Raw genomic sequence first — 55,705 nt, 5'->3', positions numbered from 1 at the left:
TGCCATCGCAGACGCCGACGGGCGGGCCACCCTCAGGGGAGGCCCGCCCGTCGGCGTTCGTGCGTTCGGGGGATCTGCGGCTCAGGCCCGACGGCGGCGGGCGCGGGTGCTGGGGTCCTCGTCCTCACCGCGCAGCGCGACGCTGAGTCCGGACAGTCCGGCGTAGAGCACGCCGGCCACCGGCCAGAGCACCCAGGAGAGGTGCCAGTCGCCGGTGAGGAAGCTCCAGGCCAGATAGATCGCTGCCATCACCGGCCAGTAGACCGCCGCGATCGCCCGCACCGCGGGGTTGGTGCTGTACTCCGGATCTTCGTCCTCGTCGTCCCTCTCCTGCAGCAGGGTGGAGCTCGCGGAATCCGCCCAGCCCGCGCCGGTCATCACCGCGAGCCCGATCGCGACCATCACCAGGGTGGTGCACACGCCGTACAGCACAGCCAGCGAGTTCGGCCCGCCCAGCAGTGCCAGCAGGATCGTGGGCAGAGCGCACAGGATCCACAGCATGATCGCGATCGCCCCGGCCACGATGGTGGTGCGACGGTGCTCATCCCTGACCTGCTGCGCGAAGGCGCGCACCGGGGCGGTGAGGGTGAACGCGCCGCGGTCGAGGTCCTCGTAGTCCTTCAGGCGCGCATCCCGCACGATCATCAGCACGGTGCCGAGGGCCACCATCACCAGCACTGCGCTGATGCCCGCGGCGATCGCCCAGCCCGCCGGGTCGCCCTGGGGTGAGCCGGTCACAGCGATGAGCAGCAGCAGCGGCGCTGCGCAGAGCACGAAAAGCGCCAGCCCCGTCGCCGACAGCCACTGGGAGCGATGCACGGCGTCGACGTACTCGCGGGCGCGGAAGACATCGAGCTCCGGGTCCAGCGGTGCGGCGGGCGCGGCGGAGGCGCGGCCCAGCTCAGCGTCGATGCCCAGCACGGGAGCGGCCTCCTCGAGGGTACCGAACTCGGCGATGACCTGGCCGACGGCCTGGGACTCGGAGAGGCCGTCCTCGATGAGGCCCTGCAGCTTGTCCTCCATCATGGCGCGCAGCTCGGACCGGGCCTCCCGCAGGCGGGGAGTCTCGGGGTAGGGGGCGAAGAGGGTGTCCAGGTAGGAATCGATGACGTTCACGAGGCGTCCTTTCCGTTCGCGAAGCGGTCCACGAGTGCTCGGGTGCTGCGCCATTCGTCGCGCTTGAGGTCGAGCTGGTCGAGGCCTTCGGAGGTGAGCTTGTAGTAGGTGCGGGGCTTGCCTGTGGGGAGGCATCCTCGTAGCTGTCCAGCAGGCCCTGGGACTCCAGGCGCTTGACTGCGGTGTAGAGGGTGGTCTGCTTGATGACGTATTCGCCGTGGGAACCATCGGTGATGGTCTTGGAGAGCTCGTAGGCGTAGGACGGTCGAGCCTCGAGGATCGCCAGCAGGATCAGATCGATGTGCCCGCGGATGGCGTCTGCTCCGATCACATCGGCTCCTCTCTGGTGGTGGACGTGGTGCGCGCGGCAGGCGGGCCCGTGCCGCTGTACCGCCCGTAACGTACTACGGCTGCCGTAGTACGGCAAGGGGTGCATGTGTGTCCGTGGGCCGCAACTCTGTTCCCGGCACCGAGGCGCAGTGAGTGCTGGAGCCCACCTGGGCGCAACGCTGCGAGGGGCGGACCGCTTACGATGCGGGGCGAGCAACCCTCACCGCTGCGCCTCGACCCCTGTGGCGCGGTGTCCCGTTCCCCACCCTCCGCTAGGAGCTCCCCATGGACGAACTCGTCCTGAACTGGGAGCTCGGCACGGCGGGACTGCTGATCCTGGCAGTCTCCGCCGTCGCCGTGCTCCTGATCCTGATCATGGCGCTGAAAGTCCATGCCTTCCTCGCCCTGATGCTCACCAGCATCGGCACCGCGCTGGCGGCAGGCATCGCCCCGGGCAGCATCGTCGATGCCCTCGCCTTCGGATTCCATCCCACCTTGGGCGACGTGATGCTGCTGGTGGCGCTCGGCGCGATGCTCGGCCGCATGGTCGAGGCCTCGGGCGGCGCGCAGGTGCTGGCCGACAAGATGATCGGCGTCGTCGGCGAGAAGAGAGCTGGCCTCGGCCTCTCCCTGGCGAGCCTGCTGATGGGCTTTCCCATCTTCTTCGACGCCGGTCTGGTGGTGATGATGCCGATCATCTACGCCGTCGCCCGACGCGTGGGCGGCTCCTTCCTGGCCATCGCCCTGCCTGCCGCTGTCGCCTTCAGCGCCATGCACATCTTCGCCCCGCCGCACCCCGGGCCGGTGGCCGCCTCCGCGATCGTCGGTGCGGATATCGGCCTGGTGATGATCGTGGGCCTCGTCTTCGCCGCGATCATCTGGTTCGTGGTGGGCACGCAGCTCGCCCCGCGTCTGGGCATGCGCTTCGACGTTCCCGTCCCCACCATCCTGGACAGCGACAAGGAGCGGACCGGCTTCGAGTCCAGCCCCAAGGTGAGCACGATCGTCGCGCTGCTGATCCTGCCGCTGGTGCTGATCCTGCTCAACACCGGCCTGAACACGTTCGGGGCCACCCGCCCCGATACCGAAGCATTCCTGGCCGATGGTTGGGTGTCCGGGCTGCGCCTGCTGGGCGAGACCCCGATCGCACTGCTGATCACCGTGGTGGTCTCGATGTTCGTGCTCGGCTGGGGTGCGGGGAAGAAGGGCGACCTGGTCGAGAAGATCACCGACTCCGCTCTCGGCCCGATCTGCTCGGTCGTGCTGATCACCGGCGCCGGTGGCATGTTCGGCGGCGTGCTGCGCGTGACCGGCATCGGCGACGCGGTGGCCGGCTCGCTCAACGACATCGGCCTGCCGGTGATCGTGGCCGCGTACCTCATCGCCCAGATCGTGCGTCTGGCCCAGGGTTCGGCCACCGTGGCCCTGACCACGGCCGCATCCCTGATGGTCGGCGTGATCGCCTCCGGTGACTTCAGCCAGCTGCAGATCGTGGCCATCGTGATGGCGATGTCCGCCGGTTCGGTGGGCTTCGCCCACGTCAACGACTCCGGCTTCTGGCTGGTCAGCCGGTTCTTCGGGATGGACATGAAGCAGACCCTGGCCACCTGGACCCTGATCCAGGGTGCGATGGCCATCGTCGGCTTCGCGCTGTCGCTGGTGCTCTTCGGCGTCGCTTCCGCGATCGCCTGACGTCATGCCGCGGGCCTGGTCCGGTCAGGACCGGGCCCGCGGATCATGCTTCCCGTAGGTCATCCGGCGCAGCAGCACCTCGGCGGGGCCACGCATCCCGCGGGAATCCATCCAGGCGGCGAGCGGCAGCGAGAGCAGCCAGACGCCGAGGGCGACCGCGACCGCGGAGGCGGTGCTCAGGTGCGGCGCGAGCCCCAGGCCCCAGGCCGCCAGCAGGGGTGCCAGCAGCAGTGACTGGAACAGATAGAAGGTCAGCGAGCGCTGGCCGACGGCCGAGAGCGCCCGCACGAGCGCGGACGGCGCTGCAGCCGAGGAAGGGGCCTCGGCCGCGGGGGAGCCGTAGGCGCGCTCGGCGGGGAGAGCGCCGCATGGGCCGCGGCCTGCTCGGCCCGCAGCGCCTTGCGCTGCGCCTTCTCGAGCACGGCCCGCGGCGGCTCCGCGACCGTCGGCCGCTTCTCCAGGCGCATCGCGAGCAGACCGAACGCTGCGGCGTAGCCGATCCCGCAGCACATCCCTCCCACCGAGTTCAGGCCATAGAAGGCCCAGCTCAGCGCATCCGGCATCGGGAGCGCTCCGATGATCACGAGGGCGTCGGGCAGGCCGGTGAGCCAGCCGATCGCGATGCCTGCCACCGCGAGTCGCCGCAGGGCACGGGTATAGCGCCAGGGCTCGTCGAGCAGTCGGGCGCGGGCGGCGATCCAGCCCAGCAGAATCGGCAGCGGTGCTCCGATCACGGCGGCCGGCACCGTGCTGATCAGCCACATCCCGACGCGGGTCAGCACCGTGATCAGGTACGGCTGGGAGTAGGCGAGGTCCCGCAGCCAGTCGTTGGAGAAAGAGGTTGCCCCCGCCTGTTCCATCTCGACCAGCACCTCCGGCGGGGCGAAGAACATGACGGCCAGGGCACCAGCCATGCTGAACAGGGCATAGAACAGCAGCATTCCGCCGAAGACGCTCGCCCAGATGATCAGAGTGCGGGTGCGACGGCCGAAGAGGAGCCACACCCACAGCAGGGCCGCCACGGCGTAGGCGCCCAGGATGTCCCCGTAGAAAAGCAGCGCCGCATGCAGGAAGCCCAGCAGCAGCATTGCCCAGTGGCGCCTGCGCATCATGAGCCGCACGATCTGCGGCTCCATCCCGCGGTCGATGCGCGAACGGTAGAACTGCACCATGCCGTAGCCGAACAGGAACGCGAACAGCGGCATCGCCCGATGGTCGACCGCGACCGTCATCACGAACTGCACCGCCGAATCCGCCGGGCCGAGCGCCGGCACGTGCGGGGTCATCCCGACCCCGCCCTCGTGGCCCCACAGGAGCCAGGAGACGTTCGCGATCGCGATCAGCGCGAGCATCAGGCCGCGGGCGATGTCCGGGGCCAGGGAACGCGGCGATCCGCCCCGACGGGGAGCTCGGAAGGGGCGGGGTCCGAGGGTATGGCGGCCGAGCTGTTCACGGCGTGCCTTTCGCTGGGGCTGAGGCGGGAGGGCGGGCTCAGGGTGTGGGAGCGTCGAACCTACCTGCGCCCACCGCGCGTCGTCGCGCGACGAAAGTCGGCGCCCTGTCATCGGTTCGTCCGTGCCACGGCGGCAGGGGCGCCAGAGCTCCGGCAGCAGAGTGAACCGAGTTCGACATATTGAACGCCGGGGTATGGTGGGCCGACGCGACCCCGCGCCCCCATCACCTGAGGGGCCGACCCCGAGCAGAGGAGCTCTCAGTGGACCACACGTCACCGCAGCAGGTTCAGAACGGATACGGCGCCGGGGAGGCCCCGACGCGCCGCCCCCGAGTGGTGATCGCCGTCGGCCTCCCGGAGCCGCTGTGTGCGCTGATCGAGCGCGAAGAGCCTCGTGTGGAGGTCGTGCGCGATCACTCCCTCTACCGGCCGCTGCGCGGCCCCGCGGACTGGTCCGGGGACCCGGCTCATCAGCGCACACCCGAGCAGGAGCAGGCGTATCGGGACATGGTCGACTCCGCCGACGTTCTCTTCTCCCTCCCCGACGTGGACCCCGCCGAGCTCGCGCGCACCGTCCGCGCCAATCCGAACCTGCGCTGGGTGCAGGCGATGGCGGCCGGCGGCGGCGCCCAGCTGCGTGCCGCGGGCCTCTCACCCCGGCGAGCTCGAGCGGGTGGCGGTCACCACCACGGCGGGCGTCCATGGCTCCCCGCTCGCCGAGTTCGCCGTGTTCGGCGTCATGGCCGGAGCCAAGACCCTCCCTCGCCTCCTGGCCCAGCAGCGCGCCCATGAGTGGGGCGATCGCTGGGAGATGAAGCAGATCGATCAGATGAGCGTCCTCATCGTCGGCCTGGGCGGCATCGGTGCCGCCTGCGCCGAGAAGTTCTCCGCGCTCGGCGCCCGGGTGCTCGGCACCACCCGCAGCGGCCGCCCCGTCCCGCACGTGGACCAGCTGGTCCCGATCGAGGAGCTCGCGCAGGCCGCCGCCGAGGTCGACGCGATCGTGGTGACCCTGCCCGGCACTGCCGCGACCGAGGGCCTGATCGGCGCCGAGGTGATGGATGCCGTGCAGTCGGGGACCATCCTGGTCAACGTCGGCCGCGGCACCGCCGTGGACGAGCCGGCCCTCATCACCGCTCTGGAATCCGGACAGATCGGCTTCGCGGCGCTCGATGTCACCGCGATCGAACCGCTCCCCGCCGGCAGTGCCCTGTGGGATCATCCGAACGTGCTGATCAGTCCGCACACCGCTGCGCTCTCCTCCCGCGAGGAGGAGCGCATCGTGCGGCTGTTCCTCGACAATCTCGCCCGTCATCTCGACGGGCGGGAGCTGCGCAACGTCGTCGACACCGTGGAGTTCTACTGAGCATGAACGAGATCCGTGACCCCTCGCCCGCCGTCGGCCGAGCGATGCGCATCCTGGAGGCGCTCGAAGCCTCCGGGGTGCTCCCCAGTCGCTGTCCGACATCGCGCGGACGGTGGGGATCGCGAAATCTTCGGCGTCCAACATCTGCGCGGCGCTCGAACGGGAGCGGATGATCCATCGCGCCGGCGGCGGGTACCGGCTGGGGCTGCGCACCGCCGAGCTCGGTGGGGCGTTCGCCGCCCAGTTCAACCAGGTGCGCGAATTCTTCGAGGTCGTCGAAGAGCATCCGGTCCTCTCCCGCCAGGTGGTGCAGATCGCGACGCTGGATTCGCCGAATGCGCTCTACCTGGCGCGGCACGAAGGCCGACGGCACCGGCTGGGCACCCCGCTCGGCTCCCGGCTGCCGCTGATCTACTGCGCCGTCGGCAACGCGATGCTGATGCCGATGCCCGACGAGGAGATCCAGCCGCTGGTCCTGGAGCAGGTGAAGGCCCCGCGCACCGAGCGCTCCACCCGCTCGCCCGAGGTGTTCTGGGAGAGCCTGCGGACGGCACGGGACCAGGGCTTCGCCGTGGATCCGGGGAGTCCTTCGAGGGCATCCACGGGATCGCGGCGCCGCTGCCCCCGTGGCAGCCCGGAGATCCCTATATGGCGATCGGTGTTGCGCTGCCGGCGGACGAGGCGGACGCCGAGACCGTCGCCGCTCTCGGGCGGGCTGTGGTCGACGTGGCCGACAGGCTGACCAACCCGCTCGCCCGGCGCCCCGCGCGCGGCGACTGAACCCTCGCTCGCCAAGGGCTTCACGCCCCGGCCCGCTGCCCTGCCCCGGGAAGCTCGGTCGGGGCGCCTCATGCGTGCCAGAACTCCGCCTTCGTGCCGGCCTCGTCCGCTCAGGCGCACCGTCGTCCGCCCAGTTGTCGTTCAGTAGGTTGCACACTGTTCGAGATGGAGTACATTGATCCCCGTCGCTCGTCCCCGAGACCCCTCACCCTGACTGCGTGACCGACTGCCCCAGCATCGAAGGAGATGTCGTGAGTTCACCGAAGAACAACCCCGGACCCGCCCCCGGAGGCACCATGAGCGAGCAGGAGTACGCCGCAAACCTGCGGCGCGCCACCCTCTCCTCGAGCGTGGGAAGCGCCCTGGAGTACTTCGACTTCGCGATGTACGGCCTGATGACGGCGATGGTCTTCGACCGGCTGTTCTTCTCCACCTCGAACCCGGCGATGGCCACCGTCGCCGCCTTCGGCGTCTACGGCGTGGGATTCCTGGCCCGCCCCTTCGGCGGCCTCTTCTTCGGCACCATCGGCGACCGCATCGGCCGGCGTTGGGTCCTGGTCACCACGATCATCCTGATGGGAGGCGCCTCCACCCTGATCGGCGCCCTGCCCACCTATGAGCAGGTGGGCATGCTCGCCCCGATCCTGCTCGTGGTGATGCGCCTGCTGCAGGGCTTCGGCGCCGGTGCGGAGCAGGCCGGCGCCACCGTGCTGATGGCCGAGTACTCCCCGGTGAAGAAGCGCGGCTTCTTCTCCGCCCTGCCCTTCGTGGGCATCCAGGCCGGCACCCTGCTCGCCTCCGTCGTGTTCTTCCTGCTCACGCTGATGCCGGAGGAGGCCTTCCTCTCCTGGGGCTGGCGCCTGCCGTTCCTCGGCTCCTTCGTGCTGATCCTGGTCGCGCTCTTCATCCGCGCGAAGCTGCAGGAGACCCCGTCCTTCGTGCAGCTCGAGAAGAGCGAGCAGGTGGCCGAGCGCCCCGTGCGCGAGATCTTCACCCGCGGCCGCGCCGGAGTGGTGATCGGCGTGGGCCTGCGCATGGCCGAGAACGGCGGCTCCTACATGTTCCAGTCGATCGCCCTGGCCTTCGTGACCTCCGCGGCGATCGGCATGGACCGCGGCGCCGTCACCTGGGGAGTGACCTTCGGCAGCCTGATCGGCATCTTCTCGGTGCCGCTGACCGGCAAGATCTCCGACCGCGTGGGGCGTGTCCCGGTGTACCGCTTCGGCGCGGTGTTCATGCTGCTCTTCGCCTTCCCCGCCTGGTACCTGCTCTCGCTCGGCAACGAACTGATCGCCGTCGGCGTGATCGCGATCGGGCTCGGCATCGCCGTGAACACCATGCTCGGCCCGCAGTGCGCGATGCTCCCCGAGATGTTCGGCAACCGCCACCGCTACCTCGGAGTCGCGATGGCCCGTGAGATCTCCGCCGTGCTGGCGGGCGGCCTCGCCGGTGTGCTCGGCGCAGCACTGCTGGCCTGGACCGACGGCAACTGGATCGTGCTCGCGATCTACATGGCCACCCTCGCGGCCATCACCACCGCCTCCACCTTCCTGGTGCCCGAGACCCGCGGTCGTGATCTGATGCGGATCGAGGACGCCGTGCGCATCTCCACGACCGAGCAGGACACGGCGACCAGCGCGCTGCCCGAGCCGGCCGCCGATATCGTCCAGGACGCCGCCCAGGCCCCGACCGAGCAGGTGGCTCGCTGACCTCCGCGCTCGACCCTGAGCGGCCGCGCCGTCGTCGCTGATGCCGCCGCGCTCTCCGGCGGGGCCCGGGGTGTCCATCACCACCGCTCCCTCGGCCTGCCGGACCCCCTTCCCGAGGCCCCGGATGCCTAGACTGGAAGCGAGCGGTCCCGTGCGCCACTGCGCCGACCGGACGACCCCTTCGACGACTGTGAGGCTGCGGTGAACGATCACCTGAAGACGACGATCCAGGCCATCAACTGGAACCGGATCCCCGATCCGAAGGACCAGGAGGTGTGGGATCGCCTCACCGGCAACTTCTGGCTGCCCGAGAAGATCCCGCTGTCCAACGACATCCAGTCGTGGAGCCGTCGCTCCGAGGAGGAGCAGAAGATGGCCATGCATGTGTTCACGGGGCTGACCCTGCTGGACACCGTGCAGGGCACCGTGGGCGCGATCTCCCTGATCCCGGATGCGGTCACCCCGCACGAGGAGGCGGTGTACACCAACATCGCCTTCATGGAGTCGGTGCACGCGAAGTCCTACTCCCAGATCTTCTCGACGCTCGCCAACACCAAGCAGATCGACGAGGCCTTCCACTGGGGCGCGACCAACACGCAGCTCCAGAAGAAGGCTCAGATCATCATGAGCTACTACGAGGGCGATGACCCGGAGAAGCGCAAGGTCGCCTCGGTGCTGCTCGAGTCGTTCCTGTTCTACTCCGGCTTCTACCTGCCGATGCGCTACTCCAGCCACGGCGAGCTGACCAACACCGCCGACATCATCCGCCTGATCATCCGTGACGAGGCGGTCCACGGCTACTACATCGGCTACAAGTACCAGAAGGCCGTCGAGAAGCTCTCCGCCGAGCGCCAGGCGGAGCTGAAGGACTACACCTTCTCGCTGCTGCTGGAGCTGTACGAGAACGAAGAGGTCTACACCGAGGACATCTACGATCCCGTCGGCTGGACCGAGGACGTCAAGATCTTCCTGCGCTACAACGCCAACAAGGCGCTGATGAACCTCGGCTACGAGGGGCTGTTCCCGCAGGACCAGGTCGAGGTGAACCCGGCGATCCTCTCCGCGCTGTCCCCGAACGCCGATGAGAACCACGACTTCTTCTCCGGCTCGGGCTCGAGCTACGTGATGGGCAAGGCCGTCGAGACCGAGGACGACGACTGGGACTTCTGAGTCCTTCTTGACAGGACGGGCCGGGCGATCACGCCCGGCCCGTCCTGCGTTTCCGGCACCGATCCGTGCCCCGCAGCGAGGAGGCGAGCATGCCAGTGGATGTCGACGGGATCGTCCAGCTCCATGGCGGCGAGCAGGACGCCGACGAGATCCTGCGCGCCCGCGTCGCGCAGCTGCTCGGTCTCGCGAGCGCCGAGGTGCTGGTGGGACGCTCCTGTCCTCGCTGCGGCTCCTCCGCACACGGCCGCCCCTGGGCACGGGCGCGGGGCCGACGCGACGAGGTCCCCGTCAGCCTCACCCGCTGCGGGGAGCATCTGATGACGGCGGTGGCTGCGCCCGGCGCCCTCGGCGTCGGCGTCGATCTGGAAGCCGTCGCCGCCGTGGAGCGCGGCTGGGACGCAGGCCTGGTGCTCCACCCCGACGAGCAGAGTGAGTCGGCGCCGTGCACCGCACACGAGCGGGCCGCGATGTGGGCCCGCAAGGAGGCGATCCTCAAAGCGCTGGGCGACGGGCTGGACACTCCCATGAGCACCGTGCGCGTCGTCGACTTCGCCGTCACAGACCTGCCCGCTCCGCCAGGCCACGTCGCCGCCCTCGCACTCCTCTAGACGGCGCAGCCGACGCTCACGCGCTCGCGGGCATCGGGCACGGCGGCAGTGCGGTCTCGAACAGCCACGGCGCCAACAGCGCCGCGGCCGCCTCACCCGCTTCGTTACCGACGTGCTCGAGGAAGATCTCGGTGGTCACCGTGCCGGAGCGATGCTCCGCCAGCCAACCGCGCACGATCTCGAAGAACACCTCATCGCCCACATGGGTGCGCAGGGCGTGCACCGTCAGCGCACCCCGCTTGTAGACCCGGTCGTCGAACATCAGGGCCTGACCGGGATGGGCGAGCACCAGGTCGTCCTGCGGGAGGCCGACGAGGAGGGCGTGATGCTTGTCCACCTCGGCCTGCACGCTCGAAACCCCGGACTCCTCCGCCCACAACCATTCGCAGTAGCAGGCGAAGCCCTCATGCAGCCAGATGTCCTGCCAGCGCGCCAGGGTCACCGAGTTGCCGAACCACTGATGGGACAGCTCATGTGCGATCAGGCGCATGGACTCCCAGTCCGTGTCCACGAAGTTGCTGCCGAAGGTGGACAGCCCCTGGGACTCCAGAGGGATCTCCAGCTCATCCTCGGTGATCACCGCGGTGTACGAGGCGAAGGGGTATGGGCCGAACAGCTCGGCGAAGAAGGTGAGCATCTGCGGTTGGTGCCCGAAGGAGTCCGCGAGCGCGGCCTCGTCCAGCGCCGGCGGGGCGAAGGTGCGCACCGGCACCGGAGCACCCGTGTGCTCGACTTCCCGGTAGCGGCCGATCTGCACGGTGGCGAGGTAGGTGGCCATCGGCACCGTCTGCTCGTAGGACCAGATCAGCGCGTTGCCGGTGCGCTGGGTGCCCTGCAGCTCGCCGGAGACGGCGACGGTGTAGCCCGGCGGGGCGGCCAGCGCGATCGAGTAGGTCGCCTTGTTGTCGGGCCGGTCGTTGCAGGGGAACCAGGATGGTGCCCCGTGCGGCTGGGCGGCGACGATCACGCCGTCCTCGAGCTCCTCCCACCCGGCCGAGCCGAGACCACGCGAACGCACCGGTCGAGGCGTGCCGGAGTACTTCACCCGCACGGAGAGGTCCGTGCCGGGGAGAGCGGGAGCTTCACGGTGAGCCGCCCGCGCAGGTGGGTGAAGCGGTACGCGCGACCATCCACGAAGACCTTGTGCGGGGTCAGCCCGTGCAGATCCAGGCGGAGCACGTCCGCCTCGACCAGCGGACGGCAGGTGAGCGTCGCCTCGCCGTCGAGCCGATTGCCCTCGACCTTGTAGGCGAGGTTCAGGTCGTAGTGGAGCACGTCGAAGCTCGCATCTCCGTGCCGGGGGACGTACGGGTCGCTGCCTGTGCTCATGCGTCCATCTCCTCCCGCTCGTTCCTCGCAGTTCGTCGACGAACGGTGTTCATGCGTTCATCTCCTCCCGCTCGTTCCTCGCAGTTCGTCGACGAACGGTGTTCATGCGTTCATCTCCTCCCAGGGACCGATGGGGTTGCCTGTCCAGCGGGTCCCGGGCGGGACACGCTCGCCGCGCATGACCAGCGAGACGGGGCCGACGGTCGCATGCCGGTCGATCGATGCGGCCGGCAGGATCACGCCGCCAGGCCCCAGGGTCGCACCCGCACCGAAGGTCACGGTGTCCATGCTCAGCAACCGGTCCTGGAACAGGTGGGTCTGGACCACGCAGCCGCGGTTGATGGTGGCGCCGGCGCCGAGAGTGACCAGGTCCGTCTCCGGCAGCCAATACGAGTCGCACCAGACGCCCGGCCCGATCTTCGCGCCGAGCAGGCGCAGCCAGAAGTTCAGCGCCCAGGTGCCGGAGGTGACGTTCGCGAACCAAGGTGCCGCCAGCACCTCGGTGAAGGTGTCGGCCAGCTCGGAGCGCCACACGTAGGGCGTGAACAGGGCGTGCTCGCCCGGGCGATGCTTACCGATGATCAGCCATTTGGCCACGACCGTGATCCCGGCGGCGAGCACCCCGGCCGCGAGCAGCACCGGACCACCGAGGACCAGTGCGGCGATGACGCCCCAGGTGCCCTGCAGCAGCAGAGCGAACAGCACGACGCCGACCGCGACCGGGAGCAGCAGCGCCAGCAGCAGCGGCACGATACGGCCCGTCTCGACCAGCCCACGCTGCACGAGCAGTCGCTTGGAAGGGTTGTAGGTGAGCGAGGAGTCGTGCTTGTCCTCGCTGCGGCGCAGCTTGCGAGGCGGGCTTCCCAGCCACGAGGTGCCGGCCTTCGCCGTCTTGCGCCGCGCGCGGCCGAGAGCACAGCGACCAAGGCCTGTTTGGGGACCTTGCGCCCTGCGGCGAGCATCCCGGAGTTGCCCACGAAGGCGCGCTTGCCCACCTTGACGTGCTCCACCCGGATCCAGCCGCCGCCCAGCTCATAGGCACCTACCAGGGTGTCGTCGGCCAGGAAGGAGTGCTCGCCGACCTGCACCAGGCTCGGGATCAGCAGCACGGTCGAGATCTCCGCACCCTTGCCGACCTTGGCGCCCAGCAGGCGCAGCCAGAGCGGGGTGAGGGCCCCGGCATAGATCGGGAACAGCCAGGTGCGGGCCTCGTCGAGCAGGCGCAACGTCCCCCAGATGGACACGCCCGCCGCTGAGCGAACCGGATGGTGACCGGGCCGGATCGCGAGCGCCAGCAGCCGGGTCAGCGCCACGACCAACACCATCAGTGCACCGAAGCCCGCCAGGGCCGCGAGCGGCAGCCAGGGCAGAGCGGCCAGCACCGCCGCGCCGAAGCTGTCGGTGCCGTGCACGGCCGGCAGCAGCACCGCCGCGCCGGTCAGCATCGCCACCACGGGCAGGGCAGCGATCACCAGGGAGAGCGCGGCGAAGCTCACCAGCCATAGCGGGCGGCGCCGCGGGGCGTCGGCCGACCAGGGCCCGCGCGCCGTCGCCTGGTGCTCGGCGGGGGAGCCGGACCAGAACTCGCCGGCGGGAACCGCGCCGAGCACCGCAGAGCCTGGCGCGATCTCCGCATCCCGCCCGATCGTCGCTCCAGGGCCCAGAGTGCTGCGGGCACCGATCCGTGCCCGCTTCCCGATCCGGACCTGGCCGATCCGGAGCTGGTCGCCGTCGATCCAGTGACCGGCCAGGTCCACCTCCGGCTCGACCGAGGCGCCGCTGCCGATCTCCAGCAGCCCGGTGACCGGGGGCAGGGTGTGCATGTCGACGTCCCGCCCGATGCTCGCCCCGAGCAGACGGGCATAGAAAGGGAACCAGGCAGCGCCGGCGAGGTGCGTCGCCGCGAGCTCGTCCTGGATCTTCTCAGCGGCCCACAGCCTCAGGTGAACGCGGCCGCCGCGCGGATAGCTGCCCGGGCCGACGCCGCGCATCAGCAGGCGTGCCAGCAGCGCGGCCAGCGCCATCCGGCCTGGCGGGAGCAGCACCACCGCGGCGAGCGGGAGCACCAGCCACAGCGGGAAGGGGATCAGCCACGGCAGATCGGTGAGCAGCGCGCCGAGGGTGGAGGCCAGCATCAGCCAGGTGATCCAGCGCAGCGCGGCCAGTGCCCGCAGCGGCCCCAGCGCCAGCAGCTGCACGATCTGGGTGCGCCGGCGCAGCGGAGCCACGGTGCGGTCGCTCATGACCGCGGAGGTCCCCATCTCGTCGAGATGAGCGGCCAGCCCCGCGACCGTCGGATTCGCGTACACGTCGCCGACTGCGAGCTCGGCATGCTTCTCCCGCAGCCGGCTGACCACCTGTGCGGCGGTCAGCGACCCGCCGCCGAAGTCGAAGAAGTCATCGGCGCCGGAGGTGACCTCCGCGCCGAGCACCTCTGCCCAGATCTCCGCGATCCAGGCCGCCGTGCCGGACAGAGCGGCTGAGGGGTGCCGCGGCGGGGCCGCGGCCAGGGGAGGGCGTCCCGGTCGATCTTCCCGGAGGTGCGGGTGGGCAGCTCGTCGACCACGGCGAGGCGCGGGACCAGGGCTGCGGGCATCCGCTGGCGCAGCAGCCCCTTGGCGATCTGTGCGTCGTAGCCGGCATCGACCGTGAGGTAGCCGACCAGGAGCTGGTTGCCGGACTTCGTCGAGCGCACGGCCGCGGCGGCGCCGACGACGCCGGGCAGGCGCAGCATCTGCTCGTCGATCTCGCCGAGTTCGATGCGGCGCCCGCCGAGCTTGATCTGGTCATCGGCCCGGCCTGCGAACAGCAGCCCCTCGGGATCGTTGCGGACGATGTCCCCGGAGCGGTAGGCGCGGTCCCAGCCCAGGGTGGGCATCGGTGCGTACTTCTCGGCGTCCTTCGCGGGATCGAGATAGCGTGCGAGCCCCACCCCGCCGATGATCAGCTCCCCGGAATCACCCGCGGCCACCGGATACCCGGCCGCGTCGACCACCGCGAGGTCCCAGCCGTCCAGGGGCAGACCGATCCGCACCGGGTCGGTGCCGTCGAGGATCGCGCCGCACGCGACCACCGTCGCCTCGGTGGGACCGTAGGTGTTCCACACCTCGCGTCCCGGCGCCTGCAGTCGGGCGGCGAGCTCCGGCGGGCAGGCCTCACCGCCCATGATCAGGAGTCGCACCTCGGTCAGGGCGCTGTCCGGCCAGAGGGAGACCAAGGTCGGCACGGTGGAGACGACGGTGATGCGGTTGGCCTTCAGCCAGGGACCCACGTCCACTCCCGACCGCACCAGCGAACGCGGTGCCGGCACCAGGCAGGCGCCGTACGCCCAGGCCAGCCACATCTCCTCGCAGCTGGCATCGAAGGCGACAGAGAGGCCGGCCATCACCCGGTCACCGGGGAGAGCGGTGCATCCTGCAGGAACATCCGCGACTCGGCCTCGACGAAGGCCGCTGCGCTGCGGTGGGTGACGGCCACCCCTTCGGCTTCCCCGTCGAGCCGGAGGTGAAGATGACCCAGGCATCATCGCCAGGCTCGACACCACGGCCCGGCGTGGGGGCGGCGGCACGACCGGCTGCGGTCGCGGTGATGACCAGGTCATTGCCGATCACGGCGGCCGAGGACGACTCCTCGAACACCACCCGGGCGCGCTCGTCGGGGTCGTCGGCGTCGACCGGCACATAAGCGCCGCCGGCCAGAAGGATCCCCAGGATCGCGACGTAGAGGTCCGTGGTGCCGGACTTGATGCGCACCCCCACCTTGTCCCCGGGCCTGACCCCGTGCTCGGCGAGCCGGTCCGCGAGCTCGCTCGCCGCCGCGTCCAGCTCGGTGTACGTCATGGTCACCAGCCCGCTGTCCACCGCGGGAGAATCCCCGCACTCGGCCACCGTGCGCCGGAAGACATCCACCAGCGTGCTCGGGGCAGGAGCACGATCGCCGGCAAGCAGCTCGGGAAGGAGAGAGAAGGTTGTCACCAGAGGATTGTGTCCCACCGAGGTGACGGGAAGCGGTCCGGGAGCCGACGAATCGGATGGAGGTCACCGAGTCCACCGGAACCGGGCCCCCTGGAGGAAAAGGTCTCCGCACCCGCACACCGGAGGATGTGATTCCCGATAAACCCTACGGACCGCCCGGTCGACTCTCTGACCTCCGTGTTCTCTTCATATGGCGCATTTGCGTCCGACGACAGGACATACTGATGTGGTAAGTCCCTTCTTCCCCTCGCAGATTGGATGTAGACAATGGGCCTCATCGGACTCATCATTTCCTGGATCATCATCGGCGCGATCATCGGCCTCATCGCCCGAGCGATCATGCCCGGCAAGCAGGCCATGGGCCTGGGCCTGACGATCGTCCTCGGCGTCGTCGGCGCCATCGTCGGTGGCTTCATCGGCGGCCTCCTCGGCGGCAGCGGCGTCAGCGGCATCATGGACAACCCCTGGAGCCTCTGGACGATCCTGCTCTCCGTCATCGGTGCGCTCATCGTCATGTTCGTCTACGGCCTGGCGACCAAGAACCGCGCCTGACCTCTCGCAGCGGCGGCCTCCTCAGCCCGCCCACGCCCACGGCGCCGTCCCGGATCACCGGGGCGGCGCCGTTCGCGTTCCCGAGGCCCTGGCACTTTCTGGTGGCGTGGGCCAGGCTGGAGGCATGACCAGCACACTGCCCCTGATCACTGCAGATCTGGCCCGGGCTGCTCGGGCCCTCGCCCAGGTCTCCCTCCGGGTCCTCGCCGAGCACACCGGACTGGATAAGACGCTCCTGCGGGACATGGAGCGCGGCCGCCGTGCCGTCACCGCCGAGGAGAGCGAGCTGCTGCGCGGAGCGCTCGAGGACTTCGGCGTCGAGTTCCTGCCGGTGGACGAGGAGGCCGGCGTCGGCTACGGCGTGCGCCAGAAGTTCAACCCCCGCACCGTGAAGCGGCTGGAGAACTGGGAGAACGAAGGCGGCCCCGTCGCGGAGGACGACATCTGAACCCTCCCGTCACTGAGGCGGGAACAGCTCAGAGCGGCACATCGGCCATTCGACGCCCCGTGTCTTCGACGCTGCGGCGCCCCGAGGACCAGCGCGCTGTATCAGCTGCGAGAGCCTCGAGATCCTCGGGAGAGACCAGCACCGTCAGCTGAGCGCTGCGTGCGGAGTACTGGGTGGGCTCGACGGCGGCGCCGTGAGCGGCAGCCCAGAGCCGCACCGCATTCTCCGCGATGCCGACCTCCGCCGGAGGCACCTCGATCCGGGCGACGACCAGCTCGGTGCGGCGCAGCAGTGTCGCTGCGGCGACGGCCTGCTCGACCCCCGCGGTGTAGGCGCGCACCAGGCCTCCGGCACCGAGCTTCACCCCGCCGAAGTACCGGATCACGATCGCGAAGGTGTCCACCAGGCGGGCGTGCAGCAGTGACTGCAGCATCGGCATCCCGGCGGTCCCGGCCGGTTCGCCGTCGTCGTTCGAACGGTTCATCTCAGCCCGCTCCTGCGTCTCGCCGAGCACCAGCGCGGTGCAGTGGTGGCGGGCATCCGGGTGCTGCGCACGGGCCGTGCGCAGCAGGACATCAGCCTGTTCGACGTCCTGGACCCGATGCAGCCGTGTGAGGAACCGCGAACGCTTCTCGACCAGCTCCGTCTCGACATCGGCGGCGAGGACGAGGGGATCGGTCATAGCTCGAAGTCTAGGCGGACCGGCGGTCGCAGGGCATCGCGGTCACTTGGGCCGGGTGCAGGGCGATAGCCTTGCCCCGTCCCGCCTCCGACGCCCCGAACCAGGAGCATCTCGTGACCCAGCCTCCCTCCTCCTCGCAGCCCAGCGGTCCGCTCTCCCCTCAGCACGGCTTCCCCGCGCAGGGAGGCATGCCCTCTCCGGGCGCACCCGGCCCCTACGGCGGCGCTTCCGCTGCGGTGAAGAAGCCTTCCAAGGCGCCGAAGATCCTCATCATCCTGGGGTCGGTGATCCTGGCGCTCAGCGTGATCATCGGCGTGGTGCTCGCGGTCATCGGCATCGGCGGCATCGCCGGGGACCTCAGTGAGCTCGAGGAGTTCAGCGGCGGCAGCGGGACCATCAGCGCCGACGCCGGCGAGACCTACCAGATCTATGCCGAAGAGGGTGCTCAGAGCCCGACCTGCACCGTGGACGGGCCCGCGGTCGGTGCGGGCACCTCGCAGAGCAGCAGCATCGGCGACGGTGAGACCAACTGGGTCTCCATCGACTCCTTCACCGCCGAGGAAGCCGGCGAGTACAGCATCGACTGCAGCGACGGCCCGATCGCTGTGGGCCCGCCGGTGTCGATCGGTGGCGTCTTCGCCGGGGTCGGCGGGGTCCTGCTCGCCATCGGTGGCGGTGCACTCGGCTTCCTGCTGCTGGCGATCGGCGTGATCCTGCTGATCGTGCGCAAGCGCAAGGCCTGAGCGGGGGAGCGGCCGCCGCTGATCGGCCACCCCACGACATGACGGGGCCCGGCAGGATCGTGATCCTGCCGGGCCCCGTCATTCGTCGTCCGGGACTCAGGCGTCCTCGGTGATCAGCGGGTACACGCCGTTCTCGTCGTGGACCTCGCGGCCGGTGACCGGCGGGTTGAACACGCACACGCAGCGGATCTCCTTGCGGACCCGCACCTTGTGCTTGTCGTGATCGTTCAGCAGGTAGAGCGTGCCCGGGGCGAGCTGGTGGACCTCGCCCGTGGCCAGATCCTCGATCTCGCCCTCACCATGGGTGATGAACACTGCCTCGATGTGGTTGGCGTACCAGAAGAAGCTCTCCGTGCCCTCGTACAGGGTGGTCTCGTGGACCGAGAAGCCCACACCCTCCTTGGCCAGGATGATGCGCTTGGAGCGCCAGTTGTCCGACTTGATGTCGGCGTCGGTGTCCTCGATCTCGGCGAGCGAGCGAACGAGCATGAGATGTCCTTCCGTGGAGGTTCCAGGTTCAGAGGTCTGCGCATGCGCGCAGGGCGTCGGCCCGCACCCTCGTGGGCGCGGGCCGACGGAGTGTGGGGGCGATCAGGCGGAGAGAGCCTCGTTGATCGCGTCCTCGATGATGTCCAGGCCGCGGGTGAGCAGCTCATCGGGGATGGTCAGGGCCGGCAGCAGCTTCACGACCTCGTCGGAGGGGCCGGAGGTCTCCAGCAGCAGGCCCTCCTCGAAGGCGCGTGCGGCGATCTTCCCGGCGATCTCACCGCTGGGCATCTGCAGACCACGGGCGAGACCGCGACCCTTGACGACCAGCTCGTGCTCGGGGAAGCGCGCAGCGATCTGGTTGAAGCGGCCCTCGACGTAGGCGCCCTTGGCGATGGTCGACTTCTCGAGCTCGTCATCGCTCCAGAACAGCTCGATCGCCTTGGTGGCGGTCGCGAAGGCGGGGGCGAAGCCGCGGAAGGTGCCGTTGTGCTCGCCCGGCTCCCAGATGTCCAGCTCGGGCTTGATGAGGGTCAGCGCGAGCGGGTGGCCGTAGCCGCTGATGGACTTCGAGAGGGTCACCATGTCCGGCTCGATGCCGGCCTCTTCGAAGCTGAAGAACTGGCCGGTGCGGCCGCAGCCCATCTGGATGTCATCGACGATCAGCAGGATCTCGTGCTTCTTGCAGAGGTCCGCGAGGCCGCGCAGCCACTCGGCGCGGGCGGCGTTGATGCCGCCTTCACCCTGGACGGCCTCGACGATCACCGCAGCGGGCTTGTTCAGGCCGCTGCCGCCGTCGGTGAGCAGGCGCTCGAAGTACATGAAGTCCGGGACGATCTGACCGAAGTAGTCGTCGAACGGCATCGGCGTGGAGTGCACCAGGGGATCCCGGCGCCGCCGCGCTTCATCGAGTTGCCGGTGACGGACAGGGCGCCGAGGGTCATGCCGTGGAAGCCGTTGGTGAAGCTCACGACGGACTCGCGGCCGGTGACCTTGCGGGCCAGCTTCAGCGCCGCCTCGACGGCGTTCGTGCCGCCGGGGCCGGGGAAGGCAACCTTGTAGTCCAGGCCGCGCGGCTTCAGGATCTTCTCGTCGAAGGTCTGCAGGAAGGTCCGGCGCACATCGGTGAACATGTCCAGGCCGTGCACGACCCGGTCCTCGAGGTAGTGGTCGATGACGACCTTCTTGAGCTCGGGGTGGTTGTGCCCGTAGTTCAGGGTGCCGGCGCCGGCGAAGAAGTCGATGTACTCGCTGCCATCCTCGGCGGTCAGGACGGAGCCCTTGGCGTGGGTGAACACGGCGGGCCAGCCGCGGGAGTAGCTGCGAACGCCGGACTCGAGCTCGATCGGGTCGACGGTGGGGGCGCTGACCTCATCGGTCAGCTCGGGCTTCGCAGCGGTCTCGGTCGGTGCGGTCATAGTCATGACATCTCCTGGGTGGTGGTTCAGTGGTTCGTGGGCGGCATCAGGGCGCGCTGGGGCGCCCGTGCCGACGGGGGTGACTCGTGAGGGTCCGGAGGCTCAGCTCCCGGCGTGCAGCCCGCTGATCACGTGCAGCAGCTCGGCGCCGTGCCCGGGGTCCGGGAAATGGGCCTCGGTCAGCAGCGGCTCGATGCGGTGCTCGGCGCCGTGACGCTCCGCGAAGGAGGCGAACAGTCGCTGGGATGCGGCGTTGTCCTCGGTGATCGTGGTCTCGAGCGTGGTCACCTGCGGCAGGCCCTCCAGCAGCGAGTCGAGCAGGCGGGCAGCCAGGCGGCGCCCCCGCTGGGACTCGTCCACGGCGATCTGCCAGAGGAACAGACGGTCCGGCGCGGTGGGGCGGAGGTAGCCGAGGGCGAAGCCGACCGGCTCCCCGTCATGCAGCACGAGGCGCGAGGAGTCCGCGAAGTCGCGGGACAGGACCAGGTAGGCGTAGGAAGTGTTCAGATCGAGCGTGCCGCTGTCGCGGGCGATCCGCCACATGGCGGCGCCGTCCTCCATCGTGGGAGGGCGGAATTCCAGGTCGGAGCCTGGTCCGGTCATCTGCTCGGTGGTGGACTGGTGGTCTGCGCTGTGCGTCATCAACTGGCCCATATCGCCGTCAACGGTATCGAGAGCAGCGACGCTTGTGGAGCCCCCGGGGGTGCTCGGGGGTCCTCCCTCGGAGTGTCGTGATGCAACTGTGACTGTCAGGTATCCGTGGATCGGATTGTCGGACAACCGTGGGCTATTCATGGCGACCTGGGGTGATGGCGCCTGTGATCAGGCGTTTTCTGCGCCTCGATACGCCGTGATGTGGCGTGCGTCACGTGACCGCGATGCGGGACACAATCCTCGCGCGCGGGAGTCGCGCGGGAGTTCAGAGGCCGTCAGGTCGGCGCGGAGAGCCGCGGCGTTGAGGTGCGCTGGCTCACTCCGGCTACGGTTCTGTCCATGAACCCCCTCGAATCACTGAACGAGTTCCTCGGAAATGCCGAGGGCTGGCTCTGGACCTGGGCCGGGATGCCGGTGGTCATCGGGCTCGGCGTGTACTTCACGATCCGCTCCGGGGCCGTGCAGCTGCGGATGATCCCGGCGATGTTCGGAGCCATCACCCAGAAGGCGCAGCGCGAGGAGGTCGACGGCAAGCGCGGCCGCACCGAGCGGGCCAAGTCGCTCAGCGCCTTCCAGGCCTTCTCCATCTCCGCTGCCGCGCGGGTGGGCACCGGCAACGTTTCCGGCGTCGCCGGTGCGATCTTCCTGGGCGGGCCCGGTGCGGTGCTGTGGATGTGGATCATGTGCGTGGTCAGCGGTGCCGCGAGCTTCATCGAATCCACCCTCGCCCAGCTGTGGAAGACCCGCGCCGATGACACCTACAAGGGCGGTCCCGCCTTCTACATCCACCGCGGGCTGGGCAGTCGCGGGTTCGGTGCCTTCTTCGCCGTGCTGTTCATCTTCTGCTTCGCCTTCGCCTTCACTTCGCTGCAAGCCAACACCATCGTCGACGCCATCACCGGCGCCGTCGCCGTCTACACCGATCCCGAGGGGCTGCCCTGGCTGCCGATCGTGCTCGGCGTGCTGCTGGCCATGCTCACCGCAGGCATCATCTTCGGCGGCATGCGCCGCGTGGCCGGCGTCGCGCAGAGCATGGTCCCGATCATGGCGCTGATCTACCTGGTCATCGGCATCGTCATTGTCGGCATGAACCTCGGCGAGCTTCCCCGCGTGCTCAGCCAGATCGTCACCGAGGCGTTCAACCCGCAGGCCGTCATCGGCGGCGGCTTCGGCGCCGTGATCGTCAACGGCGTTCAACGCGGCATGCTCTCCAACGAGGCCGGCATGGGCTCGGTCCCCAACGTCGCCGCCACCGCCTCGGTGAGCCACCCCGTCAAGCAGGGCCTGGTGCAGACCTTCGGCGTCTACTTCGACACCCTGCTGATCTGCTCGATCACCGCCTTCATCGTGCTGGTTTCCTTCCCGGACGTCTCCACAGGCGGTGAGGGTCTGGTGATGGTGCAGGAGTCCCTCGCCTCCAACCTCGGCAGCTGGGCCGCGGTCCTGCTCGCCATGATCATGTTCCTGCTGGCCTTCACCTCGGTGCTGGGCAACTTCTCCTACGGCGAGGCGAACATGCACTTCCTGACCGCGAAGCGCGGCTGGCACATCGCCTTCGGTGCCGCCGTGGTGGCACTGGTGTTCATCGGCTCCGTGATCGCCGTGGACCTCGCCTGGACGATCGCAGGGGTGAGCATGGTGTTCATCGCCCTGATCAACCTCGTGGTGATCGCGATCCTCACCCCCACGGCGCTCAAGCTGCTGCGCCACTACAACGCTCAACGCGCCCAGGGCCTCGATCCGATCTTTCCTGGCCTCCGACCTGCCGGAGATCAAGAACGTCGAGGTCTGGGAGAGCGAGGACGTCTGCGACTACCAGCGTCAGCGGGAGACCTCGCCAAGCTGAGTGATTCTCATACCGTCGGGGCTCGGGCAGTCGACGGCACGCACCGGGCAGTGGTCTCAGACCGCTGCCCGGTGCGCTCCGGAGGTGGTGAGCGCCGCGGTGGGACCGCTTCGCAGCCGTGGCCGCGGCTGCACACCTCGCACTGCGGCCCGCTGATCGAGCTCCTTTATCGGCCGCTGCCGACGGCAGGGCGCTGCAGGGAGGGGGTGACGCTTGCTGGTCGTCCGCCGCGGCGAGCAGAGCAGCCAGTTCCGCGACTCGGTGCTGCCCCTGCTCGGGGAGCGAATCACCGAGCAGCTCCACTACCGGCTCCAGCACCAGGGTCAACGCGGCCCGGGAGGAACTCTGCGGGCCGATCGGCGGCGCTGAGCCGCATCGCGCGCCCAGCCCCAGCGGCGCCGACAGCCCGGAAGCGGCGATCTCCATGCGCTGCGCCTGGTCCAGGGTGGTGACGTTCTCGTCGATCGCTCCCGGGAGAGCGCCGAGGCGACGCGGGGGAGCATCCGTGCGAAGTGGAGCACCGAGGCGCGCTCCCACTCGGCCCGCCCCGAGGCCCGACGGATGTGTCGCTCAGCGGTGCGCGGCGCAGCCTTCTCAGAGGCGGGGTGACTCCAGGATCCGCGCCAGCAGAGTGGGATCGGTCGAGCCGCCGGAGATGATTGCCACGGTCTTCCCGGCCGGCAGCTCCTGGGTGAGCCACGCGGCGGTGGTGACCGCGCCGGAGGGCTCAGCGACCAGGCGCCCGGCAATCGCTAGATGCCGCACGGCGTCGAGGATCTGCTCCTCGCTCACGGTGACGATGTCGTCCACGTAGCGGCGCACATGCGGCCACGTGCGCTCGCCGAGGGAAGGGGTGCGCAGGCCGTCGGCGATGGTCCGATAGGTGTCGAGCACGTCCCAAGTGGCGCGCTCCCCGCTGCGCAGGCTCTGCTGGGCGTCGGCCGCGAGCTCCGGTTCGACACCGATCACTTTCACCTCGGGGCGCAGCGACTTCACGGCGGTGGCGATCCCGGAGATGAGCCCGCCTCCGGAGATCGGCACGAGGATCACCTCGACGTCGGTGACCTGCTCGAGCAGTTCGAGTCCGATTGTTCCCTGGCCGGCGATGATCCGCTCATCGTCATAGGGAGGGATGTGCGCACTGCCGCGTTCAGTGACGAGCTGTGCGGCACGCTCGTCCCGCTGCGAGTTCGGGACGACATCGACGCGCGCACCGAGGGCCCGCACCGCATCAATCTTCGGCTGCGGCGCCGCTTCCGGCATCACGATCACGGCATCGAGGCCGAGCCTGCGCGCCACCCACGCGACCGCGCGCGCATGGTTCCCCGAGGATTGCGCGACGATCCCGTTCTCACGGGCCGTATCGATCACCTGCACGATCGCGTTGTAGGCGCCGCGCAGCTTGAACGCCCCGGTGGGCTGCAGCGACTCTGCCTTGCACAGAAGGGTCCGGTCGGGATCCTCGGGATGCGGCACCTCGATCACCGGGGTGCGCAGGACGAGATCGTCGATCCGCTGCGCCGCCGCACGGATGTCGGCCAGAGTCACGAGGGCAGGGGAGTCGCTGTGCACGCAGTCATCGTAGGAGCACTGCTGCCTGCCGCGTTCAGTGGGCGGGCTGTGTCAGCAAACGGTCTGCGCGCCATTAGGATGGTCTGGCCCGCTCGTCGGGCACGGGCCTGTAGCTCAGTGGTAGAGCATCGGACTTTTAATCCGCGGGTCGAGGGTTCGATCCCCTCCGGGCCCACTGCTGGTCGGGCCGGAGAAGTTCCCCTAGGGGAAGGTCTTCGAACCGGGTTTGGCAGCAGCATTGGCAGCAACGCGGCTGCATGGGGGCAGCTTCATCCCTAAGCGGAGCAAGTGTGCTGTGGTGCCGCCGATTCCGATCGCCTGCGCCTTACCCAGGATGCGTTTACCTATGCGCCTGGTGGCAGCGCGTGTAGGCGCCAGCTCTTGCCGAGAAATGGTGTCTCGCGACGACGCGATCTCGTGCGGCACTCAGGCAGGAGCTGGAACTCGGCGCAGGCCGCGAACCTCGGCCGAAATGAGCGGCGCAAGCAGAGTTGCGACGCACAGGCCGGCACCGATCGCGAGGGTGAATGGCACACCCAGCAGAGCTGCGGCCATGGGGGCGATGAGCTGCCCCGCCGGCACCGAGGCGAAGCTGAGGAGCATGTCGATCGAAGCCACGCGGGAGAGCGCCTCGCGAGCGACCCGATGTTGCAGGGCTGTCTCCCACAGAACGCTCTCGACCGCAGAACCGATCCCGGCCAGTGCCGCTAGCACGAGCAGAAGCGGCAGGCCGCTCCCGGCAGCGAGCGCCGCGAACAGCGCTGCGTACGGCATTGGCATCAGCAGCGCCGCGACCATCGGCCGACTCGGTGAGAAGCGGTAGGCGAGGGCCCCGCCGCACACCTGGCCGACCGCCCGCGCCGCAAGCAGGAACCCCAGCCGGCGGCCCCGATGGTGTCCTCTGCACTGACCGGGCCGAGCACCAGCCAGATCCCTCCGATCAGCACGTTCATCCCCGTGAACGAAAAGGTCACGAGCCAAAGCCAGCGGTGACTGGTGAACTCGCGCCACCCGCCGCTTGTATCCGTCACGAAGGTGCGGAGAGCGGCGCCGACACGAAGTAGGTCAGGGCGGGCAGAAGCATGAGCCGACGGACGGGCAGCGTCGGCGTTCGGGATAGTGGCGAGGACTGCGGAGGCAAGAAGCAGGAAGGCCGCGTCGATCGCGAGGGCCCAGCCAGCATTCGCGACGGCGACCAAAAGGCCCGCAGCAGCGGGGCCGAGCATCCGGGTGAGGTTCCGTGAGGTGATACGTACGGCGTTCGCACGGCCGATCGCGTCATGCGGAACCAGGTCGGTAATGATGCCACGGAGCGCCGGCGCCGTGAATGCCGAAGCGAAGCCATTCAGTGCTGCCGCTACCAGCAGCAACGGAAGTGCCTGGACACCCAATAGGAACCACATTGCGCTGCCCGCCTGGGCGAGACCCGCGACCAAGTGGGTGAAGGTCAGCAGCGCCCGGCGAGGCACTCTGTCTGCCACGACGCCTCCTACCAGCAGCAGCGCGACCATCGGGATCGTGTTGGCGGCGAGGACCAGGCCAAGGTCGGTGGTGGAGCCTGTTGCGCGAAGCACTCCGAAGCTCAGCGCGACCGGTGTCATCGAGCTGCCCAACCATGAGAGGCATTGGGCAAGGAAGAAGCGAGTGAAGGCGGGGGTCCATGGGGAGGCGGGTAATGACGGGGAAACATCTGAAGGTGGCGGCATCACATCATCGTGGGCGACCCTCATACTGACCCATAGGCTTTCGCCTCCAAACGAAAGGACCTGTTCATGCGGTTCGTGCTCACGCCCGGCGCACTCGCGCGCACGCGGTTCGTCGTCTCTCCGCTTGCAGAGCTGGTCGGGGCACTCGCCAGCGGAGTGACCGCTCTCGAGGAGCCGCGGCGCGCTCGTCCGGAGGTATCCTCTGACCCTTCTCGGACCGAGGGGCTCGACCTCGTCGCCTTCCACCGCTGGCGCACCGCGGACGCGTTGAACTCTGCTTTCACCGACCTCATCGCGCACACTAAGTGGTTCCCTGACCTGGTTGGTCTCGCACCGCCTGCAACCGGGGATGTGCGGCTCGTCGACGAGCTTGCCCAGATCGCCGCGTGGAATCCGCAGGCCGCCGTGAGCACCATCGAGGACTCGATCAACGCCGCGTGGACACCGCAGCAGACGGCATGGCTCGCCGCACCGGACCTCCCAGGTCGGATCGCGGCCGTGCTCGGCTCGGCGTGGGATCAACTGATCTCAGCGGACTGGCCACGCCGGCAGCGGATCCTGCGTCGTGAGATCGCGTTCCGCACTGCGCTGATCGGCACGACTGGCTGGGCAGGGGCGGTGGACGGTATCGCCCGTGATGTTGCCTGGGAGGACCCCGACGCGCTGCTCGTCTCCCGCCGTACGGACCGCAGCCTCACCGTTTCCTCACACCTCTGTTTCGTCCCGACCACGCAGGTCAGGGGTAGGTGGACTTGTGATGGTCCTGTCGGCGTCGCCCTCGTCTATGGGGCACGGGGCTCGCGCGCCGCAGTTTCTCCACGCACGGGGAAGGCGCTCGGAAGGCTGCTCGGCACTGGGCGAGCCGCAGTGCTGCTGTCGCTGGACCTTCCGGCTACTCCCTCCCAACTGCACGCCGAACTCGGGTATGCGCTCGGCACCGTCGGCGGGCACCTCTCCGTGCTCGAGGGCGCCGGGCTCGTGCATCGCGCTCGCACGGGACGCGAGGTCCATTACCGCCGTACCGAGCTGGGAGAGAAGCTCGTCGGTGACCAGGGGTGAGGGTCACCGGGCGAAAACGTCGGGCCTCGATTACCACCCCAGAATTCTCCGGTACCCAGACTGCTCGCCCGGTTGAATGCTCGGAAGCGCGCTGTATTGGGCGGCGCGGTAGCCTCCAGTGCTCGGGCGGAGGTGACTTTCTGCCCCGAGGAAGAGGCACGTAAGGCCTTTGCCCAACAGGCTCGAGCCTCGTGGCCGAGCTGCACGTGGTCCGCTTTCGCTGTGCTGATCGGGCATTCTCCCTCTCCCCATTCCTTCAGTCCCTCGCCCCAAATTCTTGTGGTGCACGCTGCGCATGGGTGGCCTACCGGGCGGCGATTGCCGCGAACCTGCTCCCTCGACCGCAATCTGGGAGCCGTGGGACCTGCTTGGGTGCAACCTTGGGCGAATCTGCGCACAAGGCTAAGTAGGGTGTGGCAATGATCCGGCACACCGTCTCCTTCTCGCTCGTCCACGCTCCCGATTCCGCGGAGGAGCGGGAGTTCCTCGCCAGTGCTTCGACCCTGCTGCGCGCGATCGACGGAGTGCACGACTTCACCGTCTCCCGACAGGTCAGCCCGAAGAGCAGCTACCGCTTCCAGTTCGCGATGAGCTTCGAGGATGATGCGAGCTACACCGCGTATGACCGGAGCGACGCCCACCAGGAGTTCGTCGCCACCCGCTGGCAGAGCGAAGTCTCAGAATTCGAAGAGCTCGACTTCATCGCCTATCCCTGACCAGGCCCGTCCCGCCTGTCGGAACCTGCTGGTGCGAATGTGTGGTTCCTGCGGCGTCCCCGCATACTCGTCGCCATGACTTCCACTGCACAGCCCGCGCCTGCCCTGCTGCCCTCGCTCGACGGTCGCCTGTTCCGGATGGTCTCCTCCACCACGTCCGCCGTCGATCCCGAGTCGCCGAGCGAATTCCGCTATCACGAGCAGGATGGCGTGATCTGGGGCGAGTACACCGGCGACACCGTGACCTTCGGCCGCTGCGTCGGCACCCGCACCGGTGACGAGATCGCGATCTCCTTCGTCCACGTCCTCGTGAACGGCGGCCGCGTGGTGACGGGGGAGGGGCGCAGCGAGATCCAGCAGGACGAGGATGGCGCGCTCCGCCTGGTCGAGCGTTACGAAATGCACGGCAAGCCGCAGCTCAGCGTCTGCGCCGAGGTGCGCTGACCCTCTCCGGGTCGAGCGGGCCCGCGATCACCGGGGGCCGAAGGAGTCCCGTCCCTGCGCGGCCGGGGTCCAGCGGGTCATGCCGAGCCGCGACGCCTCCGGTCGCTCGGGGATGTCCGAGGGCAGGACGTAGGGCTTCCTCACCACCTCGTCCAGCACCACCACGCTGACCACCGTGCGCACCTGCGGCAGCAGGGCGATCACGCCGGTGGTGAACTCGTGGATGTGGCTGACGTCCGTGGCGCGCACCAGCAGCATCGCGTCGTGCTCTCCGGTGGTGATGGCGCAGTACTCGACGTCCGGCATCGCGATCACGCGCTCGCGGAACTGCGGCCAGGTCTGCGGATGCACGGTGACGAACACGAGCGCGCAGATGGACAGCCCCGCCTTCTCAGCGTCCACTCGTGCGGAGTAGCCGGTGATCACGCCGTCGCTGGTGAGCTGCTCGAGGCGGGAGTAGGCCGTCGCGCGCGAGATGCCGACCTTCTCGGCGAGGGCCGCCATCGAGATCCTGCCATCCACGCGGAGGATCTCCAGGATCTGAGTGCTGACGGCGTCTATCGGCGCATTTCGTCCAGAGTTCCCGGGAGGGTTCGCCTGCTTGTTGGACATTGTGTCGACTCCTGGCGTTCGAGGGCTACGGTCTGGTCTCGATAGGCGACCACTGGTGGACGGATCGTTGTTGATTGTGTCACTGTTGCTGAACTCGTCCAATGATTGATGCGAATGCCGGTCGTGCCGGTGTCCCGATCCTTCCTCAGATCGCAGGAGCCGAAGATGCTGCCTACTCGTCGTACCTTTCTCGTCACCGGTGGCGCGGCCGCGCTGACCCTCAGCGCCTGCTCCGGCGGCAACTCCGGCAGCTCCGGCAACGGCGCCGGCACCGACGGTGAGGCGACCGGGGTGGCACGCTCGTGATCGACACCGCGTTCTCCATCGAGACCGGCGACCCCGGGCACACCTACGACCCCACCGGCAACATGGTCGCCAAGGCGATCTACGAGCCCCTGGTCGACTTCGAGGGCTCCGACGTCAGCACGCCCGTCCCCGGCCTGGCCTCGTGGGAGCAGAACGAGGAGGCGACCGAGTTCACCTTCACCCTCGCCGAGGGGCGCACCTTCTCCGACGGTGCCCCGATTACCGCTGATGACGTGGTCTTCACGATCCAGCGTGTGCAGGGGATGACCGATGCCAAGCCCAACTTCCTCCTCGCCGGGATCTCTGTCGAGAAGGTCGATGACGCAACGATCCTGTTCACGACCGAGGCGCCGATGCTGCAGCTGCCCGCGATCCTCGCGAACCCCGCACTCGGCATCGTCAACTCCGCCGTCGTCACCGAGAACGGTGGGGCGACCGACGGCTCCGACACCGCCCAGGACTTCCTCAACGGCGCCTCCGCCGGCGGCTCCGGCCCGTACATCCTGGAGACGCTCGACCTGAGCAGCCAGGTGGTGCTGGCCGCGAACCCCGAGTACAAGGGGTCGGCTCGCGCCGGTTACAGCCGCGTCGTGATCCGCAACGTCTCGGAGAGCGCCACCCAGCTGATGAACCTCCAGGGTGGCGACACCATGGTCGCCCTCGATCTGAACGGCGACCAGGTCGCCGGCCTCGGGGATGGCCTCGTGGTGGATTCCGTGCCGTCCGGGCAGAGCCTGTTCCTGCTGCTGAACCAGTCCTCGGACGTCGCCGAGGAGCTGGCGAACGTCAAGCTCGCCGAAGCCATCCGGTACGCGCTGGACTACGACTCCCTGCTCGAACTCGCAGGGACCGGATCGGTGCAGGCCACCGGCGTGATCCCGCCCGGCTTCGAGGGTGCACTGCCCGAGGGTGCAGTCCGCGACCTCGACCGCGCGAAGGCCGCTCTGGCCGAGGCCGGGTACGACGGGCAGACCCTGCGACTCCAGTTCCCCAACGACTACCCGGTGGGCGGGGTCGAGTTCACCCCGTCGCCGAGCGCATCCAGGCCCAGCTGAAGGAGATCGACCTCGTGGTCGAGCTCGCACCGGCACCGTTCGCGACCGAGCTCGACGCCTACGTCAGCGGCCGCGAGGCCTTCGGCCTGTGGTTCTGGGGCCCGGACTACGCCGACTCCGCGAACTTCCTGCCCTTCGGCCCGGGCCAGGCCGTCGGCCTGCGCGCAGGCTGGGAGACCGAGGCGGATCCGGAGATCGCCGAGCTCGCCGCCGCAGCGGTCAGCGCCACCGATCCCGACCAGCGCGAGCAGGACTTCACTGCCTTCGCCGCAGCGATGCAGGAAGCCGGCCCGTTCGTTCCCCTGATCGTGCCCGCGCGCAACATCGCCGCCTCCGCGGAGGTCGACGGTGCGGTGTACAACTCGCTGTGGGACATGGCTATCGGCGACATCGCCCCGGCCTCCTGATCCGCTGATGAGCAGCACCACTCGAGAGGCGCGCACACGTTCGCCCCTGATCGGTTACCTGGCCCGACGGATCGGCACCTCGTTGCTGATCCTGCTCGGCGTCACCATGGTCACCTTCGCGCTGACGAACCTGGTGCCCGGGGATCCGGTCTCCGCCGCTCTCGGCGAGGGCGCCTCCCAGAACCCGGAGACCCGCGAGGCGTTCATCCGTGAGCACAGCCTCGATGAGCCGCTGGTCATCCAGTACGTGATCTACATGAAGAACCTCTTCAGCGGTGACCTCGGAGTCTCTCTCGTGACAGGGCAGCCCGTGCTGTCGGATCTCGCGACAGCGGTGCCGGCGACGATCGAGATCGCGCTCCTGGCGATCGTGCTCAGCCTCGCGGTGAGCATCGTGCTGGGCACCCTCGCCGCCTACCGCCGGGGCCTGGTGACCGATCAGGTGGTGCGGGTGGTGACGCTGATCGGGCTGAGCATCCCCACGTTCTGGCTCGCCATGGTCGCGTTCTACGTGTTCTTCCTCCAGCTGGGGATCGCGCCGGGCTCCGGCAGGATCTCCCCGACGATCACGCCGCCGCCCCGCCTGACGGGGCTGTACACCGTGGACTACATCCTCAACGGTGATCCCGTCGGCTTCTTCGACGCGCTCGCGCACCTCGCCCTGCCGGTCCTGGTGCTGTCGCTGGTCACCATCGGGATGCTGACCCGCTTCGTGCGCACCTCCGTGCTCGAGGTGCTCTCGGTGGACTATGTGCGCGCGGCCCGGGCCCGTGGCCTGAGCGGCACCCGGATCGTGCTGGACTACGTGCTGCGCGGAGCGTCGCTGCCGATCCTCACCGTGGTCGGCGTGGCCTTCGGGGCGCTCCTCTCCGGCACTGTCCTGGTGGAGTCCGTCTTCGCATGGCCGGGGCTGGGCACCTACGCCTACACCTCGGCCTCCAATCTGGATCTGCCGGGCATCATGGGCGTCGGGCTCATCGTCGGGATGATCTACATCGGGATCAATTTCGTGGTCGACATCCTGTACGATCCTCGATCCGAGGGTGAGGCTGGGATGAGCGTTCCGACAGAGAAGCCGCAGGACGGCGCCCCGGCGCAGGAGCCGGTCACCGGCCCGGCCGCCGGACTCGCAGAGACGCCCGTGGCGCGCCCCGCCGCGCGCTGGAGGCAGGCATTCCGCTCCCCGCTGGGCGTGGTCGGTGCGGTGATCGCGCTGATCTGGGTGCTCATCGCCTTCACCGCACACCTCTGGGTACCCTTCGATCCCATCGCGCAGGAGCTCCCGCGACTGCAGGCGCCGGGCGGCGAGGCCCTGCTGGGCACCGACGTCAACGGCCGCGACGTGTTCTCCCGCCTGATGACCGGCGCGACGGTCACGATCCCGCTCGCCCTGGCCCTGGTGGCCGCGGCGCTCGTGATCGGCACCGTCGTCGGCGCTGTTGCCGGATACTTCGGCGGCTGGGTCGATGAGGTGCTGATGCGCCTCACCGACCTGGTGATGGCGTTTCCCACGGTCATCCTGGCCATGGTCATCGCAGCCTCCCTCGGGCCGTCCCTGTACAACGCAGTCATCGCCGCGATCGTGGTCTCGTGGCCGCAGTACGCCCGCGTCACCCGCAGCATCGTGCTGGGACTGCGTTCGCAGAACTACGTCATCGCCGGTCGCATGCTGGGCGTCTCGCCGCTGCGCAGCCTGCTCGTGGACATCCTGCCCAACATCGGCGGGCCGCTGCTGGTGCTCGCCACCCTCGACATCGGCACCGCGATCCTGCTGCTGTCCGGGCTGTCCTTCCTGGGGCTCGGCGCCCAGCCGCCCACCGCGGAATGGGGCTCGATGATCTCGGGAGCGATCAGCAACTTCGATGCCTGGTGGCTCGGGGTCTTCCCGGGCCTGGCGATCCTCACGGTGGTGATGGCCTTCAACTTCATCGGTGACTCCCTGCGCGACACGATGGACCCGAACTCCGTGGGAGCGGTCGCCCGGAAGCGGCGCGCCGTGAAGAAGGAGACCGTACAATGACCCCGGTACTCAGCGTCCGCGACCTCACCATCTCCATCGGCCGCCCGCTGGTGCGCGGGATATCCCTCGACCTCACCGCCGGGCGCATCCACGGCCTGGCGGGCGAGTCCGGATCGGGCAAGACCCTCACCTCGCTCGCGATGCTCGGCCTGCTGCCGGCGCACGCCGAGACCGGTGGCTCGATCCGGCTGGGGAGGCGGAGATCCTCGGGATGCGCCGCCGCCAGCTGAACCGGATCCGCGGCCGCCGCATCGCGATGGTCTTCCAGGACCCCTCCACCTCCCTGCACCCCCAGCTGACCATCGGCCGCCAGCTCACCGACCACGTGCGCACCCACCTGCGCCTGTCCCGGGACGCTGCGAACAAGCATGTGATCGAGCTGCTCGAGCGGGTGCAGGTGCCCGATCCCGAGCATGCGCTGCGCCGCTACCCCCACCAGTTCTCCGGCGGCCAGCGCCAGCGCATCTCGATCGCGAGCGCCCTGGCCTGCGACCCCGAGGTCCTCCTCGCCGACGAACCCACCACGGCCCTCGACGTGACGGTGCAGGCGGGGATCCTGCAGCTGCTGCGCGGCCTCACGGAGGAACGCGATCTCGCGGTGCTGCTGGTGACCCACGACCTCGGCGTCATGAGCGCCATCGCGGATGACGTCTCCGTGATGCGGCAGGGCAGGATCGTCGAGAGCGCTCCGCGCCACCAGCTGTTCCATGCCCCGCAGGACGAGTACACCCGCTCCCTCCTCGACGCGCTGCCCGGTGCGCGGGACGATGCGCCGGGAACAGCACCCGATACAGGCGGGGCCGATGAGGTCGAGCCTGCCGCAGCGGCGACGAAGGGAAGTGATCGCGATGTCTGAGCACATCGTCCTCCAGGCCCGTGACGTCACTGTCCGCTACCCGGGCAGCCCGCCGGTCCTCGCCGTCCGCGACGTCTCCCTGGAGATCTCCGCCGGGGAGACCGTGGCGCTGGTGGGGGAGAGCGGCAGCGGGAAGTCCAGCGTCGCTCGGGCCGTGGCCGGGATCGAGAAGGCGGCCGACGGCGAGATCCGTTTCGACGGCGAGCCCGTGACGCCCCTCGGGATCCGTCGACGCCCCCGGCATCTCACCGGCATCCAGATGGTCTTCCAGGACCCCTCGACCTCCCTGAACCCCCGCCGGGCCATCGGCGAGCAGATCAGCGACGGCATCCGCACCGCACGGGAGCGCGGCGCCGAGGGCTCCACCCCGCAGGAGTGGATGGAACGAGTGGGCCTGGATCCCGAGGACCTGCGGAAGATGCCCCATCAGTTCTCCGGCGGCCAGAAGCAGCGCATCGCGATCGCGCGCGCACTCGCGGCGCGGCCCCGCCTGCTGGTCGCCGACGAGCCGATCTCCGCGCTCGATGCCTCGACGCAGACCAGCGTCGCCGAGCTGATGCGCACTCTGATCAGCGACGTCGGTGCCGGCATGCTGTTCATCTCCCACGACCTCGCAGTGGTGCGCAGGATCGCCGACCGCACCCTGGTCATGTACGGCGGCCAGATCCTCGAGACGGGGCCCACCGAGCAGGTGTGGAACCAGCCGCAGCAGGAGTACACCAAGGCGTTGCTGGCAGCGATCCCCGCGCCGGACGGGCTCGGCACGATCCCGAGGTCGCCGTCGGCCGAGGAGCGGGCGAGATGGGTTGAAGCGGCCCCGATCCAGAGCTGATCAGGCCCGCAGCCCCGCACGGCGCAGAGTGGCCTCGAGCTTGACCGCGAGCAGTTCGAGCGAGCGCTCGTCATGGCCGCGCAGGTGCTCGAGAGCGGCCAGGGCCGTCAGGGCGACGTCGAGCAGCTCGTCCTCGACGTCGGCTCCGGTGTGGGTGACGCCCTTGCGAGGGTTCTGGCCGGTGGCGCCGATCTGGGCGGCGACCACCTCGCCCGCCTCCTCGGTGATCTTCGCCAGCCGCGCCCAGGTCGCCGCTTCGGGATCGCGGCCCCGGTTGCCCTCATCGATCCAGCGACTGAGCTCGGCGATGCCGGGGAGAGGTCTGTGGCGTCCATGCCGCCAGTCTCTCGCAGCGGGCCCGTCGAACAGGGCACCGGCGATGCCGATGCCCTGCTCGAGAAGAGGGTGCCCGCTCCTGCCGTGCGAGCGCGTGCTCCTCAGAGCACGAGCAGCAGGATGATGATGATCAGGAGCAGGGTGGTCAGACTGATCGGAAGCACGGCCTTGCGCATTGCGTTCTCCTTCGGTCGGGCATCCCGCGGGCTATCCGACGGGTCCCACTACAGTAGGCATCAGCAGCGAGACGACCTCACCCGAGCCCTCGTGATCAGCCTCCTGGGCGGTATCTGCCCAGGTCAGAGGTGGACAGAACGGGCGGTCGAAAAATGCGGCAAGCGCCCTCGCGCAGAGCAGGTTCAGGTCTCCACGGCCGCATTCGCCCGGGCGAAGTCCTCTTCGCTGACCGGCTCGAGCCAGATGACGGTCTCGTCCTCCTCATCGGCCTCCTGCGCCGCGATGTGGGACATCAGCGAGGTGGCCAGAGCGCCGTGCCAGTGCTCCTCCCTGGGCGGGATCCACACCGTCCGGCCCGGCTCGAGGGTGAGCACCTCCCCGGAGCGGGTGACGACCAGGCCCACCCCGTCGGTCCCGTAGAGGGTCTGGCCCACCGGATGCCAGTGCCAGTGCGTCCGGGCACCCGGAGCGAAGTGCACGTGGTTCATGGCCACCCGGGACTCACCCCGCGGGCCGCGGATCGCATCCATCAGCACCTGGCCCGTGAACCACGATTCCGGGCCGGTGGCGGTGGGGGTGCGGGCGAGCTTCTCCATCTGATCCTCCTGCAGCGGGGCGGGTGGTGTGCCCATCAGATACCCGTGCAGCGCATGAGCGCAAGGGCCCGCAAGGTGGCGCAGACAGCACGACGCCCCGGCCGCTGCGTGCAGCAGGCCGGGGCGTCCCCTCGAGGTGGGGTCAGGCGATGCGGCGCATCCACACGGTCGTCGCGCCGGGCAGGAGTAGGTCGCCGTCCTCGCTCGCCTCGAGGGAGGCGCTGGACAGCAGCACCTCACCCTCGGGCAGGACCACCGACGCCTCGCCGAAGTTCGTGACGTCCAGCCAGCCGCCGGGGCGCTCGAAGGCGAGGATCTCGTCGCTGGACAGCGACTCGTCCCACTCGAGGGACTCGGCGCTCTGCAGCTCCCGGCGCAGGGCCAGGGCCTCGCGGTACAGCTCGAGGGTCGAGCCCTCGACGCCCTCCTCCGCCTCGACGGAGAAGTCCCCGAACCAGGCCGGCTGTGGCAGGTGAGCCCCGTTGCTGCCGAAGCCGAACGACTCGCCCTCACGGGTCCACGGCAGCGGTACGCGGCAGCCGTCCCGGCCCAGGCCGTCCCAGCCCCGCGTCTCCGGGGTGGAACGCCAGAAGGAGGGATCCTGGCGCTGCGCATCGGGGATCTCCGCCACCTCGTGCAGGCCCAGCTCCTCGCCCTGGTACAGGTAGGCGCTGCCCGGCAGGGCGAGCTCGAACATCGTCGCCGCCCGGGCCCGGCGCAGGCCCAGCTCACGATCGATGCCGTCGGCCGGTCCGCCGGCGAGCACCCACTCCGCGCCCTGCTTCACCTCGCGCCCGGCCCGCGGGGGCAGGCCGTAGCGGGTCGCGTGGCGCACCCCGTCGTGGTTGGAGAACACCCAGGTGGTGGAGGAGCCGGTCTTCGCGGACTGGGCGAGGTTGTCGGTGACGATGTCGCGGAAGTGCGTCGCGTCGAAATCCGCTTCCATCAGGTCGAAGTTGAACGCCTGGCCCAGGCCCTCGGGGCTGGCGTACTTCGCGCGGCGCTCCGGAGTCTCCACCCACGCCTCTGCCACGGCGGTGCGCGCCGGGGTGTACTCGTTGAACACCGCACGCCACTCGGCGTAGATCTCGTGGACCTCGTCGCGGTCCCACAGCGGGTGGGTGCCGTCCTTGGGCATCGCCTTCAGCTCGGCCTTGCTGGGGAGGACCTCGCCCAGGTCCTTCGCCAGGCCGTGCGCGACGTCGATGCGGAAGCCGTCGACCCCGCGATCCGACCAGAACCGCAGCGTGCGCGTGAAGTCCTCGTGCACCTCGGGGTGCTTCCAGTTGAGGTCGGGCTGCTCGGTCGCGAAGCTGTGCAGGTACCACTGGCCGTCCGGCACGCGGGTCCAGGCCGGACCGTTGAAGATCGAGGTCCAGTCCGCCGGGGGCAGCTCGCCGTTCTCCCCTTCGCCGTCGCGGAAGATGTACCGCGCCCGAGCGTTCGAACCCTTCGGGGAGGCCAGTGCCTCGCGGAACCACTCGTGGCGGTCCGAGGTGTGGTTCGGGACCAGATCCACCACCAACTTGATGCCGACGCCGTGGAGAGCGGCGACCATCTCGTCGAACTCCTCGAGAGTGCCGATCTTCGGATCGACGTCCCGGAAGTCGTCCACGTCGTAACCGCCGTCGGCGAGGGCCGAGGGATAGAACGGGCTCAGCCACACCGCCTCCACGCCGAGCTTCTCGAGGTACGGCACGCGGGAGATGATGCCGCGCAGATCGCCGATGCCGTCACCATTGGCGTCGGCGAAGGAGCGCGGGTAGATCTGATAGACGGATGCCTGGCGCCACCAGTCGGCGTCGGCCTGCTGGGCGGCGGCAGCGGTCACAGGGGAAGTGGTCACGGTCGAAGGACCTCCGGGTCGTAGCGGGTGGGGTGTCGTATCGGTCAGGGGAATGGGGGCGCAGGCCGACGGTCGCCGGCCCGCGCCCGGGAGCTCACTTGATGGCGCCCTGGGTCAGGCCGGACATCACCCAGCGCTGCGCGAACAGGTAGACGATGATCGCCGGCGCCATCGCCATCAGGTACGAGGCGAAGGCGACGTTGTAGCTGTTGCTGAACTGGGTCTGGAACATGTTCTGCAGCACCGGGACGGTCTGCAGGGTGGGATCCGAGATGATCAGCGACGGCATCATGAAGTCGTTCCATGAGGCGATGAACGCGAAGATGCCCACGGTCGCGCACATCGGTCCCAGCAGCGGCAGGATCAGTCGCCAGAACACCTGCCAGGTCCCGGCGCCGTCCATCCGCATCGACTCCTCGAGCTCGAGCGGGATGGTACGCAGGAACGCTGTGAACAGCAGGGTGTTGAACGCCAGGGCGAAGGCGATGTGCAGGATCGCGACACCCAGCGGATTGTCCAGCCCGAGCATGCCCGTCAGCTGGATCTGGGGGAGAGCCACCACCGGGAACGGGATGAACATCGCGGCCAGCAGGTAGAAGAACGACCAGCGGAAGGCGCGACGGTCCCAGTTGCGCACGATCGCATACGCCGCCAGGGCCGAGATCACGATCTCGCCGATCACCGCGATGGTGGTGATGAAGATCGAGATCGCGAAGCCGCGCGGGAAGTTCGTGAGGTTCCAGGCCTCGACGAAGCTCGTCAGCGTCAGCGGGTCCGGCAGGCTGAAGGCGTTGCCGTCGACGGCCTGCTCGGTCGTCTTCAGCGACATGTTCACCGTGACGAACAGCGGCACCAGCACGGCCAGCGAGCCGACCATGAGCAGGACGGTCACGGGCCAGTTGACGCGGTCACGTCCCACAGCGCCGCGACGCCGACGCGCTGGCTGCGTGGTGGGGGCAGAGCTGGCTGGAGCTGCAGGAGCTGCGGGAGTTGCAGTGCTCATCAGAACGCCGTCCTTCCTCGGGTGATGCGGAGCTGGAGGAGTGCGAGGGCGATCGAGATCAGGAAGAACACCATCGCGTTGGCCATCTGGTAGGCGTAGTCGCCGCCTTCGAACCCGCGGAAGATCGACATCGCCACGGAGCGGGTGGCGACGCCCGGGCCGCCGTCGGTCAGGCCCACGATGATGTCGTAGGCATTGAGGTAGTTCTTGAAGCCGAGGATCGTGTTGATGACGATGAATCCGGAGACCAGCGGCAGCGTGATGTGCCGGATGGCCTGCCAACCGGTCGCGCCGTCGATCGAACCGGCCTCATAGACCTCACCGGGGATGGTGACCAGCCCGGCGATGTAGATGAGCATCGTGGCGGGGATCGACTGCCAGGCGGTGACGATCACGATCGACAGCCACGCCCAGTCCGGGTTGGCGAGTATCGAGGTGGACAGCGCATCGGAGCCGATCGCCTGCCCCATGCCCGGCACGGTGTTCGCGAACAGGTACTGGAACACGAAGGCGATGACGATGCCGGAGATGACCATCGGGATCACGTAGATCGTGCGCAGCGCGGTGGTGAAGCGGATCTTCGAGGTCAGCCCCAGGGCCAGGGCGAAGGCGAGGATGTTCACCAGGATCACGGTGATCAACGAGAAGCCGAGCGTGAAGGTGTACGACCCCAGGACCCCCTGGTCGCGGAACATCGCGATGTAGTTGCGCAGGCCGATGAACTCCCAGTCGCCGAAGCCGATGGAGTTGGTGAAGCTGTAGCCGAAGCCCAGCACCGCCGGCAGCGTGACCGCGAGGCTGAACAGGGTCAGTGAGGGGAACAGGAACAAATAGTAGAGGGGATCGATCCGCCGCCTGCGGTGGACGATCGGGGAGCGGGGGTGGCTCTCGCCGTCCCCGTCGGTGGTGCGGGATGGTGCCGTCGTCGACATCGACGCTCCTTGCTGATGAGTCATGGCGCGATTACTCCCGGAAGGCCAGGCGGGCCCAGTCGGCATCCATGCGCGCCAGGACCTGCTCGGCATCGGCGCCGCCGACGATCGACTGGATGTAGTTCTGGGCCGGGATCGAGTTCGGGATGAACTGCGAGGCGCCCATGTAGAAGCGGCCCTGGTCGTAGTACGTCTGCATCTCCGAGATCCGGGCGTCGGTGACCGCGGGGGCGTCCTTGGTGGTGCCGAAGGCGAGGAAGGCGTCGTTGTAGGGGTTCTGCACCTCGGGCCTCATCAGGAACTGCAGGAACGCCCGTGCGCCCTCCTGCTCGTCCGCCGCTTCCGGGATCCAGAGCGACAGGTCGATGTTCACGCGGACCTTCAGATCGGCGGGGTCCTCGGTCATCGGCAGCGGGAAGGTGCCCAGGTCCAGATCGGCACCAGCCTTCTCGATCTCCCCGAAGGCCCAGGGGCCCTGGAAGTACATGGCGGCCTGCTCCTGGGCCATCGCCGTGTTGCCGTCGCCGTATGCGCGGTTGGAGGCATCCGCGTTGAGGTACGGCATCAGCTCCAGCATGCGCTGGACCGGTTCGAGCAGGGTGCGTTGGAACGAGACCTCGGAGTCGGGGCCGACGTCCTCGCCGATCTCGCTCATCCCTTGGTAGAAGCCGCGCACGTCGATCATGCCGCCGACGGTGTAGTCGAACAGGCCCTGGGCGATCGTCCAGGGGTCCAGGAAGGTCGCGTAGATCGGGGTGACGTCCGCGGACTGCAGCGTCTCGCAGACGGTCAGGAACTCCTCCCAGGTGGTGGGGACCTCCAGGCCGTGCTCCTCGAAGATCCGGCGGTTGTAGATCACCGACGCGGCGGTCACCGAGTAGGGCAGCACGCTGGTGCGCCCCTCGTAGGTGGGGTACCAGTCCGCGAGCTCGGCGACGTCCTCGCGGATCATCGCGGCCTCGGGCAGGTCGGAGAGGTCCGCGAGGGCGCCGCGCTGCATGAAGCGGCCCATCTCGAGGTTGTAGTTCAGGCAGCCCAGATCCGGCGGGCTGTTGCGCACGAAGCTCGCCGAGAGGTTGGTGGCGATGTCGTGCTGGATGGCGAATCTGTCCTGCGAGGAGGTGAACTCCGCGGCGAGCTCGCTGAAGTGGGGGATCGCCTCGGGCTTGGACTGGTGGAGTGTGAGCAGGGAGGGGCCGCTCGCGCTGGTGCATGCGGGCAGGGTCGCGGTCGCCAGGAGCCCACCGGCGCCTGCCATCAGTGATCGTCGTGTGAGGAGCCCGTTCGGGCCGTTCGAGGGTGACACCACCGTCTCCTTCGCAAAAGGGGGCTCCCGGCCCCGCTGCTGATGCGACCATAGATACGTCAAGTGTTATATTTACGGCCTATCGAAAGTATGGGGGCGGTGATCCTACGGTGTCAACAACGCGCGATCGCGGCGCCAGCTCCCCGCAGCTGATGCGCCACGCGAACCGCCAGGCGCTGATGCAGCACGCTCTGGGGGCGGAGGCGTTCACCGCCGCCGACGCGATGTCCGCGACCGGCCTCACCCGGGCCACGGTGCTCGGAGTATGTGCCGAGCTCGAGCAGGCCGGCTGGCTCCACGAGGTCTCTGCCAGCCGCGACGAGGGCATCGTGCAGCGAGGACGGCCGGCCCGCCACTACGTGCTGCGCGAGGACGCCGCCGTGCTGATCGGGGTCGACGCCGGCCAGCACACCCTCACCGCCCGCGCCGCGGACCTCCGTGGCCGCGAGCTCGCCGTGGCGCGCCACGGCCTCGATGGCGCCGTGGGAGCCGGTGAGGCGGGGGAGCGCTCCGCCGCGCAGGCCCGCACCGAGGCGGTGCGCGACCTCATCGACGAGGTGATCGGGCAGGCGGGTGCGCAGGGGCGGCACCGACTGCTCACCGTGGTCGGCGTGCCCGCCCCGGTCGACTCTGCCGGGCGCTCACCCCGCGGCGACCAGGGCTACTGGCCCACCATGAACCCCGGCTTCGTCGACGCGCTGGACGGCAGGGTGCTGGTCGAGAACGACGCGAACCTCGCCGTCCTGGCCGAGCACGCGCTCGCAGCGCAGGAATCGGCTGGCGCGACCGATCACCTCGCCGCGCTGCTGATGGGGAGCGCTTCGGCGCGGGCCTCATCGTCGACGGCCGCCTGCTGCGAGGAGCCGCGGGCGGCGCCGGCGAGATGCGCTTCCTCGACGGCGTGCTGGAGGACTCCCGCGGGGCTGACGGCATCGCCGCCCTCGCCCGCCGCTGGACCCTCGAAGCCCTCGACGCCGGTGAGGTCTCGCCCACGCTCAGCGCGATCCCCGCCGACCGGCTCAGCGCGATCGACGTCTTCGCCGCCGCGCAGGACGGGGACCGGCTCGCCCGCACCGTGCTCGCCCGCCTCGGCGAGCGCCTGGCACGCATCGCCGCCATCCTCTCCAGCCTGCTCGGGGTCGAGACGGTGGTCGTCGCCGGAGCGATCGCCGAGGCCATCGGCCCCGTCCTCGAGCACTCCCGGACCGCACTTCCGCGGATCGCCCCCCGCCCTACCCTGAACTGCGGGCCAGCGTGATGGGCAGCGACGTGGTGGTGCGCGGGGCGATCGAGCTCGCCCTCGCCCATCTGCGCAGGGACCCACTGGACCTGCTCGTAGCGGAGATCTGAGATTCCGTGCAGAGCCCGCGCTCCACAGCGCCGGACCGTCGCCGACGGCCCACCATCCACCCACCGATCGAAGGGAACCGCACACCATGACCGATGCAGCACCGGAGGGCGCTCCGCGCACCCTGCGCGCCGGCGTGATCGGCCTGGGCTGGGCCGGCCAGCAGCACGTCGCCGCCTACGCCGCCGACCCCACCGTCGACCTCGTCGCGATCTCCGCGATGGAGCAGCACCTGCTCGCACAGTTCGGCGACCAGCACGACGTACCCGGCCGCTACCAGGACTGGAAGCAGATGATCGCCGAGGCCGATCTGGACCTCGTCTCGATCGCGACCCCCACCTTCCTGCACGCGCCGATGGCCACCCACGCCCTCGAGGCAGGCCTGCACGTGCTCACCGAGAAGCCGATGGCCGAGACCGGAGAGGCCGCCGCCGGGATGGTCGAGGCCGCCCGCACCGCCGGGCGCGTGCTGGACGTGTCCTTCAACCACCGCCAGCGCGGCGATGTCGCCGCCCTCCACCAGGTCGTCGAATCCGGCGTGCTCGGCAAGCTCTACTACGCCAAGGCCGGCTGGATCCGCCGCCAGGGCATCCCGGGGCTCGGCACCTGGTTCACCAAGGCGGCGAGCTCGGGCGGCGGCGCGATGATGGACATCGGCATCCACATGCTCGACATGTCCCTGCACCTGATGGGCGAGCCCGCTGTCACCGCAGCCTCCGCCTCGACCCACGCGGAGTTCGGCCCGCTGGGCCGCGGCGGCGGCTCCGGCTTCGGCATCTCCCAAGTCGAGGAGGGCGTGCCCTTCGAGGTCGAGGACCTCGCCACCGCCTTCCTGCGCCTCGAGGGGGCGGCACCATGCTGCTGGAGTCCAGCTGGGCGCAGTGGATCCCGCACGACCTGTGCTACGTCACGCTCTACGGGGCGGAGGGCGGTGCCACCATCGAATGGGGCGGAGACCCCTCCGACCCCCAGCAGATCACCGTCTGGACAGAGGTCGCGGGCATCCCCGCGGAGCTCCAGCCCAAGGTGGGCGCGGACGGCCGGCACGCCGGTGCGGTCGCGGAGTTCCTGCAGAAGGTGCGCTCCGAGGACTGGGACCAGCACGACGGCTCCCTCGCGCTGCGTCGTGCGCGCGTGATCGACGCCTGCTATGCCTCGGCGAAGGCCGGGGCCGAGGTCGCCGTCGCGCGCTGAGGAACGAGACCCGGGAACGACGGAACGGGCCGACCACGACGATGTCGCGGTCGGCCCGTTCTTTGTGTCGGCAGCCGGGAGTCAGACTTTCCCGGCCGCCGGCGTGAGGTTCGGCAGGATCACTCGCCGGGCAGCGGCGGGAGGACGTCGGGGTTCTCCTCGAGCCACTTCTCCACGGCCTCGGCTTCCTTGCCCTCGCCGAACTCGTTGACGACCATGTCCTCGAGGGAGCCGAACTCCTCGTCGGTCAGGGTGGCGCCGGCGATCCACTCGTTGACGTCCGGGAAGTCCTCGCCGAAGCCCAGGCGACCCAGGTGGTGCAGGGCCTCGGGCTCGCCGAAGTGGCCCTCGGGATCCTCGAGCGCCTTCATCGAGTAGGCGGGCATCGCCCAGAACGGGGTCCAGAGCGTGACGACGATGTCCTCTTCGGCATCGATCGCGTTCTCCAGCTCGGTGATCATCGCCGGGGTGGAGGAGGTGATCAGCTCGTACTCGTCGAGACCGTAACCGGGGATCACGCTCTCCTGGGTGGCCTCGGTGAGGCCGGCGCCGGGCTCGATGCCCACGATGCGGCCGCGAAGCGGTCGCCCTGGCCCACCAGCTCGTCGATCGAGGTGATGTCGACGTACTCGGGGACGGCGAGGTTCAGCACCGCGCCCTCGTAGTACGGCACGAGATCCTCGATGGAGTCTCCGTACTTCTCCATGTAGGAGGCGTGGGTGACCTCGGGCCAGGCGGAGGGGAACATGTCCACGTCGCCCTGGGCGAGGCCCGCGTACAGCACGCCCGCCTCGGTGATCGGTTCGTGCTCGACCGTGTAGCCCATGGCGGTCAGCCGGTTGTCCAGCAGGTAGGCGGTGGACAGGCCGTCGGTCCAGGACGGGATGTAGCCCAGCGTGATGGTGCCGCCAGCCTCACCGCCGCCGTTGTCGCTGCCGCCGGAGCCGCCGGAGTCGCTGCCGCAGGCTGCCAGGCCCATGCCCATCAGGCCGGCTCCGCCCAGCAGGGCGGCGCGGCGGGTGAGGGGCCGGCGGGCGGTGGCTCGGGGGCTGAAGGGGTTGCGTCGGTTGGTCATGATCGGGGTCCTTCCATGGTGATCAACGGGTGGTCAGAGGTGGTTCGGTCGTGCCGTCAGTTCACGGCGGCTCCGGTCGGGGTGGCGGAGGCGCGCTTCGCGATCGCCTTCTGGGCGAGCGCTACCAGCGAGCTCTTGTAGGCACCCGGGTTGCCGAGCGCCGCGGTGAGACGGTCCAGGTAGACAGCCAGGATGACGACTCCCAGACCGGCCTCCACGCCGAGGGCGAGGTTCTGGGTGGAGATCGCCTGGACGACCTCCTTGCCCAGGCCGTCCGCGCCGACCATGCCGGCGATGACCGCCATGGACAGCGAGAGCATGATGACCTGGTTGACGCCGGCCATGATCGTCGGCACGGCCAGCGGCAGCTGGATGCCGCGCAGGATCTGCCCGCGGGTCGCGCCGAAGGCCTCACCGGCCTCGACGGTCTCGGAGTCGACCTGGCGGATGCCCAGCTCGGTCATCCGCACGCCCGGGGGCAGGGCGAAGATGATGGTGGCGAAGACGCCCGGCACCACGCCGATGGAGAAGAAGGTGACCGCCGGGATCAGGTAGACGAAGGCCGGCATGGTCTGCATGAAGTCCATGACTGGCTTCACGATCGAGCTCACCGTGCTGTTCATCGCGGCGAGGATCCCGAGCGGAACCGCGATCAGCACCGCGAACAGGGTGGCGATCAGCACCAGAGCCATGGTCTGCATCATCGTCTCCCACTGCCCCATGGAGACCACCAGCACGAAGCCGATCACGGTGCCCACCGCGAGCTTCCAGGACCGCAGCCCCAGTGCGATCAGGGCGAACAGCGGGATGGCCGCCAGCGCGGGCATGGCCACCAGGAGATCGGTGAGGGTTCCGATCAGGAAGTCCATAGCGATGGTGAAGGCGTCGAACAGCCAGGCGACGTTCTCCTTCAACCAGTCGAAGGCGACATCGACCCAGTCTCCGAGCGGGATGCGGGGGACGAGGCTCTCATCCTGCGGGTTCATCGCGCACCTCCCTGTGCATCGGTGGGGGCTGGTCCGGGGGCGGCATCACTCCCGGGCGATCCGTTGGCGTCGGCGTCTGCGTTCTCGCTGCCGACGCCGGCGGCGGTGAGCAGCGTGACCCGGGGACGACGCCGAGGAAGCGGTCCTTGTCGTCGACCACGACGATCGGGCTCAGGTGCTTGGCGGCGAGCGTGAAGAGCTCGGAGATGGGGGTGTCCTCCGAGGCGACCGGCATCTCGTGGACCGTGGACCAGGGCAGGTCGTCGCGGCCGGCGCCGACGGCCGCGGCGACGTCGTCCTCCCACAGCACTCCGCGCGGGGTGCGGTCCCGGTTCAGGACCACCAGCCAGGGGTTCTGGGTGGCGCGCAGCATGCGATGCGCTGTGCGGGGGCCCTGCCCGTCGCCGAGGACCTCGTTCGGCTTCTCCATGATCGCGCCGGCGGTGAGCACGCGCGAGCGGTCGACGTCCTGGATGAAGCGGGCGACGTAATCGTTGGCCGGCTCGTTGAGGATCTCGTCCGAGGTGCCGACCTGCACGATCCGGCCGTCGCGCATCATCGCGATCCGGTCGCCGAGTCGCATCGCCTCGTTGAGGTCGTGGGTGATGAACAGGACGGTCTTGTCCAGACGCTGCTGGAGGTCCACGAGCTGATCCTGCATATCGCGACGGATCAGCGGGTCCAGGGCGCTGAACGCCTCGTCCATCAGCATGATGTCGGTGCCGGCGGCCAGTGCGCGGGCCAGGCCCACGCGCTGCTGCATGCCGCCGGAGAGTGCGGCGGGCTTGTAGCCGCCCCAGCCCTTCAGCCCGACCATCTCCAGGGCCGTGGCCGCCTTCGCCTCGCGGTCGGCGCGGTTCATGCCGCTGACCTCGAGCCCGTAGGCGGCGTTCTCGCCGACGGTGCGGTGAGGCAGGAGCGCGAAGTGCTGGAACACCATGGAGACCCGCGTTCGGCGGACCTCACGGATCTTCGCCGGGGACATGTCCGACAGGACGTCGTCACCGATCCGCAGTTCGCCGGCGGTCGCGGGCAGCAGGCCGTTGACCATCCGGATCAGGGTGGACTTGCCGGAGCCGGACAGGCCCATCACGACGAAGATCTCGCCGGGGTCGACGCTGAAGCTCGCATCGATCACGGCCGCGGTCAGACCGCTGTCGCGCAGTTCGTCGCGGCTGCGGCCCTGACGTAGGGCGTCGACTCCCCGGGCAGGGCGGCGGCCGAAGACCTTGTACAGGCCTTCCGCAGTGATCACTGGTGGCACGTGGGCTCCTTCGTCGGCGGACGGGTGGCTTGCTGGAATCGCGCCGAGGGCTCCCCGTCCCCTTCCGGGGTGCCGACGCAGCGTGAAGATACTTCGAAGCGTAGGCCTCTTTGAGCGCGGAATATGCCCCGGATCAGGGCATTCAGCCCGGCAGTGACGCCGTCCAGGCGGCTCGATGACCTCGTGGGGCTCTCTCGCGACACGTGCCGATCTGTCGTATGGCCTGGGGCGATGGGGGCGCGCGGAACCCTGGGTGCTGGACCGTCCAACTGTCCGACAATCTGGACATAACTATTCGGCAACGTGCGCCGTGGCGGGTGACCGACGACGCGGATCGACGCCCGGAGGGTGCTATCGGGGCCCTCAGGCCCGGAGCGGCAGCACCTCGGCGAGGACGTCGACCGTCTGCTGCCAGGCGGCTTCGGCAGCGTCGGCGTGATGCAGCGCGGGATGGGGGTTGTCGAAGGCGTGCCCGGCACCTTCGTGCAGCGCGAAGCGCACCTGCTCCCGGGCGCCGCCCGCGGTGACGGCGTCGCGGATCTGTTCGACCTGCTCCATGGGGATGAACGCATCGGCGGTGCCGAAGTGGTGCAGGCTCGGTGCCTCCACCAGCGCGGCGCGGCCCAGCAGCGTCGGCAGCGCCGAGCCGTAGAAGCTCACCAGCACCGACGGCGGGCGCTCCTCCTCGGCGGCCGAGGCGGCCGCGGCGAAGGCCAGTCCGCCGCCGTAGCAGAAGCCCAGCAGGCCCACCTGTTCGGAGTCGACGGCGCCGTGCGCGCGCAGGGCTCCGAGTGCGGCGATCGCATCGGCCTCGGCGCGCTCCCAGGGCAGCTGCTCCGTGAGTGCCATGCCCTCGCCCAGCCAGGCCTCGACGTCCTCGCGGTCCTCGACCGCGGCGACGGGCGGATCCAGGCGAGCGAACAGCTGCGGGGCGAGCACCGCGTACCCGAGCGCGGCGAGATCCGCGCAGCGCTGCCGGATGTACTCGGAGAGGCCGAAGATCTCCTGCAGCACCACCAGGCCGGGCACCGGCTGCTCGAGGTTCTCGGGCAGCCAGAGCAGGCCCGGCAGGTCACCGGCGTCGGTGGGGATCGGAAGCGTCGTCGCACTCACGCCCCGACTGTATCCCGCGTCCGCGGCCGCGCCCAGGTTCCAGCATCAGGAGCGTCGGCATCACCAGGAGCGTCGGCGAGATCTCGGCGGTGGTTCGCAGGAACCGGGCCTACCCTGAGCCTGACCCGCACCCCGCACCGCTGAGGACCGCTGATGACTGCTCTCGAGGACCGTTGGATCGCCGCCTACGCCCCCGGAGTGCAGCGCCACCTCGACTATCCCGCCGGCTCCCTGATCGATGAGTTCGATGCGTTCACCACCACCTGGGCGGAGCAGGCGGCGCTGGACTTCTTCGGGCGGCGCACGAGCTACGCCGAGCTCGCCGAGCAGGTGCGGACAGCGGCCGGGAACCTCCACGCCCTGGGCGTTGGGCCGGGGACGACGGTGGCGCTGCTGATGCCCACCTGCCCGCAGCACGTCGTCGCCTTCTATGCCGTGCTGCGGTGCGGAGCGACCGTCGTCGAGCACAACCCGCTGTATCCGGCGGGCGAGCTCGCTCCGATGTTCACCGACCACCACGCCGAGGTCGCGATCGTGTGGAACGCCGCCGCCGGCACCCTGCAGTCGCTGCCTGAGGACGTGCGCCCGCGCACGATCATCGCGGTGGACCTCCTCGAGGAGATGCCCCTGGGCAAGCGCGCGCCCTGCTGCGGCTGCCGCTCAAGAAGGCCCGCGCCTCGCGGCACCAGCTCTCCCGCCCCGCTCCGGCCGGCACCGTCCCGTTCTCCCAGCTGCGGCGCAAGGGGGCCCAGGCCCCTGCTGCCACCCGCCCGGCGCGCGAGGACACCGCACTGCTGCTGTACACCTCGGGCACCACCGGCGCCCCGAAAGGCGTGCCCCTCAGCCACGCCAACCTGATCGCCTCCACCACCCAGGCGCGCGCATGGGTGACCCCGCTGGTCCCCGGCAAGGAGGTGTTCATGGCCTGCCTGCCGCTCTTCCACGTGTTCGGCTGCTCGCTGTCGATGAACGCGGGATTGAGCGTCGGGGCGATGCTGCACCTGATCCCCAAGCCCGAGACCGGGCTGATCCTCGATGCGATCAAGCGGCGGACGCCGACGACGATGATCGCGGTGCCGCCGCTGTTCGACCGCGTGGTCGCCGGGGCGAAGGAGCGGGGAGTCTCGCTCGAGGGGATCCGCACCGGGGTGGCGGGGGCGATGCCGCTGCGACCGGAGCTCATCGCGTCCTGGGAGGAGGCGACCGGGGGCCTGCTGATCGAGGGCTACGGGCTCTCGGAATGCTCACCGATCGTGTGCGGCAACCCGGTCGACGGCTCCCGCACCCCGGGGTCGATCGGCGTGCCCTTCCCCGACACCAGGGTGCGCCTGGCCGACCCCGAGGATCTCGACCGGGACGTGGCGCCCGGGGAGGCGGGAGAGATCCTGGTCCAGGGCCCGCAGGTGTTCTCCGGATACCGCAATCGCCCTGAGGCGACGGCCGAGGCGTTCCACGACGGCTGGTTCCGCACCGGCGACATCGCCCGGGCCGACGAGCGCGGGTTCCTCACGATCGTCGACCGGCTCAAGGAGATGGTGATCACCGGCGGGTTCAACGTCTATCCCTCCGAGGTCGAGGATGCGATCCGCGGCCAGGACGGCATCGAGGACATCGCCGTGGTGGGCCTGGTCGACGAGCTGGGCACCGAGGAGGTGGTCGCCGCGATCGTCACCCCCGACGGCCTGCTGCCGGATGTCGAGAACCTCCGCCGGCAGCTCAAGGAGAAGCTGACCTCCTACAAGGTGCCGCGCCGCTTCCATGTGCTGACCGAGCTGCCGCGCAACGAGATGGGCAAGGTGCTGCGCCGCGAGGTGCGGGACCGGCTGCAGGAGATCGACCGCAGGCGCCCCCGGCGCTGAGGCCGGCCGAGCCCGGCGGAGCGGCCCTCAGGAGAACAGCATGAGGGCGTAGACGCCGAACAGCATCAGGTGCACGGCACCGTGCACCGCGGTGATCCGTGGGGCGCTCGCCGAGATCGCGGCGACGGCCAGCGTCACCCCGAGCAGGACCAGGTTCGTCGGCGATGCGGCGAGCACCACCGGGGAGCCGGTGAGCAGCCCGATCACCAGCACCGTCGGGATCGTCAGCGCGAGGGTCGAGACCAGCGCCCCGTGGCACAGGTTCACCACCCGCTGCATCTCCCCGGCCAGCGCCGCCCGCACCGCGGTGATCGACTCCGGGGTGAACACGATCATCGCGATCAGCACCCCGCCGAGCGCGACCGGGGCCCCGAGCCGTGCCAGACCGTCATCGAGCAGCCCGGCCATGTGATGGGAGAGCAGCACGATCGGCAGCACGGTCGCGATCAGCAGCGCGGAGCGGGCCAGGAGCTCTGCTCGGTGCGCGGAGAGGATCTCGCGCAGCGGGGCGCGGCCCGCGCGCCCCGCAGAGCCGGCCTCGGGAGCGGAGCCCTGGGGCGCCGCTGGTCCTGCCGGCTGCTCCACCTCCCGGAACTCACCGGCCTGTGCGCCCATCTGGCGCCAGAGGAAGAAGGCGTACACCGCGACGGTCAGGCCGACGATCGCCAGCGCCTGGACGGGCGTGTAACCGCCGTCCCGTCCGATCATCTCCGGCAACGCGAAGGCGAGCGCAGAGAGGGTCACCAGCAGCACCAGATACGTGGAGGCCCCCACCCGGTGCGGGGCGAGGGCGCCGTGCCGCAGCCCGCCCACCAGCAGGCACAGGCCCAGAGCCAGGTTCATGATGATCATCGACACGGCCATCACCGAGTCCCGCGCGATGGTGGTGTGCTCACCGGGGCCGAGCATGACCGCGGCGATCAGCACCACCTCGATCACCACGATCGACAGGGTCAGCACGAGGGTGCCGTAGGGGTCGCCGAGGCGGTGGGCGAGCGCCTCCGCCTGCTGGACCACGCCGCCGGCCGCCACCACGATGATCGCGACGATCGTGGCCAGGAGCAGAGCCAGCACGGGGGAGGGCAGCGGCTCGGCGAGCAGCGGGGCCATCAGGGTGAGAGCGCCGACGGCCGCCCATCCGAGCAGCAGGCGGGCGAGAGCCCCTCGGGTCAGGACGGTGCGGACGAGGCCGCTGTGCGGTACAGGGGTGTGCGTGGGCACGGGAGGATCCTCCTGCGAGGCCGTCCTCAGGTGGTTCCGCCGACCGGGTCGTCCCGGCCGGGGGGCGCCGGGGGGGGGACTGCCCGACGCACCGTCCACGATAGCCGCGCAGCGGGCGGGCAGGCCGCTTCTGGTGAGCGACCTGACCACCCGCTGCGGTGAGGGGTCAGCCGTTGCGCTGGCTCTCGATCCCGACCAGCAGGCCCTGGTCGTTGTTCACGTAGCTGCCCGGCGCGACCGAGAGGTCCCAGCTCTCGCCGTCGGTCGTGGTGGCCTCGCAGTCCACCGTCTCGAACTGCGTGAAGTCCAAGCTGTCCTCGCAGGTGACCTCGGACCATTCGGCCATCTCTCCGACCGGGATGTAGGCGTGCTCGGAGGTGAGGGTCTGCAGCGTGCTCTCGGCGAGCTGCTCGGCGCTCAGCGGCTCCATGCCGAAGGCGGAGCCGAAGCCCAGCCCGGTGAGGGTGATGTCCTCGTCCAACAGGTCATCGGCGCCCTCCGGCAGTGCCGTGCCGGTCGAGAACAGCACCGCGTCCTGGTTGCCGCCGGCCGGATCGTCGGCCTGCGGGACCCGCACGGCGTTCGCGACCCACTCCTGGGTGGGTTCGGGCTTCTCGATTCCCGCCGGGCCCACGCAGCCGGCCGTGTTCCCCGGCTCGAGGACGAGCTCGTCGGCGCACTCCGCAGTGGCCTCGAACGGTGCGGCGAGCAGCTCGGCCAGCTCCTCGTTCTGGAGCGTCAGCGGGCCATCGCCCGAGGTGTCATCGATCCCGAGATCGGTCACCAGCATGATCCGGGTTCGTTCTCCCGAGGCCGCGGTGCCGCCTTCATCCTGCGTGGCCTCTTCTTCACCGTCCCCGGTGGCGCCGCCGCCATCCGAGGGGGCCTGGTCGTCCATCGGCTGATCCTGCTGGTCCTGCTCGCCGCCGTCGGAGACCTCGCTCCCGCCAGCGGGTGGGGCGGTCGCTTCGTCGCCGCCGTCGGTCCCGCAGGCGGCCAGTCCCAGCAGGGCTGCGCCGGCGACGAGGGCGAGGGTTGATCGGGTGCGTCGGGCGATGCTCGTGGTCATGGTGGGTCCTCTCCCTCGAGCGCCCCGGCGGCGGTGGTGCCGTCACGGAGCCGGAATCGATGCCTTCCGCGTCACACCGTGCCATCGGGTCAAGAGAGGGTCAAGGAATCCCCATGAAATCGCAGTGTCGGGGCTGTGAAGGTTCTGCGCCCGCCGATCCGGAGCGGGTTGCCCTCACTCGTCCTCGGGCGAACGCTGCGGAGAGCGCCCACCCTGGGGCCCGGGATCCCCGTGCTGCTTCCGGTACAGATCGTCCTCGGCGTCCTCCTCGTTCCCCGAACGTCGGGGATCGCGGAACCCGAGAGCGATGCCGAGCCCAGCACCGACGAAGAAGCCGATCAGCGCGCCCACGAAGATATTGTCGATGAGGGCCAGTCCGAAGCCGATCCCCACGGTGAAACCGATCATCATCCCGAACGGCAACCAGGTGGCGTCGAAACGGCGGCGAGTGCGTGGAGTCATCGGATCCTCCGTCCGGTCAGATCCTCGGATGCAGGCTGCACACGAAGAAGCAGGGACCTCAGCGTAGTCCTCCCCGCTGTGTCCCGCCGCACCCGGAACGAGCTCGGGACAGTGCGCCGCGGCCACCGCGCGAGACGCACCGGTAGCATCCGGACGTGACCAACGCGCCCGTGAAGAGCCCCACCACGCTGCAGGCCCTCCGCAGCCCTCGTCTGTTGACCACCGAGGCGCTCGCCGGAGCGGTGACCACCCTCGCGCTCATCCCCGAGGTGATCTCGTTCTCCGTGATCGCGGGCGTGGACCCCAAGGTCAGCCTCATCGCCTCTGTGGTGCTGGCGATCTCGATGTCGATCCTCGGCGGCCGGCCCGCCATGATCACCGCGGCCGCGGGCGCGGTCGCACTCGTCGTCGCACCTCTGGTCCACACCCACGGCGTCGAATACCTCCTGCCCACCGTGATCCTCGCCGGCATCATCCAGATCCTCTTCGGGGTGCTGGGGCTTGCGCGCATCATGCGGTTCATCCCGCGCTCGGTGATGATCGGCTTCGTCAACGCGCTGGGCATTCTCATCTTCGCCGCGCAGCTGCAGCACGTCCTCGACGTGCCGGCGATGGTCTACCCGCTGTTCGCGCTGACGCTCGTGGTGGTGCTCGTGCTGCCACGGTTCACCAAGGCCGTGCCCGCGCCGCTGGTCGCGATCGTGCTGGTCACCGCGATCGCGATGTTCGCGCACCTCTCCGTCCCCACCGTCGGCGATCAGGGCGAGGTCTCCGGCGGCCTGCCCGGGATCACCCCGCTGGAGGTGCCGCTGGACCTCGACACCCTGCGCCTCATCCTGCCCACCGCGCTCAGCGTCGCCTTCGTGGGCCTGATGGAGACGCTGCTGACCGCGAAGCTCGTCGACGACATCACCGACACCCGCTCGCACAAGAGCCGCGAATCCTGGGCGCTCGGCGTCGCGAACATCCTCGCGGGCTGCTGGGGCGGCATCGCCGGCTGCGCCATGATCGGGCAGACCGTGGTGAACGTGAAGCTCGGCCGGGCCCGCACCCGGCTGTCCACCTTCTTCGCCGGCGTGATGCTGCTGATCCTGGTCACCGTGCTCTCCGATCTGATGGAGGCGATCCCGATGGCCGCGCTCGCCGCGGTGATGATGGTCGTCGCCGTCTCCACCGTGAACCTCCACAGCGTGAAGCCCTCGACCCTGAAGCGGATGCCGGTCTCCGAGACCCTGGTGATGGTCACGACCGTCGTGGTCGTGGTGGCCACCAACAACCTCGCGATCGGCGTCGCGGCCGGTGCACTGCTGGCGATGGTCCTCTTCGCCCGCCGGGTCGCGCACGTGACCACCGTCCGTCGCCTGGTCACGGACGGGGCGGCCCAGTACACGGTGCGGGGCCCGCTGTTCTTCGGCAGCAGCAACGACCTGGTCGAGCAGTTCTCCTACGCCGAGGACCCGCCGCAGGTCACCGTCGACTTCGCCGCCGCCCAGATCTGGGACGCCTCGACCGTGGCCGTGCTCGACTCGGTGCAGACCAAGTACGCCGAGCACGACATCGAGGTGCGCTTCACCGGGCTGGACGAGCACTCCACACAGTTCCACGGCCGGCTCACCGGCACGCTGAACTGACCAGCGCCCGTCACCCACCGCCCACCTCACCCCGGCCAGCCACCATTCACCTGCCCTCTACATGAGTTGAACGCCGTATAGCCGTTCAATTCACGTAGAGGGCAGATTTCTGGTGCCGCCTGGCACGTGGCAGCCGCTGGCCGGCCGGATCCGCCTGCTCACCAGGGCAGCACCTCGGGGACGGGCTCTGCGCCGAGCACGTGCTGATCGCAGAAGGCCAGCACCGCCTCATTCCATGCCAGCGCATTCGAGGGTGTGAGCACCCAGTGGTTCTCGCTGGTCAGCTGCAGGAAGCGGTGCGGCATGTCCTGCGGCTCGCCGTCCCAGGAGGAGACCAGGTCCCACCACAGCCGCAGCGCCTCGCTGACCGGCACCCGATAGTCGCGATTGCCGTGCGTGATCAGCATCGGGGTGGTGATCGCGTCCACCTCGTGATGCGGGGAGGAGGCCCGGTACCAGTCCGGGTTCTCCTCCTCGTGGCGGTGCACGCGCATCTTCGAGGCCGCCGCATCGGTGGTGCGGTGCTGCTGATCCAGCGCCCACAGGCCCGCATGGGAGACGATCGCGTCGAAGCGCTCGGTGTGCCCGGCGATCCAGTTGGCCATGAACCCGCCGAACGATGCGCCGAGCATCGCGGTGCGCGAGCCGTCGAGCTCGTCCCGCTCGAGCACTGCATCGAGGAGGGTCTCGCATTCGCGGTAGACCACCTCGGGGCGGCGCGGCCAGCCCCGGTTCAGTCCCGCGTCCCCGTAGCCGGTGGACATCGCAGGATCCGGCATCAGCACCGCGTAGCCGCGCTCCACGGCGAGCCACGGGCACCAGCGCCAGCTCCACGCGTTGTAGGAGCCGTGCGGACCGCCGTGGACCCACAGCATGACCGGGGCGGGGGAGTCGGCCGAGGCGGAGGCCGGGAGGCACAGCCAGCCGCCGACGGTGATGCCGTCCACCGCCGTCTCCACCCATTCGAGCGTGCCGGGCAGAGCATCGACCGTGCCCGGGGCGAGGAGCTCGGCGCTGCCGTCGGCCGTGAGCCGGACCGGGCGGGACGGGCCCGCCACATCGCTGCGGAGCGCGAACACGTTGCCGTCGGCCCCGGCGGAGAGGGAGGAGAACACGCCGCCGCCGGCCACTGTGCGTGCCTCGCCCGTGGCCGGGTCGATCGCGAGCACCGCGCCGGAGGAGTGCAGGTCGCCGGCGACCAGGAGGGTGCCGTCCGCCGCCCATTCGAGGTCGCTGAGGGTGAGGTCGCCCAGCTGCGCGATCGCGGGGTCGCCGCCGCCGATCGGGTGGATCTCCAGGCGGCTGTAGCTGGTGTCCGTGGGGGAGGAGGTGGTCGAGCGGATCACGGCCAGGCGGCTGCCGTCGCGGGAGAAGACCGGGCTGCCGTACTGCGCGTGTTCATCGGCCTCCAGCAGGGCGCTGCGGCGCAGGGTCGCCGTGTCGATCAGCACGATCGAGCTGCGGGTCTCCCCGCCGCGCACGCGCCGGGTCCAGGAGGTCGCCACGGTTGAGCCATCGGGGGAGAGGTCCGCGGAGGCGGCGTAGAGGGTCACGGTGCCCACGTCAGGGGTGAGATCGGTGAGGTCGCCGTCCGGGGAGACCAGCACCAGGCGGCGGCTCTGGTCGCCGATCTCGTGGTCCCACAGCCGGATCGGCATCCCGGTGTGCCAGATGGTGGTCTGCTTCGCGTCCTTGCGGGCCTTGCGCCGCTCGGCATCCTCCTCGAGGGTGCCGCCGGGCAGCACGCTGGTGGCCCCGAGCATGGTCCCGTCCTCGGCGACGGACAGCAGCGACAGGCCTCCGGGAGCGGAGGCAGCGACCTGGGCCTCGCCCGTGCGGGGCAGGCGCCAGATCGCGGAGGCCTCGTCCTCGCCGCCGCCCTCGGGGTCCGGGCGTGCGGAGCTGAACAGCAGCGAGCCGTCGGGCGCGAAGCGTGGGGAACTCTCGCCCTTCGCGGAGAAGGTCAGCCGACGGGCGGGCTCCCGGCCCTGCGGGTCCAGCTCCCACAGGGAGGAGACGAGCTTCGCGCCGGGCTCGTCGGCCTCCTGGACCGCGGCGACGACGCGTCCCTCGCGGCTCGCGGCCACGGAGGCGAGGCGCGGGATGCGCAGGAAGCCGTCGATGTCGGAGAAGTCCGTGAACGGGCCCGAGGACTCGGCGGGGGCGACAGAGGGGAGGTCATCTGCGCCACGCTACCGGAGGTGCGGGCGCCCGCGAGGGCCGCTCAGGGCACGATCACGATCTTCCCCGGGCGTGGCCGGACTCCACCGCAGCGAGCGCCTCGGCAGCTCTGGCGAGCGGGAACGTCGCCTCCACATGCGGGTCCACCAGTCCGTGCTGGACGAC

General features: G+C 69.6%; 51 protein-coding genes, 1 tRNA gene and 6 pseudogenes. 27 read left to right on the top strand and 31 right to left on the bottom strand.

Translation table 11 applies throughout. The annotated features are described in order from the left end of the window. Positions 1 to 81: 81 nt before the first annotated feature. Complete coding sequence (locus H3H54_RS14645) at positions 82 to 1,116, bottom strand: permease prefix domain 1-containing protein (RefSeq protein WP_262424435.1); 1,035 nt, start codon at positions 1,114 to 1,116, stop codon at positions 82 to 84. Between the two features lie 181 nt (positions 1,117 to 1,297). After that, positions 1,298 to 1,552 (bottom strand): annotated as a pseudogene (locus H3H54_RS14640) (PadR family transcriptional regulator); the annotation flags it as partial. A gap of 179 nt (positions 1,553 to 1,731) precedes the next feature. On the opposite strand from H3H54_RS14640, the gene H3H54_RS14635 reads away from it, so the two are divergent. Then, the gene (locus H3H54_RS14635) at positions 1,732 to 3,138 is read left to right on the top strand and encodes a GntP family permease (protein ID WP_262424434.1); all 1,407 of its coding nucleotides are present in this window, start codon (positions 1,732 to 1,734) and stop codon (positions 3,136 to 3,138) included. 24 nt (positions 3,139 to 3,162) lie between these two features. On the opposite strand, the gene H3H54_RS14630 is transcribed toward H3H54_RS14635, so the two are convergent. Both H3H54_RS14630 and H3H54_RS14625 read right to left on the bottom strand, forming a co-directional pair. Then, entirely contained in the window at positions 3,163 to 3,426 is a 264-nt protein-coding gene (locus H3H54_RS14630) for a DUF418 domain-containing protein (protein ID WP_262424433.1), read from the bottom strand. After that, on the bottom strand, positions 3,390 to 4,490 hold the full coding sequence (locus H3H54_RS14625; RefSeq protein WP_262424432.1) for a DUF418 domain-containing protein: 1,101 nt from the start codon (positions 4,488 to 4,490) through the stop codon (positions 3,390 to 3,392). Before H3H54_RS14625 ends, H3H54_RS14630 begins: the two co-directional genes overlap by 37 nt. A 738-nt stretch (positions 4,491 to 5,228) precedes the next feature. Here H3H54_RS14625 and H3H54_RS14620 point away from each other — a divergent pair. The 5 genes from H3H54_RS14620 to H3H54_RS14600 all read left to right on the top strand — a co-directional run bounded on the left by H3H54_RS14620 (position 5,229) and on the right by H3H54_RS14600 (position 10,224). Continuing rightward, entirely contained in the window at positions 5,229 to 5,957 is a 729-nt protein-coding gene (locus tag H3H54_RS14620; protein ID WP_262424431.1) for a D-2-hydroxyacid dehydrogenase, read from the top strand. Between the two features lie 112 nt (positions 5,958 to 6,069). Next, on the top strand, positions 6,070 to 6,699 hold the full coding sequence (locus H3H54_RS14615) for an IclR family transcriptional regulator (protein WP_262424430.1): 630 nt from the start codon (positions 6,070 to 6,072) through the stop codon (positions 6,697 to 6,699). 334 nt (positions 6,700 to 7,033) lie between these two features. Further along, entirely contained in the window at positions 7,034 to 8,446 is a 1,413-nt protein-coding gene (locus H3H54_RS14610) for an MFS transporter (protein WP_262426498.1), read from the top strand. A 201-nt stretch (positions 8,447 to 8,647) separates the two neighbouring features. Then, positions 8,648 to 9,616: a class 1b ribonucleoside-diphosphate reductase subunit beta gene (nrdF, locus tag H3H54_RS14605; protein ID WP_262424429.1), complete on the top strand. Its 969-nt coding sequence runs from the start codon at positions 8,648 to 8,650 to the stop codon at positions 9,614 to 9,616. A gap of 89 nt (positions 9,617 to 9,705) precedes the next feature. Next, positions 9,706 to 10,224 (top strand): 4'-phosphopantetheinyl transferase superfamily protein, encoded by a 519-nt coding sequence (locus tag H3H54_RS14600; protein WP_262424428.1) that lies wholly within the window; start codon positions 9,706 to 9,708, stop codon positions 10,222 to 10,224. A 16-nt stretch (positions 10,225 to 10,240) separates the two neighbouring features. Here the strand turns inward: H3H54_RS14600 and H3H54_RS14595 are convergent, their stop codons facing one another. From H3H54_RS14595 to H3H54_RS19720, 3 genes and pseudogenes are all read right to left on the bottom strand, one after another. Beyond that, complete coding sequence (locus H3H54_RS14595; protein WP_262424427.1) at positions 10,241 to 11,275, bottom strand: M1 family metallopeptidase; 1,035 nt, start codon at positions 11,273 to 11,275, stop codon at positions 10,241 to 10,243. Further along, entirely contained in the window at positions 11,266 to 11,553 is a 288-nt protein-coding gene (locus H3H54_RS14590) for a hypothetical protein (protein ID WP_262424426.1), read from the bottom strand. Before H3H54_RS14590 ends, H3H54_RS14595 begins: the two co-directional genes overlap by 10 nt. Before the next feature lie 102 nt (positions 11,554 to 11,655). Beyond that, positions 11,656 to 15,527, bottom strand: a pseudogene (locus tag H3H54_RS19720) (Pls/PosA family non-ribosomal peptide synthetase). Positions 15,528 to 15,794: 267 nt separating this feature from the next. On the opposite strand from H3H54_RS19720, the gene H3H54_RS14580 reads away from it, so the two are divergent. Together H3H54_RS14580 and H3H54_RS14575 are read left to right on the top strand one after the other, a co-directional pair. Then, positions 15,795 to 16,079, top strand: coding sequence for a GlsB/YeaQ/YmgE family stress response membrane protein (locus tag H3H54_RS14580; protein WP_262424425.1), 285 nt, complete (start codon positions 15,795 to 15,797; stop codon positions 16,077 to 16,079). 124 nt (positions 16,080 to 16,203) lie between these two features. Then, positions 16,204 to 16,527 (top strand): hypothetical protein, encoded by a 324-nt coding sequence (locus tag H3H54_RS14575; RefSeq protein WP_262424424.1) that lies wholly within the window; start codon positions 16,204 to 16,206, stop codon positions 16,525 to 16,527. A 28-nt stretch (positions 16,528 to 16,555) separates the two neighbouring features. On the opposite strand, the gene H3H54_RS14570 is transcribed toward H3H54_RS14575, so the two are convergent. Further along, entirely contained in the window at positions 16,556 to 17,209 is a 654-nt protein-coding gene (locus tag H3H54_RS14570) for a YigZ family protein (RefSeq protein ID WP_262424423.1), read from the bottom strand. Between the two features lie 113 nt (positions 17,210 to 17,322). Between H3H54_RS14570 and H3H54_RS14565 the strand changes: the two genes are divergently transcribed. Further along, positions 17,323 to 17,952 (top strand): hypothetical protein, encoded by a 630-nt coding sequence (locus H3H54_RS14565; protein WP_262424422.1) that lies wholly within the window; start codon positions 17,323 to 17,325, stop codon positions 17,950 to 17,952. A 96-nt stretch (positions 17,953 to 18,048) separates the two neighbouring features. Here H3H54_RS14565 and H3H54_RS14560 read toward each other — a convergent pair whose 3' ends face one another. The 3 genes and pseudogenes from H3H54_RS14560 to ectA all read right to left on the bottom strand — a co-directional run bounded on the left by H3H54_RS14560 (position 18,049) and on the right by ectA (position 20,498). Then, entirely contained in the window at positions 18,049 to 18,441 is a 393-nt protein-coding gene (locus H3H54_RS14560) for an ectoine synthase (RefSeq protein WP_262424421.1), read from the bottom strand. 102 nt (positions 18,442 to 18,543) lie between these two features. After that, positions 18,544 to 19,862, bottom strand: a pseudogene (gene ectB, locus H3H54_RS14555) (diaminobutyrate--2-oxoglutarate transaminase). A 96-nt stretch (positions 19,863 to 19,958) separates the two neighbouring features. Further along, entirely contained in the window at positions 19,959 to 20,498 is a 540-nt protein-coding gene (gene ectA, locus H3H54_RS14550; protein WP_262424420.1) for a diaminobutyrate acetyltransferase, read from the bottom strand. Between the two features lie 351 nt (positions 20,499 to 20,849). Here ectA and H3H54_RS14545 point away from each other — a divergent pair, with 351 nt between their 5' ends. Further along, positions 20,850 to 22,808 carry a sodium:alanine symporter family protein gene (locus H3H54_RS14545; RefSeq protein WP_262424419.1) on the top strand — a complete coding sequence of 653 codons (1,959 nt, stop codon included), beginning with the start codon at positions 20,850 to 20,852 and terminating at the stop codon, positions 22,806 to 22,808. A gap of 142 nt (positions 22,809 to 22,950) precedes the next feature. Here H3H54_RS14545 and H3H54_RS14540 read toward each other — a convergent pair whose 3' ends face one another. Continuing rightward, positions 22,951 to 23,928 (bottom strand): threonine/serine dehydratase, encoded by a 978-nt coding sequence (locus H3H54_RS14540; RefSeq protein ID WP_262424418.1) that lies wholly within the window; start codon positions 23,926 to 23,928, stop codon positions 22,951 to 22,953. Positions 23,929 to 24,031: 103 nt separating this feature from the next. Between H3H54_RS14540 and H3H54_RS14535 the strand changes: the two genes are divergently transcribed. Beyond that, positions 24,032 to 24,103 (top strand) — tRNA-Lys (locus H3H54_RS14535). 251 nt (positions 24,104 to 24,354) lie between these two features. On the opposite strand, the gene H3H54_RS14530 is transcribed toward H3H54_RS14535, so the two are convergent. Together H3H54_RS14530 and H3H54_RS14525 are read right to left on the bottom strand one after the other, a co-directional pair. Continuing rightward, the gene (locus H3H54_RS14530) at positions 24,355 to 24,726 is read right to left on the bottom strand and encodes a hypothetical protein (RefSeq protein ID WP_262424417.1); all 372 of its coding nucleotides are present in this window, start codon (positions 24,724 to 24,726) and stop codon (positions 24,355 to 24,357) included. Then, positions 24,708 to 25,634: an MFS transporter gene (locus H3H54_RS14525; protein WP_262424416.1), complete on the bottom strand. Its 927-nt coding sequence runs from the start codon at positions 25,632 to 25,634 to the stop codon at positions 24,708 to 24,710. Before H3H54_RS14525 ends, H3H54_RS14530 begins: the two co-directional genes overlap by 19 nt. 66 nt (positions 25,635 to 25,700) lie before the next feature. Here H3H54_RS14525 and H3H54_RS14520 point away from each other — a divergent pair, with 66 nt between their 5' ends. The 3 genes from H3H54_RS14520 to H3H54_RS14510 all read left to right on the top strand — a co-directional run bounded on the left by H3H54_RS14520 (position 25,701) and on the right by H3H54_RS14510 (position 27,853). After that, positions 25,701 to 26,693 (top strand): helix-turn-helix transcriptional regulator, encoded by a 993-nt coding sequence (locus H3H54_RS14520; RefSeq protein WP_262424415.1) that lies wholly within the window; start codon positions 25,701 to 25,703, stop codon positions 26,691 to 26,693. 419 nt (positions 26,694 to 27,112) lie between these two features. After that, entirely contained in the window at positions 27,113 to 27,409 is a 297-nt protein-coding gene (locus tag H3H54_RS14515; RefSeq protein ID WP_262424414.1) for a Dabb family protein, read from the top strand. 75 nt (positions 27,410 to 27,484) lie between these two features. Further along, positions 27,485 to 27,853 (top strand): hypothetical protein, encoded by a 369-nt coding sequence (locus tag H3H54_RS14510; RefSeq protein WP_262424413.1) that lies wholly within the window; start codon positions 27,485 to 27,487, stop codon positions 27,851 to 27,853. Positions 27,854 to 27,880: 27 nt separating this feature from the next. Here the strand turns inward: H3H54_RS14510 and H3H54_RS14505 are convergent, their stop codons facing one another. Then, positions 27,881 to 28,465 carry an Lrp/AsnC family transcriptional regulator gene (locus tag H3H54_RS14505; protein WP_262424412.1) on the bottom strand — a complete coding sequence of 195 codons (585 nt, stop codon included), beginning with the start codon at positions 28,463 to 28,465 and terminating at the stop codon, positions 27,881 to 27,883. Between the two features lie 165 nt (positions 28,466 to 28,630). Between H3H54_RS14505 and H3H54_RS14500 the strand changes: the two genes are divergently transcribed. From H3H54_RS14500 to H3H54_RS14470, 7 genes are read left to right on the top strand one after another with little or no spacing between them, the layout of a single operon-like run. After that, positions 28,631 to 28,771 carry a hypothetical protein gene (locus H3H54_RS14500; RefSeq protein WP_262424411.1) on the top strand — a complete coding sequence of 47 codons (141 nt, stop codon included), beginning with the start codon at positions 28,631 to 28,633 and terminating at the stop codon, positions 28,769 to 28,771. After that, positions 28,768 to 29,826: an ABC transporter substrate-binding protein gene (locus H3H54_RS14495; RefSeq protein ID WP_262424410.1), complete on the top strand. Its 1,059-nt coding sequence runs from the start codon at positions 28,768 to 28,770 to the stop codon at positions 29,824 to 29,826. Before H3H54_RS14500 ends, H3H54_RS14495 begins: the two co-directional genes overlap by 4 nt. 14 nt (positions 29,827 to 29,840) lie before the next feature. Further along, the gene (locus H3H54_RS14490) at positions 29,841 to 30,233 is read left to right on the top strand and encodes a hypothetical protein (protein WP_262424409.1); all 393 of its coding nucleotides are present in this window, start codon (positions 29,841 to 29,843) and stop codon (positions 30,231 to 30,233) included. Positions 30,234 to 30,240: 7 nt separating this feature from the next. Next, complete coding sequence (locus tag H3H54_RS14485; protein ID WP_262424408.1) at positions 30,241 to 32,253, top strand: ABC transporter permease subunit; 2,013 nt, start codon at positions 30,241 to 30,243, stop codon at positions 32,251 to 32,253. Further along, positions 32,250 to 32,483, top strand: a complete 234-nt coding sequence (locus tag H3H54_RS14480) for an ATP-binding cassette domain-containing protein (RefSeq protein WP_262424407.1) — start codon at positions 32,250 to 32,252, stop codon at positions 32,481 to 32,483. The genes H3H54_RS14485 and H3H54_RS14480 overlap by 4 nt, the downstream gene beginning before the upstream one ends. Next, entirely contained in the window at positions 32,465 to 33,109 is a 645-nt protein-coding gene (locus H3H54_RS14475) for an ABC transporter ATP-binding protein (RefSeq protein ID WP_262424406.1), read from the top strand. The genes H3H54_RS14480 and H3H54_RS14475 overlap by 19 nt, the downstream gene beginning before the upstream one ends. Then, complete coding sequence (locus H3H54_RS14470; protein WP_262424405.1) at positions 33,102 to 33,941, top strand: ABC transporter ATP-binding protein; 840 nt, start codon at positions 33,102 to 33,104, stop codon at positions 33,939 to 33,941. The genes H3H54_RS14475 and H3H54_RS14470 overlap by 8 nt, the downstream gene beginning before the upstream one ends. Here H3H54_RS14470 and H3H54_RS14465 read toward each other — a convergent pair whose 3' ends face one another. The 7 genes from H3H54_RS14465 to H3H54_RS14435 form a co-directional block, all read right to left on the bottom strand. Further along, entirely contained in the window at positions 33,942 to 34,148 is a 207-nt protein-coding gene (locus tag H3H54_RS14465; RefSeq protein WP_262424404.1) for a hypothetical protein, read from the bottom strand. It abuts the gene before it with no gap. 488 nt (positions 34,149 to 34,636) lie between these two features. Further along, positions 34,637 to 35,086: a cupin domain-containing protein gene (locus tag H3H54_RS14460; RefSeq protein WP_316249043.1), complete on the bottom strand. Its 450-nt coding sequence runs from the start codon at positions 35,084 to 35,086 to the stop codon at positions 34,637 to 34,639. Between the two features lie 106 nt (positions 35,087 to 35,192). Then, positions 35,193 to 36,896, bottom strand: coding sequence for a glycoside hydrolase family 13 protein (locus H3H54_RS14455; protein WP_262424403.1), 1,704 nt, complete (start codon positions 36,894 to 36,896; stop codon positions 35,193 to 35,195). A gap of 94 nt (positions 36,897 to 36,990) precedes the next feature. Then, complete coding sequence (locus H3H54_RS14450; protein ID WP_262424402.1) at positions 36,991 to 37,899, bottom strand: carbohydrate ABC transporter permease; 909 nt, start codon at positions 37,897 to 37,899, stop codon at positions 36,991 to 36,993. After that, on the bottom strand, positions 37,899 to 38,831 hold the full coding sequence (locus H3H54_RS14445; RefSeq protein ID WP_262424401.1) for a carbohydrate ABC transporter permease: 933 nt from the start codon (positions 38,829 to 38,831) through the stop codon (positions 37,899 to 37,901). The genes H3H54_RS14450 and H3H54_RS14445 overlap by 1 nt, the downstream gene beginning before the upstream one ends. Before the next feature lie 31 nt (positions 38,832 to 38,862). Then, complete coding sequence (locus tag H3H54_RS14440) at positions 38,863 to 40,089, bottom strand: ABC transporter substrate-binding protein (protein WP_262426496.1); 1,227 nt, start codon at positions 40,087 to 40,089, stop codon at positions 38,863 to 38,865. Between the two features lie 161 nt (positions 40,090 to 40,250). Further along, positions 40,251 to 40,727, bottom strand: a complete 477-nt coding sequence (locus H3H54_RS14435) for a hypothetical protein (protein WP_262424400.1) — start codon at positions 40,725 to 40,727, stop codon at positions 40,251 to 40,253. A 74-nt stretch (positions 40,728 to 40,801) separates the two neighbouring features. Here H3H54_RS14435 and H3H54_RS14430 point away from each other — a divergent pair, with 74 nt between their 5' ends. Together H3H54_RS14430 and H3H54_RS14425 are read left to right on the top strand one after the other, a co-directional pair. Then, complete coding sequence (locus H3H54_RS14430; RefSeq protein ID WP_316249224.1) at positions 40,802 to 41,395, top strand: ROK family protein; 594 nt, start codon at positions 40,802 to 40,804, stop codon at positions 41,393 to 41,395. Positions 41,396 to 41,573: 178 nt separating this feature from the next. Beyond that, positions 41,574 to 42,679, top strand: a pseudogene (locus tag H3H54_RS14425) (Gfo/Idh/MocA family protein). A 119-nt stretch (positions 42,680 to 42,798) separates the two neighbouring features. Here H3H54_RS14425 and H3H54_RS14420 read toward each other — a convergent pair. The 4 genes and pseudogenes from H3H54_RS14420 to H3H54_RS14405 form a co-directional block, all read right to left on the bottom strand. Next, positions 42,799 to 43,754, bottom strand: a pseudogene (locus tag H3H54_RS14420) (glycine betaine ABC transporter substrate-binding protein). Positions 43,755 to 43,810: 56 nt separating this feature from the next. Then, positions 43,811 to 44,740, bottom strand: a complete 930-nt coding sequence (locus H3H54_RS14415; RefSeq protein ID WP_262424399.1) for a proline/glycine betaine ABC transporter permease — start codon at positions 44,738 to 44,740, stop codon at positions 43,811 to 43,813. Further along, positions 44,724 to 45,995 (bottom strand): glycine betaine/L-proline ABC transporter ATP-binding protein, encoded by a 1,272-nt coding sequence (locus H3H54_RS14410; RefSeq protein WP_262424398.1) that lies wholly within the window; start codon positions 45,993 to 45,995, stop codon positions 44,724 to 44,726. The genes H3H54_RS14415 and H3H54_RS14410 overlap by 17 nt, the downstream gene beginning before the upstream one ends. A 372-nt stretch (positions 45,996 to 46,367) precedes the next feature. Continuing rightward, on the bottom strand, positions 46,368 to 47,117 hold the full coding sequence (locus H3H54_RS14405) for a dienelactone hydrolase family protein (protein ID WP_262424397.1): 750 nt from the start codon (positions 47,115 to 47,117) through the stop codon (positions 46,368 to 46,370). A gap of 153 nt (positions 47,118 to 47,270) precedes the next feature. Between H3H54_RS14405 and H3H54_RS19090 the strand changes: the two genes are divergently transcribed. The 3 genes and pseudogenes from H3H54_RS19090 (at position 47,271) to H3H54_RS19710 (ending at position 48,976) form a co-directional block, all read left to right on the top strand. After that, entirely contained in the window at positions 47,271 to 47,975 is a 705-nt protein-coding gene (locus H3H54_RS19090) for an AMP-binding protein (RefSeq protein WP_316249042.1), read from the top strand. Then, positions 47,894 to 48,475 (top strand): annotated as a pseudogene (locus H3H54_RS19715) (AMP-binding protein); the annotation flags it as partial. The gene H3H54_RS19090 and the pseudogene H3H54_RS19715, both read left to right, overlap by 82 nt. Positions 48,476 to 48,649: 174 nt before the next feature. Further along, positions 48,650 to 48,976: an AMP-binding enzyme gene (locus tag H3H54_RS19710; protein ID WP_395963780.1), complete on the top strand. Its 327-nt coding sequence runs from the start codon at positions 48,650 to 48,652 to the stop codon at positions 48,974 to 48,976. 27 nt (positions 48,977 to 49,003) lie between these two features. Here H3H54_RS19710 and H3H54_RS14395 read toward each other — a convergent pair whose 3' ends face one another. From H3H54_RS14395 to H3H54_RS14385, 3 genes are all read right to left on the bottom strand, one after another. Next, a complete protein-coding gene (locus H3H54_RS14395; protein WP_262424396.1) occupies positions 49,004 to 50,197 on the bottom strand; it encodes a calcium:proton antiporter in 1,194 nt (397 codons plus the stop codon). A gap of 166 nt (positions 50,198 to 50,363) precedes the next feature. Continuing rightward, a complete protein-coding gene (locus H3H54_RS14390; protein WP_262424395.1) occupies positions 50,364 to 51,266 on the bottom strand; it encodes a hypothetical protein in 903 nt (300 codons plus the stop codon). A 174-nt stretch (positions 51,267 to 51,440) separates the two neighbouring features. After that, positions 51,441 to 51,728: a hypothetical protein gene (locus H3H54_RS14385; protein WP_262424394.1), complete on the bottom strand. Its 288-nt coding sequence runs from the start codon at positions 51,726 to 51,728 to the stop codon at positions 51,441 to 51,443. Positions 51,729 to 51,883: 155 nt separating this feature from the next. On the opposite strand from H3H54_RS14385, the gene H3H54_RS14380 reads away from it, so the two are divergent. Continuing rightward, on the top strand, positions 51,884 to 53,359 hold the full coding sequence (locus tag H3H54_RS14380; protein WP_262424393.1) for a SulP family inorganic anion transporter: 1,476 nt from the start codon (positions 51,884 to 51,886) through the stop codon (positions 53,357 to 53,359). Between the two features lie 158 nt (positions 53,360 to 53,517). Here the strand turns inward: H3H54_RS14380 and H3H54_RS14375 are convergent, their stop codons facing one another. Together H3H54_RS14375 and H3H54_RS19080 are read right to left on the bottom strand one after the other, a co-directional pair. Continuing rightward, the gene (locus H3H54_RS14375; RefSeq protein WP_262424392.1) at positions 53,518 to 55,446 is read right to left on the bottom strand and encodes an alpha/beta fold hydrolase; all 1,929 of its coding nucleotides are present in this window, start codon (positions 55,444 to 55,446) and stop codon (positions 53,518 to 53,520) included. 148 nt (positions 55,447 to 55,594) lie between these two features. Then, positions 55,595 to 55,687 carry a zinc-binding dehydrogenase gene (locus H3H54_RS19080; protein WP_316249221.1) on the bottom strand — a complete coding sequence of 31 codons (93 nt, stop codon included), beginning with the start codon at positions 55,685 to 55,687 and terminating at the stop codon, positions 55,595 to 55,597. Positions 55,688 to 55,705: the final 18 nt, after the last annotated feature.

It is taken from the genome of Brachybacterium sp. Z12 (assembly GCF_014400405.1).
Taxonomy (GTDB): domain Bacteria; phylum Actinomycetota; class Actinomycetes; order Actinomycetales; family Dermabacteraceae; genus Brachybacterium.
This window is presented reverse-complemented; position numbering and strand designations above follow the sequence as displayed.

What these genes read in the sequence shown, in the direction of transcription:
- H3H54_RS14635 (WP_262424434.1), top strand. Translation starts at nt 1,732, where the DNA reads ATGGACGAACTCGTCCTGAACTGGGAGCTCGGCACGGCGGGACTGCTG.
- H3H54_RS14625 (WP_262424432.1), bottom strand. Translation starts at nt 4,490, where the DNA reads ATGCTCGCGCTGATCGCGATCGCGAACGTCTCCTGGCTCCTGTGGGGC.
- H3H54_RS14610 (WP_262426498.1), top strand. Translation starts at nt 7,034, where the DNA reads ATGAGCGAGCAGGAGTACGCCGCAAACCTGCGGCGCGCCACCCTCTCC.
- H3H54_RS14600 (WP_262424428.1), top strand. Translation starts at nt 9,706, where the DNA reads ATGCCAGTGGATGTCGACGGGATCGTCCAGCTCCATGGCGGCGAGCAG.
- H3H54_RS14590 (WP_262424426.1), bottom strand. Translation starts at nt 11,553, where the DNA reads ATGAGCACAGGCAGCGACCCGTACGTCCCCCGGCACGGAGATGCGAGC.
- H3H54_RS14580 (WP_262424425.1), top strand. Translation starts at nt 15,795, where the DNA reads ATGGGCCTCATCGGACTCATCATTTCCTGGATCATCATCGGCGCGATC.
- H3H54_RS14575 (WP_262424424.1), top strand. Translation starts at nt 16,204, where the DNA reads ATGACCAGCACACTGCCCCTGATCACTGCAGATCTGGCCCGGGCTGCT.
- H3H54_RS14570 (WP_262424423.1), bottom strand. Translation starts at nt 17,209, where the DNA reads ATGACCGATCCCCTCGTCCTCGCCGCCGATGTCGAGACGGAGCTGGTC.
- H3H54_RS14560 (WP_262424421.1), bottom strand. Translation starts at nt 18,441, where the DNA reads ATGCTCGTTCGCTCGCTCGCCGAGATCGAGGACACCGACGCCGACATC.
- ectA (WP_262424420.1), bottom strand. Translation starts at nt 20,498, where the DNA reads ATGACGCACAGCGCAGACCACCAGTCCACCACCGAGCAGATGACCGGA.
- H3H54_RS14545 (WP_262424419.1), top strand. Translation starts at nt 20,850, where the DNA reads ATGAACCCCCTCGAATCACTGAACGAGTTCCTCGGAAATGCCGAGGGC.
- H3H54_RS14530 (WP_262424417.1), bottom strand. Translation starts at nt 24,726, where the DNA reads ATGGTCGCGGCGCTGCTGATGCCAATGCCGTACGCAGCGCTGTTCGCG.
- H3H54_RS14525 (WP_262424416.1), bottom strand. Translation starts at nt 25,634, where the DNA reads ATGCCGCCACCTTCAGATGTTTCCCCGTCATTACCCGCCTCCCCATGG.
- H3H54_RS14520 (WP_262424415.1), top strand. Translation starts at nt 25,701, where the DNA reads ATGCGGTTCGTGCTCACGCCCGGCGCACTCGCGCGCACGCGGTTCGTC.
- H3H54_RS14515 (WP_262424414.1), top strand. Translation starts at nt 27,113, where the DNA reads ATGATCCGGCACACCGTCTCCTTCTCGCTCGTCCACGCTCCCGATTCC.
- H3H54_RS14510 (WP_262424413.1), top strand. Translation starts at nt 27,485, where the DNA reads ATGACTTCCACTGCACAGCCCGCGCCTGCCCTGCTGCCCTCGCTCGAC.
- H3H54_RS14505 (WP_262424412.1), bottom strand. Translation starts at nt 28,465, where the DNA reads ATGTCCAACAAGCAGGCGAACCCTCCCGGGAACTCTGGACGAAATGCG.
- H3H54_RS14500 (WP_262424411.1), top strand. Translation starts at nt 28,631, where the DNA reads ATGCTGCCTACTCGTCGTACCTTTCTCGTCACCGGTGGCGCGGCCGCG.
- H3H54_RS14485 (WP_262424408.1), top strand. Translation starts at nt 30,241, where the DNA reads ATGAGCAGCACCACTCGAGAGGCGCGCACACGTTCGCCCCTGATCGGT.
- H3H54_RS14480 (WP_262424407.1), top strand. Translation starts at nt 32,250, where the DNA reads ATGACCCCGGTACTCAGCGTCCGCGACCTCACCATCTCCATCGGCCGC.
- H3H54_RS14475 (WP_262424406.1), top strand. Translation starts at nt 32,465, where the DNA reads ATGCGCCGCCGCCAGCTGAACCGGATCCGCGGCCGCCGCATCGCGATG.
- H3H54_RS14470 (WP_262424405.1), top strand. Translation starts at nt 33,102, where the DNA reads ATGTCTGAGCACATCGTCCTCCAGGCCCGTGACGTCACTGTCCGCTAC.
- H3H54_RS14460 (WP_316249043.1), bottom strand. Translation starts at nt 35,086, where the DNA reads ATGGGCACACCACCCGCCCCGCTGCAGGAGGATCAGATGGAGAAGCTC.
- H3H54_RS14450 (WP_262424402.1), bottom strand. Translation starts at nt 37,899, where the DNA reads ATGAGCACTGCAACTCCCGCAGCTCCTGCAGCTCCAGCCAGCTCTGCC.
- H3H54_RS14445 (WP_262424401.1), bottom strand. Translation starts at nt 38,831, where the DNA reads ATGTCGACGACGGCACCATCCCGCACCACCGACGGGGACGGCGAGAGC.
- H3H54_RS14440 (WP_262426496.1), bottom strand. Translation starts at nt 40,089, where the DNA reads ATGGCAGGCGCCGGTGGGCTCCTGGCGACCGCGACCCTGCCCGCATGC.
- H3H54_RS14415 (WP_262424399.1), bottom strand. Translation starts at nt 44,740, where the DNA reads ATGAACCCGCAGGATGAGAGCCTCGTCCCCCGCATCCCGCTCGGAGAC.
- H3H54_RS19090 (WP_316249042.1), top strand. Translation starts at nt 47,271, where the DNA reads ATGACTGCTCTCGAGGACCGTTGGATCGCCGCCTACGCCCCCGGAGTG.
- H3H54_RS19710 (WP_395963780.1), top strand. Translation starts at nt 48,650, where the DNA reads ATGGTGATCACCGGCGGGTTCAACGTCTATCCCTCCGAGGTCGAGGAT.
- H3H54_RS14390 (WP_262424395.1), bottom strand. Translation starts at nt 51,266, where the DNA reads ATGACCACGAGCATCGCCCGACGCACCCGATCAACCCTCGCCCTCGTC.
- H3H54_RS14385 (WP_262424394.1), bottom strand. Translation starts at nt 51,728, where the DNA reads ATGACTCCACGCACTCGCCGCCGTTTCGACGCCACCTGGTTGCCGTTC.